Origin of the sequence: Leucobacter sp. OH1287 (assembly GCF_003859945.1) — a bacterium.
Lineage (GTDB): Bacteria > Actinomycetota > Actinomycetes > Actinomycetales > Microbacteriaceae > Canibacter.
The window spans coordinates 57672-114266 of the sequence record NZ_RQYM01000007.1 but is presented as its reverse complement, the minus strand read 5'-3'; the positions used below and the strand labels follow the sequence as shown (position 1 = coordinate 114266).

At 59.4% G+C, this 56595-nt stretch carries 55 protein-coding genes (2 of these 55 running past the window's edge); 36 read left to right on the top strand and 19 right to left on the bottom strand.

Annotated features, from left to right (window positions below):
• From EII30_RS05410 to EII30_RS05400, 3 genes are all read right to left on the bottom strand, one after another.
• Positions 1-185 carry the start of an alpha/beta fold hydrolase gene (locus tag EII30_RS05410; RefSeq protein WP_124886307.1) on the bottom strand. Its footprint begins 643 nt before the window's first position, so only the first 185 of its 828 coding nucleotides appear in the window; it begins with the start codon at positions 183-185; its stop codon lies beyond the left edge, outside the window.
• Entirely contained in the window at positions 178-1842 is a 1665-nt protein-coding gene (locus EII30_RS05405) for an ATP-binding protein (RefSeq protein WP_124886306.1), read from the bottom strand. Before EII30_RS05405 ends, EII30_RS05410 begins: the two co-directional genes overlap by 8 nt.
• A 111-nt stretch (positions 1843-1953) precedes the next feature.
• Positions 1954-3162 (bottom strand): NADH:flavin oxidoreductase/NADH oxidase, encoded by a 1209-nt coding sequence (locus EII30_RS05400; protein WP_124886305.1) that lies wholly within the window; start codon positions 3160-3162, stop codon positions 1954-1956.
• Between the two features lie 123 nt (positions 3163-3285).
• On the opposite strand from EII30_RS05400, the gene EII30_RS05395 reads away from it, so the two are divergent.
• Together EII30_RS05395 and EII30_RS05390 are read left to right on the top strand one after the other, a co-directional pair.
• Entirely contained in the window at positions 3286-4767 is a 1482-nt protein-coding gene (locus tag EII30_RS05395; RefSeq protein ID WP_199731579.1) for an N-6 DNA methylase, read from the top strand.
• Positions 4764-5723: a BsuBI/PstI family type II restriction endonuclease gene (locus EII30_RS05390; RefSeq protein ID WP_199731578.1), complete on the top strand. Its 960-nt coding sequence runs from the start codon at positions 4764-4766 to the stop codon at positions 5721-5723. Before EII30_RS05395 ends, EII30_RS05390 begins: the two co-directional genes overlap by 4 nt.
• A 55-nt stretch (positions 5724-5778) precedes the next feature.
• Here EII30_RS05390 and EII30_RS05385 read toward each other — a convergent pair whose 3' ends face one another.
• Positions 5779-6300 (bottom strand): Lrp/AsnC family transcriptional regulator, encoded by a 522-nt coding sequence (locus tag EII30_RS05385; RefSeq protein WP_158608668.1) that lies wholly within the window; start codon positions 6298-6300, stop codon positions 5779-5781.
• Positions 6301-6626: 326 nt separating this feature from the next.
• On the opposite strand from EII30_RS05385, the gene EII30_RS05380 reads away from it, so the two are divergent.
• The 8 genes from EII30_RS05380 (at position 6627) to EII30_RS05345 (ending at position 13674) form a co-directional block, all read left to right on the top strand.
• Positions 6627-8204 carry an ABC transporter substrate-binding protein gene (locus EII30_RS05380; RefSeq protein ID WP_124886303.1) on the top strand — a complete coding sequence of 526 codons (1578 nt, stop codon included), beginning with the start codon at positions 6627-6629 and terminating at the stop codon, positions 8202-8204.
• Positions 8188-9279, top strand: coding sequence for an ABC transporter permease (locus EII30_RS05375; protein WP_199731577.1), 1092 nt, complete (start codon positions 8188-8190; stop codon positions 9277-9279). Before EII30_RS05380 ends, EII30_RS05375 begins: the two co-directional genes overlap by 17 nt.
• On the top strand, positions 9276-10157 hold the full coding sequence (locus EII30_RS05370) for an ABC transporter permease (RefSeq protein WP_124886302.1): 882 nt from the start codon (positions 9276-9278) through the stop codon (positions 10155-10157). The genes EII30_RS05375 and EII30_RS05370 overlap by 4 nt, the downstream gene beginning before the upstream one ends.
• Positions 10157-11086: an ABC transporter ATP-binding protein gene (locus tag EII30_RS05365; RefSeq protein WP_124886301.1), complete on the top strand. Its 930-nt coding sequence runs from the start codon at positions 10157-10159 to the stop codon at positions 11084-11086. The genes EII30_RS05370 and EII30_RS05365 overlap by 1 nt, the downstream gene beginning before the upstream one ends.
• Complete coding sequence (locus EII30_RS05360) at positions 11086-11895, top strand: ABC transporter ATP-binding protein (protein WP_124886300.1); 810 nt, start codon at positions 11086-11088, stop codon at positions 11893-11895. Before EII30_RS05365 ends, EII30_RS05360 begins: the two co-directional genes overlap by 1 nt.
• Positions 11896-12222 (top strand): hypothetical protein, encoded by a 327-nt coding sequence (locus tag EII30_RS05355; protein WP_124886299.1) that lies wholly within the window; start codon positions 11896-11898, stop codon positions 12220-12222.
• A 150-nt stretch (positions 12223-12372) separates the two neighbouring features.
• Entirely contained in the window at positions 12373-12687 is a 315-nt protein-coding gene (locus tag EII30_RS05350; protein ID WP_124886298.1) for a hypothetical protein, read from the top strand.
• 48 nt (positions 12688-12735) lie between these two features.
• Positions 12736-13674, top strand: a complete 939-nt coding sequence (locus EII30_RS05345; RefSeq protein ID WP_124886297.1) for a hypothetical protein — start codon at positions 12736-12738, stop codon at positions 13672-13674.
• 69 nt (positions 13675-13743) lie between these two features.
• Here the strand turns inward: EII30_RS05345 and EII30_RS05340 are convergent, their stop codons facing one another.
• Positions 13744-15711, bottom strand: coding sequence for an FAD/NAD(P)-binding domain-containing protein (locus tag EII30_RS05340; RefSeq protein ID WP_124886296.1), 1968 nt, complete (start codon positions 15709-15711; stop codon positions 13744-13746).
• Positions 15712-15857: 146 nt separating this feature from the next.
• Between EII30_RS05340 and EII30_RS05335 the strand changes: the two genes are divergently transcribed.
• From EII30_RS05335 to EII30_RS05320, 4 genes are all read left to right on the top strand, one after another.
• Positions 15858-17501 carry a TIGR04028 family ABC transporter substrate-binding protein gene (locus EII30_RS05335; protein ID WP_124886295.1) on the top strand — a complete coding sequence of 548 codons (1644 nt, stop codon included), beginning with the start codon at positions 15858-15860 and terminating at the stop codon, positions 17499-17501.
• Positions 17502-17671: 170 nt separating this feature from the next.
• Positions 17672-18607: an ABC transporter permease gene (locus EII30_RS05330; protein ID WP_124886294.1), complete on the top strand. Its 936-nt coding sequence runs from the start codon at positions 17672-17674 to the stop codon at positions 18605-18607.
• Entirely contained in the window at positions 18604-19401 is a 798-nt protein-coding gene (locus EII30_RS05325; RefSeq protein WP_124886293.1) for an ABC transporter permease, read from the top strand. Before EII30_RS05330 ends, EII30_RS05325 begins: the two co-directional genes overlap by 4 nt.
• A complete protein-coding gene (locus tag EII30_RS05320; RefSeq protein ID WP_124886292.1) occupies positions 19398-20993 on the top strand; it encodes an ABC transporter ATP-binding protein in 1596 nt (531 codons plus the stop codon). The genes EII30_RS05325 and EII30_RS05320 overlap by 4 nt, the downstream gene beginning before the upstream one ends.
• Positions 20994-21057: 64 nt before the next feature.
• On the opposite strand, the gene EII30_RS05315 is transcribed toward EII30_RS05320, so the two are convergent.
• Positions 21058-21246 carry a hypothetical protein gene (locus EII30_RS05315; RefSeq protein ID WP_124886291.1) on the bottom strand — a complete coding sequence of 63 codons (189 nt, stop codon included), beginning with the start codon at positions 21244-21246 and terminating at the stop codon, positions 21058-21060.
• A 17-nt stretch (positions 21247-21263) separates the two neighbouring features.
• Positions 21264-25247 (bottom strand): ATP-dependent RNA helicase HrpA, encoded by a 3984-nt coding sequence (hrpA, locus tag EII30_RS05310; protein ID WP_124886290.1) that lies wholly within the window; start codon positions 25245-25247, stop codon positions 21264-21266.
• Positions 25248-25334: 87 nt separating this feature from the next.
• Here hrpA and EII30_RS05305 point away from each other — a divergent pair, with 87 nt between their 5' ends.
• Entirely contained in the window at positions 25335-26186 is an 852-nt protein-coding gene (locus tag EII30_RS05305; protein WP_124886289.1) for an aldo/keto reductase, read from the top strand.
• Between the two features lie 75 nt (positions 26187-26261).
• Positions 26262-27683, top strand: a complete 1422-nt coding sequence (gene argG, locus EII30_RS05300; RefSeq protein WP_124886288.1) for an argininosuccinate synthase — start codon at positions 26262-26264, stop codon at positions 27681-27683.
• Between the two features lie 172 nt (positions 27684-27855).
• Here the strand turns inward: argG and EII30_RS05295 are convergent, their stop codons facing one another.
• Positions 27856-28110 (bottom strand): WhiB family transcriptional regulator, encoded by a 255-nt coding sequence (locus EII30_RS05295; RefSeq protein ID WP_124886351.1) that lies wholly within the window; start codon positions 28108-28110, stop codon positions 27856-27858.
• 155 nt (positions 28111-28265) lie between these two features.
• Between EII30_RS05295 and EII30_RS05290 the strand changes: the two genes are divergently transcribed.
• Positions 28266-28730 (top strand): hypothetical protein, encoded by a 465-nt coding sequence (locus EII30_RS05290; protein WP_124886287.1) that lies wholly within the window; start codon positions 28266-28268, stop codon positions 28728-28730.
• 71 nt (positions 28731-28801) lie between these two features.
• On the opposite strand, the gene bcp is transcribed toward EII30_RS05290, so the two are convergent.
• Genes bcp through aroA form a run of 3 tightly spaced genes read right to left on the bottom strand, consistent with a single transcriptional unit; the run spans position 28802 to position 31783 of the window.
• A complete protein-coding gene (gene bcp / locus EII30_RS05285; protein WP_124886286.1) occupies positions 28802-29284 on the bottom strand; it encodes a thioredoxin-dependent thiol peroxidase in 483 nt (160 codons plus the stop codon).
• Positions 29285-29299: 15 nt separating this feature from the next.
• Positions 29300-30337: a ribosome small subunit-dependent GTPase A gene (rsgA, locus tag EII30_RS05280; protein WP_124886285.1), complete on the bottom strand. Its 1038-nt coding sequence runs from the start codon at positions 30335-30337 to the stop codon at positions 29300-29302.
• Positions 30338-31783 carry a 3-phosphoshikimate 1-carboxyvinyltransferase gene (aroA, locus tag EII30_RS05275; protein WP_124886284.1) on the bottom strand — a complete coding sequence of 482 codons (1446 nt, stop codon included), beginning with the start codon at positions 31781-31783 and terminating at the stop codon, positions 30338-30340.
• 195 nt (positions 31784-31978) lie between these two features.
• Here aroA and EII30_RS05270 point away from each other — a divergent pair, with 195 nt between their 5' ends.
• Together EII30_RS05270 and EII30_RS05265 are read left to right on the top strand one after the other, a co-directional pair.
• The gene (locus EII30_RS05270) at positions 31979-32602 is read left to right on the top strand and encodes a sigma-70 family RNA polymerase sigma factor (RefSeq protein ID WP_124886283.1); all 624 of its coding nucleotides are present in this window, start codon (positions 31979-31981) and stop codon (positions 32600-32602) included.
• A 2-nt stretch (positions 32603-32604) separates the two neighbouring features.
• Positions 32605-32874, top strand: a complete 270-nt coding sequence (locus tag EII30_RS05265; RefSeq protein WP_124886282.1) for an alpha-ketoglutarate decarboxylase — start codon at positions 32605-32607, stop codon at positions 32872-32874.
• Between the two features lie 54 nt (positions 32875-32928).
• Here EII30_RS05265 and EII30_RS05260 read toward each other — a convergent pair whose 3' ends face one another.
• Complete coding sequence (locus EII30_RS05260; protein WP_124886281.1) at positions 32929-33858, bottom strand: alpha/beta fold hydrolase; 930 nt, start codon at positions 33856-33858, stop codon at positions 32929-32931.
• A 110-nt stretch (positions 33859-33968) separates the two neighbouring features.
• Here EII30_RS05260 and EII30_RS05255 point away from each other — a divergent pair, with 110 nt between their 5' ends.
• Complete coding sequence (locus EII30_RS05255) at positions 33969-34343, top strand: hypothetical protein (RefSeq protein WP_124886280.1); 375 nt, start codon at positions 33969-33971, stop codon at positions 34341-34343.
• A 4-nt stretch (positions 34344-34347) separates the two neighbouring features.
• Here EII30_RS05255 and EII30_RS05250 read toward each other — a convergent pair whose 3' ends face one another.
• The gene (locus EII30_RS05250; RefSeq protein WP_124886279.1) at positions 34348-34716 is read right to left on the bottom strand and encodes a Fe-S oxidoreductase; all 369 of its coding nucleotides are present in this window, start codon (positions 34714-34716) and stop codon (positions 34348-34350) included.
• A 129-nt stretch (positions 34717-34845) separates the two neighbouring features.
• Entirely contained in the window at positions 34846-35676 is an 831-nt protein-coding gene (locus tag EII30_RS05245) for a DUF3097 family protein (RefSeq protein WP_124886278.1), read from the bottom strand.
• Positions 35677-35791: 115 nt separating this feature from the next.
• Here EII30_RS05245 and EII30_RS05240 point away from each other — a divergent pair, with 115 nt between their 5' ends.
• From EII30_RS05240 to EII30_RS05195, 10 genes are all read left to right on the top strand, one after another.
• On the top strand, positions 35792-36868 hold the full coding sequence (locus EII30_RS05240) for an enoyl-CoA hydratase/isomerase family protein (protein ID WP_158608667.1): 1077 nt from the start codon (positions 35792-35794) through the stop codon (positions 36866-36868).
• 8 nt (positions 36869-36876) lie between these two features.
• Positions 36877-38520: a sodium-dependent transporter gene (locus EII30_RS05235; RefSeq protein WP_124886276.1), complete on the top strand. Its 1644-nt coding sequence runs from the start codon at positions 36877-36879 to the stop codon at positions 38518-38520.
• Positions 38517-38657: a MetS family NSS transporter small subunit gene (locus EII30_RS05230; RefSeq protein WP_124886275.1), complete on the top strand. Its 141-nt coding sequence runs from the start codon at positions 38517-38519 to the stop codon at positions 38655-38657. The genes EII30_RS05235 and EII30_RS05230 overlap by 4 nt, the downstream gene beginning before the upstream one ends.
• 96 nt (positions 38658-38753) lie before the next feature.
• Positions 38754-39410 carry an asparagine synthase gene (locus EII30_RS05225; RefSeq protein ID WP_124886274.1) on the top strand — a complete coding sequence of 219 codons (657 nt, stop codon included), beginning with the start codon at positions 38754-38756 and terminating at the stop codon, positions 39408-39410.
• Between the two features lie 85 nt (positions 39411-39495).
• Positions 39496-41373 carry an adenosylhomocysteinase gene (locus EII30_RS09070; RefSeq protein WP_233569296.1) on the top strand — a complete coding sequence of 626 codons (1878 nt, stop codon included), beginning with the start codon at positions 39496-39498 and terminating at the stop codon, positions 41371-41373.
• 11 nt (positions 41374-41384) lie between these two features.
• A complete protein-coding gene (locus EII30_RS05215; protein WP_124886273.1) occupies positions 41385-42665 on the top strand; it encodes an amidohydrolase family protein in 1281 nt (426 codons plus the stop codon).
• A 102-nt stretch (positions 42666-42767) separates the two neighbouring features.
• On the top strand, positions 42768-43622 hold the full coding sequence (locus tag EII30_RS05210; RefSeq protein WP_124886272.1) for an ABC transporter substrate-binding protein: 855 nt from the start codon (positions 42768-42770) through the stop codon (positions 43620-43622).
• 145 nt (positions 43623-43767) lie between these two features.
• Entirely contained in the window at positions 43768-44700 is a 933-nt protein-coding gene (locus EII30_RS05205; protein ID WP_370266991.1) for an amino acid ABC transporter permease, read from the top strand.
• On the top strand, positions 44697-45434 hold the full coding sequence (locus EII30_RS05200) for an amino acid ABC transporter ATP-binding protein (RefSeq protein WP_124886271.1): 738 nt from the start codon (positions 44697-44699) through the stop codon (positions 45432-45434). The genes EII30_RS05205 and EII30_RS05200 overlap by 4 nt, the downstream gene beginning before the upstream one ends.
• Positions 45427-46899 (top strand): DHA2 family efflux MFS transporter permease subunit, encoded by a 1473-nt coding sequence (locus EII30_RS05195; protein ID WP_124886270.1) that lies wholly within the window; start codon positions 45427-45429, stop codon positions 46897-46899. The genes EII30_RS05200 and EII30_RS05195 overlap by 8 nt, the downstream gene beginning before the upstream one ends.
• Positions 46900-46992: 93 nt before the next feature.
• Here EII30_RS05195 and EII30_RS05190 read toward each other — a convergent pair whose 3' ends face one another.
• Positions 46993-47946 (bottom strand): LysR family transcriptional regulator, encoded by a 954-nt coding sequence (locus EII30_RS05190; RefSeq protein WP_124886269.1) that lies wholly within the window; start codon positions 47944-47946, stop codon positions 46993-46995.
• A gap of 291 nt (positions 47947-48237) precedes the next feature.
• Here EII30_RS05190 and EII30_RS05185 point away from each other — a divergent pair, with 291 nt between their 5' ends.
• Complete coding sequence (locus EII30_RS05185; RefSeq protein ID WP_124886268.1) at positions 48238-49758, top strand: aminotransferase class I/II-fold pyridoxal phosphate-dependent enzyme; 1521 nt, start codon at positions 48238-48240, stop codon at positions 49756-49758.
• A 207-nt stretch (positions 49759-49965) separates the two neighbouring features.
• Here the strand turns inward: EII30_RS05185 and EII30_RS05180 are convergent, their stop codons facing one another.
• Both EII30_RS05180 and EII30_RS05175 read right to left on the bottom strand, forming a co-directional pair.
• Positions 49966-50781 carry an enoyl-CoA hydratase/isomerase family protein gene (locus EII30_RS05180; protein WP_124886267.1) on the bottom strand — a complete coding sequence of 272 codons (816 nt, stop codon included), beginning with the start codon at positions 50779-50781 and terminating at the stop codon, positions 49966-49968.
• 38 nt (positions 50782-50819) lie between these two features.
• A complete protein-coding gene (locus EII30_RS05175) occupies positions 50820-51092 on the bottom strand; it encodes a hypothetical protein (protein WP_124886266.1) in 273 nt (90 codons plus the stop codon).
• 391 nt (positions 51093-51483) lie between these two features.
• Between EII30_RS05175 and EII30_RS05170 the strand changes: the two genes are divergently transcribed.
• Together EII30_RS05170 and EII30_RS05165 are read left to right on the top strand one after the other, a co-directional pair.
• Positions 51484-52188 carry a hypothetical protein gene (locus tag EII30_RS05170; RefSeq protein WP_124886265.1) on the top strand — a complete coding sequence of 235 codons (705 nt, stop codon included), beginning with the start codon at positions 51484-51486 and terminating at the stop codon, positions 52186-52188.
• Between the two features lie 67 nt (positions 52189-52255).
• Positions 52256-53506, top strand: coding sequence for a pyridoxal phosphate-dependent aminotransferase (locus EII30_RS05165; protein WP_124886264.1), 1251 nt, complete (start codon positions 52256-52258; stop codon positions 53504-53506).
• On the opposite strand, the gene EII30_RS05160 is transcribed toward EII30_RS05165, so the two are convergent.
• Positions 53465-53920 carry a hypothetical protein gene (locus EII30_RS05160; RefSeq protein ID WP_124886263.1) on the bottom strand — a complete coding sequence of 152 codons (456 nt, stop codon included), beginning with the start codon at positions 53918-53920 and terminating at the stop codon, positions 53465-53467. The two genes, EII30_RS05165 and EII30_RS05160, sit on opposite strands and share 42 nt — an antisense overlap.
• A 135-nt stretch (positions 53921-54055) precedes the next feature.
• Positions 54056-55177, bottom strand: a complete 1122-nt coding sequence (gene ald, locus EII30_RS05155; RefSeq protein ID WP_124886262.1) for an alanine dehydrogenase — start codon at positions 55175-55177, stop codon at positions 54056-54058.
• A gap of 193 nt (positions 55178-55370) precedes the next feature.
• On the opposite strand from ald, the gene EII30_RS05150 reads away from it, so the two are divergent.
• The 3 genes from EII30_RS05150 to EII30_RS05140 form a co-directional block, all read left to right on the top strand.
• On the top strand, positions 55371-55847 hold the full coding sequence (locus EII30_RS05150; RefSeq protein WP_124886348.1) for an Lrp/AsnC family transcriptional regulator: 477 nt from the start codon (positions 55371-55373) through the stop codon (positions 55845-55847).
• A gap of 95 nt (positions 55848-55942) precedes the next feature.
• Positions 55943-56515, top strand: a complete 573-nt coding sequence (locus EII30_RS05145; RefSeq protein WP_124886261.1) for an isochorismatase family protein — start codon at positions 55943-55945, stop codon at positions 56513-56515.
• Positions 56516-56548: 33 nt separating this feature from the next.
• Positions 56549-56595, top strand: the 5' portion of a protein-coding gene (locus EII30_RS05140) for an RNA helicase (protein WP_124886260.1). It continues 2611 nt past the right edge of the window; 47 of the gene's 2658 nt are visible here — the first part of the coding sequence; the start codon lies at positions 56549-56551; the stop codon falls past the right edge of the window.

The following is a 56595-nucleotide window of genomic DNA, read 5'->3' as shown; positions in this document are numbered from 1 at the left end:
CCGTCCCAGACGAGGATGTTGGTGGATCCGCGAAAGTGGGCGATCTGCTCTGCGAACAGGCGTGCGTCAAGCGTGAGACCAGGCAAAAACACCAGGAACGGCCGGGCGGGGTCGATGTTCTCGGTGACCCAGTATGCGATTTTGCCGTGCGAGGTTTCGTAGTCTTTGCGGGTGATTTCACTCATGCTTCAAGCCTATCGAGCCGGCACCTTGCGAAACTGGGATTTCGCGGGAGCAGCCGCGGGTGAGCTGCTGCGGGGTGGTCGGCTGGGGTGCTGCCGCGGGGTGGTCGGCTGGTGAGTTGCTGCGGGGTGGTCGGCTGGGTGCTGTTGCGGGTTCGGTGCTAGGCGGGCGCCTGGTTAGACGGTAACGCTGTTTCGGGCTTTTCGGCGGTTCGAGCATCTCAATCTGCCCCGCCTTCACAAGTTTACTCAGCGTCGCCCGGGCGGTACTGACGGCGATATCTGCAGAGGCTGCGACATCTTTAGCCGTGGCGCTGGGGACTTTTGCGAGGTGTGTTAGGATCCGATCCTTAGCCGCGCTGGTTTCTTGCGGCGGCTCTGGGCTTGCTGCTCCGCGGCGTGGGAAAGTGAGGCAGAAGTAGGTGAGTGTTGATTCGGGGATCGGCGGTGGGAGGATTGCGCGCTGTAGTTCGGTGAGGATCGCGGAGTAGCCGGATCCACGATTTTCGGCGACAAACCCATTTTCAAACGGCGTGCTCTCTAGGATGTTGGAGAGCGCCTGATTGCGGGTTGCGCTGAGCCCTGTGGCACCGAGAGCTTCGAGGGTGACAATGCTGTATAGTCCGCCAGGGTTGAGGATTTCGAGGCGGTCAGTGTAGAGATTAACCTGCACCTGGCTGCCGCGAGCCTCGGGGGAGTAGTCGCGGTGCATTAGCGCGTTAACCACTGCCTCGCGCACGGCATCGTGAGGAAAATCGGGCAGGTCTTGGCGGAAGCCGTCCACGATGACTGCGCCGGTGCGACTGTTGCGGGCGACAGCGTAGAGGGTTTCTTCTAGGATTACCGGGATCGAGCCGTCGATTCTTCGATTATCGAGAAATCGCGGTGATCCCGGGGCGGATGCTTTGTCAGTTCCTGGGTATGCGGTGAAGGTGATGTTAAGCCGCGGGAAGAACTGCTGCGGGTAGCTGCCGAGCGCGAGCAAACCTGCGAGCGTTGGACGCAACTCGCCAACCATGTCAAAGTCGATGATGTTGAGCCTGCGCAGGCAATCCTCGTCAGACAGGCTCGCAAAGTTGCGAGGCTTGAGTCGGCGCTCACGCTCCAACAGTTGCTCCAGCAGCTGGCTGTCAAGGTCCGTGAGTGTTGCCCGCGGTACAACCTCCCGATCCCAGAAGGGTTGGCTGCGGTTTTCAAGCAGGCGATCAATTTCGTAGTTGCTGAGTTTGTGATCGCCGTCACCCAGCCTCTTATATGAACCAGCGTACTGGCCAGCGGTGACAATATAAGCGGGTTTGAGGTTTATGGGCAGCTCAGGAATCCAAGCAAGCAGTAGAACAGTGTCTGCGAACGGCGCCTCAACTATTTCAGCGTTTACTGCTGGGTGGATCTTGTTGGAGCAAGCATCCTCCAATGCTTTGCGAGTTGCGCCAGCTTTAAAATCAGGTGTTGGCTCAAAATTGGTCTTTTCGTCGAGGCCGAGGATGATCAATCCCCCCTGAGTATTTGAGAAGGCTGAGATGGTGTGCAGCAGGCTCTTCGGGAAGCCACCACCGGCAGCTTTTACCTCGACATCTCTAGTGTCTGCTCCAACTTTGCGCAGATGATCAATAACTGCCTTGAGTTCTGAACGGTCGGGGATACCTGATAACTGCAACATACATCTATCTTACACTTTGAGCCGCATGTTGTATGTATGTTTGACTGCTTAATGTGCATGTTGGTATGTAAGTTGTGTATTTTGACGTGTAAGTTGTGTATGTTCGCGGGCTTAGCGCGGCCGCCCGATCCCTTGCTGATACTGCACAATGTTGCGGGCTGGCTCGCCGAGCTCCGCTGCGATCCGGTTCGGCCACCAGGCATCACGCAGCAGTTGGCGACCAATAAAGACCGCATCGAGGGTTGAATCGTCGTTGGCGGATCCGCGCCCCACGAAGTCAGTGGCACCCTCGCCTGCGTGAGCGAGCAGCCGTGTGGCAGTCTCGGTTGTGTCGATTCTGCCGACGCTGCTGACGAGCAGACTGTCGGGCGTTGCCGCGCGTAGTTTCAGGCCGAGCGAGGTTTGGTAGTCTTCGTCGGACGGGATGGGGATGATTTCGAGCCCGCCGCTTGACACGTCGACGAGGTCGACGCCGAGCTTGTGTGCGGCGGTGACGAACTCGATGGTTTGCGGCAAATCCCACGCTGGCCGGTCGTTTACCCAGTCGGTTGCGGAAACCCGGAGCAGCAGCGGCATGCCCTCGGGCATCACCTGGCGCACCGCCTCAACAACCGCGAGCGGGAAGCGCATCCGGTTCTCGAGCGAGCCGCCGAACTCGTCATCACGGTGGTTGCTGAGCGGTGAGAGGAACTGGTGCAGCAGGTATCCGTGCGCGCCGTGCAGCTCAAGCACCTCGTAGCCCGCGGCGATCGCATACTCTGCTGACTTCACAAAATCGGCGATCGCGTCGTTAATCGCTGCTTTATCTAGCGCCTGTGGGGTGGGGAAGTTCGCGAAGGGAACCGGGCTCGGCGCAACGGTTTGCCAGCCAAGCTCGCTTAGCGGATCCCCGCTGCCCGGCCGCAGCGGCTTTCCACCGTGCAATGGGGGTGCGGTGCTGGCCTTGCGGCCAGCGTGTGAGAGTTGGATCGCAGGAACCCCGTCTGCTGCTTTGATCGCCTCGGTGAGACGGCGATGCGCAGGGATTTGTTCTTCACTCCAGAGCCCCAAATCGAACGGGGTGATCCTGCCAGCGGGGGTTATCGCGGTCGCCTCAACCATCACCATTCCGGCACCGCCAGCAGCGTGGCTCCAATAGTGGGCGATGTGGAAATCGTTTGGGGTGTTTGGTGCATCAGCAGCGTGTTGAGTAACCTGGGGGATAGCCTCCGTGGGTTGCTCTGGGTTTGCTGGATTCGCCGAGTACATGCACATCGGAGCCATCCAAATCCTGTTCGGAAGCAAAACATCACGCAGCTGCAACGGAGTGAAAATGCTCATGGTTTAAGGATAGTCTGTTGAGGCCTTTTTTACACAGCTTCTTAGTCGATTAACCGCGGTGAAACTGGCAGTGTTAGGGCTGTGTTTTTTACCTTCTTGCCTGACTAGGTGGGGTACGATTGAATGGCTATGAAAGTCAGTCTTTTAGATGCCGCTGAAAGGTTGAGGCAAGAGGCGTTAACGGTTCTTGACCCCAAAACCCAGTCTGACCTGGGGCAATTCTTCACGCCCGCTAGTGCAGCATCTCTGATTGCTTCGATGGTGGTTTTGCCTGACTCAGGGCACATCAAGATCCTTGATCCCGGCGCAGGAACAGGAGTGCTCACAGCAGCACTTGCTGCCCGAATTATTAATGACTACCCTGACTTGGCAGCCGACTTTGTTGCCGTTGAGCGGGATGATGACGTAGTTCCTTTTCTATCTGAAACACTCCGTCACATTGAGGATTCCTCGAATGGCAGAATACGCACGCAGTTGGTCTCTGCTGATTTCATTCTTGAAACGGTTGGGCTGATGCCTAAGCTGAATCTGGATTCCTCTTTTGATGTCGTAATACAGAATCCACCGTACGGAAAGCTCCCTGTAAACAGTGCCCACAGAAAAGCAATGCGTATTTTTGGGGTAGACGCTCCTAACCTGTATGCAGCATTTCTGACGCTATCACTGGCCTCTCTTAAAACTGGTGGCCAGCTAGTGGCTATTACCCCAAGGTCATTCTTCAACGGACCGTATTTTGTTGATTTTCGTAGACACTTTTTGAAGCATCTCGGATTATCGAGAATTCACGTTTTTGATTCAAGGTCAACGGTGTTTTCTGATACAGGAGTTCTACAAGAAAATATTATTTTTTCCGGCATAAAAAACCAGACTCGAGATTCTGTAACCCTGTCAGTCAGTGAAAGCCAAATTGACGTTCCGCGTGAGAGAGTGGTACCTTTTAGCGAGGTCGTTCATCCAGGAGACCCGCACCAGTTTATTCGTCTGGCAACTAACGGGGAAGACACCAAGGTTGCTGAGATAATGCTTTCGCAGCCATGCACGCTGAACGATCTTGGCATTGAGGTTTCAACCGGAAAAGTAGTGGATTTCCGTCTGCGTGAATCTACATTTCACCGTCCCGTCGAGGGCGGGAAACCGCTTATATACCCATCCAATATGAAGAGCAGTGGTGTTGTTTGGCCAGTTGTATCCAAAAAGCCACAGTGGTTCTTGCCAGCCGATGCCAAGGCTGAAACCTTGCTTATGCCCTCTGGCTGGTACACACTTGTTAAAAGGTTTAGCTCCAAAGAAGAAAAGCGTCGGATAGTTGCCTCTATCTGGAACCCAACCGAAAACCCTGATCCGGTAGCTTTTGAAAACCACTTGAACGTTTTTCATCAGAAAGGTCAGCCGCTAGATGAGTTGCTGGCTAAGGGTTTGGGCGTTTGGCTTAATTCGGAAGTTGTGGACAAATTCTTTAGAACCTTCTCCGGGCATACCCAAGTGAACGCAACTGATATCAGAAACATGCGGTTTCCCGACCTGGAAACTTTGAGGTCGCTCGGAGCACAGTCTCTGACGCGGGCAGAAGAACCCAGCGTAAAACTGATGGAGTTGATCGCGTGAAAACAAATAATCCTGATTTAGCACATGAACAGGTTGAAAATGCTCGCTATGTTCTTGAGATGCTGGGAATGGATCAAGAAAGGTGCAATGAGAGATCAGCGCTTGTTTTGCTTGCGCTGCTGAATTTGAGCCCCGGCGCTTCATGGGAGCTGTCATCAAACCAGCTGGTTGGAACTCGTGCAATTATGGATTTCATCCGTGATGAATACGGAAAAGACTATAAGCCTAATACGCGAGAAATAATTAGAAGATACACGCTGCATCAATTTGTAGAGGCTCACTTAGTTTTGCAGAATGCGGATGATCCATCACGCCCTACCAATTCACCTAAAACAAACTATAAGATCGCTGACAAAGCGTTGAGCCTGCTTAGAAGTTATGGCAGGGAAGAATGGGAAGCCGGACTCCCTATTTACACTAGAGAGCTTCCGGGATTGAAAACAATTTTTGCCGCCGAAAGGCAAATGGATCGAATCCCGCTGGTACTGCCAGGTGGAAAGAATTTGACGCTGTCTCCGGGTGGCCAAAATGTGCTTTTGAAAGAGATGGTCGATAATTTCTGCCCGCGTTTCACACCTGGGGGACAGGTGCTCTATATTGGCGATGCTGACAGCAAGTGGGCGTTGTTTGAAGAAGAAGCGTTATCGAAGCTTGGAGTAGTCGTTGATCAGCACGGCAAGATGCCTGACTTAATTGTCTACATGCCCGATAAAAACTGGCTTGTTCTACTCGAAGCAGCTAGCTCGCATGGCCCTGTGGACTCAAAACGTCAGCTTGAATTAGCAAGACTTTTTGAGAACTCTTCAGCCGGATTAGTGTATGTCTCTTGCTTCCCGGACAGAAGAACTTTTAGAAAGTACGTTGATGAAATCGCTTGGGAGTCTGAGGTTTGGTGTGCGGACCACCCAACCCACATGATCCACTACAACGGAGAGAGATTCCTCGGGCCATATTAATACGGCGGTCTTTCGAGGATTAATCAAGCTGTTCGCTGATTTGGTGTAATCCGACCTACCGCGTCCGCCTAAACCGCATCATCCCGGTGGTGTTGGTTTGCAGCTGCGCAGCAGCGGCGTTCTTGATGCTGCCTTCAATGTCGACGCGGGACCAGCCCTCGTCGAGCAGGAACACAGTCTCGGTTTCGCGGATCACACTCCAGCGGGGGATTGTTTCCGTGGTGAGCTTGTGGATTCCGGCGATGTTGGCGGTGCGAACGAGCAGCATACAGTCGTACTGACCGCTAGTCACGGCGTAATACTCCAGCTCTGGTAGCTCATAGATCCGTTCACGGAACTCGTCCCACCGGGTTTGATCCAGTGAAATAAAAATCAGTGCTGCAACGCCGACACCTGCTGCACCGAAGTTAATGTCAACGGTTGAGCCCATCAGTACACCAGCGGTTCTTAGTGCCTCAAATCGCTGATAGGCGTTGGACCTGGAAATGTTGAGGCGCTTTGCAAGCGCGGCTATTGAGAGCCGAGCGTCCTGGCGCAGCAGGTCAAGCATTTTAATGTGGGTGTCATCCAGTTCCACTGTGGTTATCTCCTTCGACTTACGGCAATCAATCCAGACCCGGCAATCAGTCCAGCAAGCCGGCATCTAAACCAATAATAATGGAACTTTCTGCCGGTTTTAGCCCATATTGCAAACAAACAGTTCCAAATTACGACTTTTCTTTGACAGCTTTGCCGAAGAATTGCTAATTTTAGAACAATCCGTAGAACAACTACGGGGAGTGTAATGAGGCGCTAAACAGCGGCTCTCCGCTCAACCAGACGGAGCAGGCAGCGTGTCAGGTGTTTCATCACTTTAACCACGGGTGCCCGCAGCCGCAGGTGCCCCGCTGATGGGAGAAATCAATGAGGTTTTCGTTAAAACGCTCACTTGCAACACTCGGGCTGCTGCTGGCGGGTAGTCTCGCGCTCAGCGCCTGCGCCGGCACCGCGAACAACGGCGGTGGTGGATCCGCCTCAGGTAAATCACTCGTGGTCGACACCTCATTCGACCTGAAAACCGCTGACCCCAACCGCTCATACGAGCCAACCGGGCAGATCCTGGTGAAGGCGCTCTACCAAACCCTGCTCACCTTCGAGGGATCCGACGTGACGAAGCCGGTTGACGGCCTCGCTAGCTATGAGATGAACGAAGACAACACCGTGCTAACCCTGACAATGAAAGACGGCAACGTATTCTCTGACGGCAGCCCGGTGACGGTTGATGACGCAGTGTTCTCGCTGCAGCGACTGCAGGGGATCAAGGGCAACCCGTCATTCTTGCTTGATGGCGTGACTGTAGAGAAGGTTGACGACAAAACGCTCACGCTGACAAGTGAGACGCCGAAACCAGAGCTGCCGTACATTTTGCCAAACGGGGCGCTCAGCGTCGTTAACATGAAAGTGGTCACTGAGGCAGGCGGCACAACAGACGAGTCAGACGCGGCAGAGAAGTTCCTCAACGGTGAATCAGCCGGATCCGGCCCGTATCTGCTGGAATCATTCGACGCCACTAAACAGGTTGTGCTCACCGCCAATCCAAAATACAGCGGTGATAAACCAGCATACGAGCGGATCGTGCTGCGCAACGTCGAAGGACCAACCCAGAAACTAAACATTGAGAAGGGTGAATCCCAGGTGGCACTCGACCTGAACCCCGATCAGGTTGCGGAACTCGCTAACGCCAACGTTAACATCACAAGTGAAGCTTCACAGTACATGATCTTCCTGTTCCTCAACCAGAACAGTGAAATCAACCAGTGGACAAGCAACCCTGACTTCCTTAAGGCCGTGAAGCTCGGCATCGACTACGACAAGATCGTTGCGCTCGCGGGAGAGGGAGCAGCTCGCCCAGGAGGGCCGATCCCGTCCATCTTCCTCGGCGCGCTCGACGCCTCTGACGGCAACAAGCGAGACCTTGACGGCGCCAAAGCAGCGCTAGCTAAATCCGGCTACAAGGGTGAACCTGTTACCCTCAACTTCCCGAACGATGTCACCGTGCAGGGTCTATCATTCACCAGCATCGCAGAGAGTGCGCAGGCACAGCTGAAAGAGGTTGGCATCGAGATTAAACTCGCGCCAGCACCGGTTGCAACCGAGCTTGACGCATACCGCGGCGGCACCGAAACAATCGGCCTGTGGTACTGGGGACCAGACTTCCCTCACCCATCAAACTACCTGGTGTTCTCTCCAGGGCAGCTAGTGGGCTTGCGCGCAGGCTGGGCTGAGACAGCCGACGTTAAGGCTGTTGAGCTCGCAACCGCAGCGCAAAGCGCAAGCGACGACGGTCGTGAGGCAGCGTTCCAGGAATGGCAGCGCTACCAGAGCGAGTCAGGACCGTTCATTCCACTGTTGCAGCCAGCGCAGAGCGTTGTCTCAAGCAAGTCAATCAAGAACGTGGTAACCAACCCGGTTTGGAACATTGACCTTGCGCTCATCAACTGACACAGTTGCGCTTGAAACCCTAGAGCGCACACCAGAAAAACAGCGACGCGGTATTCCACCGCTGCTGCGATACATCGGTGTGCGCTTGGGGCTTTCAATTCTGCTGGTGTTCGGGGTTACCCTCGTCACATTCTCGCTCACCAACCTGGTGCCTGCCGATCCGGTGCAGGCAGCTCTGGGTGAGCAGGCGGCAGCGGATCCCGAAATCGTTGCCAAATTCAGAGCGGATCGCGGCCTCGACCAGCCGCTACCGGTGCAGTACGCAACCTACCTCGGCAACCTGGTCCAGGGCAATCTGGGGGAGTCAAACCAGACTCGACAGCCGGTTGCTGAGGAGCTTGCCGAAGCATTCCCCGCAACCATTGAGCTCGCGCTCGCAGCGATCGTTTTCTCGGCTCTTGTCGGGGTTGGTTTGGGCCTCTGGGCGGCGCTGCGCAGGCGGCGCTTGGCGGACCAGATTATCCGCGTGGTCAGCCTGATCGGGCTATCCTGGCCAACGTTCTGGCTCGCGCTGGTTGTCTACTACGTGTTCTTCTTCCTGCTCGGGATTTTCCCCGGATCCGGTCGGCTTGATCCGGTGCTAATCCCACCGCCGCACATAACCGGCCTCTACACGGTTGATGCGCTGCTCACCGGTCAGTTTGATGTGTTCTGGGACGCTATCTACCACCTGGTGCTGCCCGCATCGGTTTTGGCGCTCTACACGATCGGACTGCTCACCCGGTTTGCTCGCTCCGCGGTGCTTGAGGTGCTCGACCTTGATTTTGTGCGTGCAGCAAAAGCAAAAGGTCTGCCGAAACGCACCGTCACCTTCGGGTATGTGCTGCGTGCGGCAACGGTACCGATTATCACGGTTCTGGGTCTCGCGTTCGGCTCACTTCTCTCCGGCACAGTGCTGGTTGAGAAGGTGTACAACTGGAACGGGATCGGGCAGTACTCATTCGCCGCCGCAACCAAGCTGGATCTGCCAGCGATTATGGGTGTGGGTTTGATCGTGGGCATTGTCTACATCGGACTCAACTTCCTCGTTGACGTGCTCTACGGAGTTATCGACCCCCGAGTGAGGGTATCATGACTGATGTTTTAACACAGCAAACCAAACGCCGCCGCAGGCTCGGCCTCCCCGCGAGCTTCCGCACACCACTGGCAATCACGGGCGCTGTTATTGTGCTTTTCTGGGTGGTGCTGATCCTGTTCGCACCGTTCATTGCCCCGGCGGATCCGCTCGCCCAAGCCTATGACAGGCTGCAGCCACCGAGCGCCGAGCACCTGTTCGGCACCGACCAGGTTGGGCGTGACGTGCTCAGTCGTGTTATTCACGGTAGCCGTATCTCACTGCCGCTCGCGCTCGGGCTTGTTCTCGCGGCAATGTGCATCGGCGGGCTGCTTGGCGCTATCGCGGGTTATTTTGGGCGCGTTGTCGACGAGGTGATTATGCGTGTTGCGGATCTCGTTTTCGCCTTCCCAACCATCATCCTCGCCATGGTTATCACCGCGGCGCTCGGTCCAAGCCTCACGAACGCTGTTATCGCCATGCTGATCGTCAGCTGGCCAGCCTACGCCAGGGTGACCCGCTCGCTCGTGGTTGCGGCACGAGGTCAAGAGTATGTGATCGCTGGCAGGCTGCTCGGCGCCAGCGCCTTCACTTCGCTGCGTCGAGATGTGCTGCCGAACGTGCTGGCTCCGGTGTTTGTGCTCGCGATGCTCGATGTCGGCACCGCGATTCTGCTGCTTGCCGGTCTCAGCTTCCTCGGGCTTGGCGCGGTTCCACCCGCACCAGACTGGGGCGCCATGGTCTCTGCCGGGCTTGAAAACTTCTCTGCCTGGTGGATCGCGGCATTCCCCGGCCTAGCGATCTTCACCGTGGTGATGGCGTTCAACTTCATCGGCGACTCACTGCGTGACTCGCTGGATCCACGCACCCAAGATGCAGTACAGGGGAGGGCTGTTTAATGCGCAATCAGAACACTGCCCAGCATGATCCACAGCAGCGGGCACAGCATCAAGATGTTGCTGAAACCAACCTGAAACAGGGGTTGCAGATCAGTGACCTGCGGCTCAGCATTCGCGGCAAGGAGGTTATTAAGGGCATCGACCTGACGCTCACACCCGGCCAGATCACCGGGCTAGCGGGTGAATCCGGTTCCGGTAAATCGCTCACCGGGCTGACCATCTGCGGGGTTTTGCCAGAGGGATCCAAGGCGACGGGTGAGGTGCTGTTTCAGGGGCAAAACCTGCTGCACAATTCGGAGAAAGCGCAGAACAGGCTGCGTGGTAGCAAGATCGCGATGGTGTTTCAGGATCCAACCGCGAGCCTGCACCCGATGCTGAGTATTGGGAGGCAACTCACCGACCACCTGCGGGTGCACACCGGGATCAGTAAAGCCGCAGCGCGACAGAAAGCAATTGAGACGCTGCGGCTGGTACAGGTGCCTGACCCAGAGATCGCGCTCAAGAAGTACCCTCACCAGTTCTCGGGTGGGCAGCTGCAGCGGATCGCCATTGCGATCGCGATTATCTGCGATCCCGAGATTCTGATCGCGGACGAACCAACCACCGCTCTGGACGTCACCGTGCAGGCTGGAGTGCTGCAGCTTTTGCGCAGCCTCTGTGATGAACTTGATCTCGCGGTGCTGCTCATCACCCACGATCTCGGCGTTATGAGCTCCCTTGCCACACGTATCTCGGTTATGCGTGAGGGCGTTATCGTCGAGGAGGGTGAACGTTTTGAGGTGCTGCGTCGGCCACAGCACGCTTACACAAGAGCGCTCGTGCAGGCTTTGCCAAACCATGAGCCGTTTTTGCCGGGCGCTGTTGAATCATCGAGCACCGAAGTGATAACGGTGCAGGAGCTGACAGATAAGAGGGACGGTGAGCTGTAATGGCACAGCAACTACTGCAAATAAAAGAGACGAGTGTGCGCTATAAGCTCCCGAGCGGCGGCAGTTTTGAGGCTGTTAAAGGCGTTAACCTCGCTGTTGAACCGGCTAGCGTGGTTGGACTCGTTGGTGAATCTGGCTGCGGTAAATCAACCCTCGCTAAAGCGGTTTGTGGGCTAGTGCCTGTTTCGGGCGGTGAGATTCTGTTTAAGGGCAACCCCGTCGCGCCGCTTGGCATGCGACGGCGCCCGCGTGAACTAATGCGTATCCAGATGGTTTTCCAAAACCCGTACGCCTCACTCAACCCTCGCCGCACCATCGGCAGTCAAATTGCTGACGGGCTGCGCGCAAACCCGGTGAAAGACAGCTGGAGTGTCGCGGATCTGCTGCAACAGGTCGAATTACCCACCGAGACTCAAAGCCGTTACCCTCACCAGTTCTCGGGTGGGCAGCGGCAGCGGATCGCGATTGCCCGCGCCATTGCTGCCGGACCCGAGCTGCTAATCGGTGATGAGCCAATTGCTTCCCTCGACGCTAGTTTGCAGGCGAAGGTTGCGACACTGATGCGTAAACTCGCGTTAGAGTCCGGTGCGGCGCTACTGTTTATTAGTCACGACCTGGCTGTTGTGCGGATTATCGCGGACCAGATAGCGGTTATGCAGCGGGGGAGTCTGGTTGAGCAGGGTTCCGCGGCACAGGTGTGGGAGGATCCGCAGCGAGAATACACTAAGCGGCTTTTGGCGGCGATTCCAGCCGTTGACGGGATGGGGAGACTGCCCGGCGTTAACACTGTAACTGAGGGGAAGATTTAGGTGATATATCGGTCAATTCTGGTGATTAAAACGAATCCGGAGCAGGCGGAGAAGCTGCTGCAGCTGTATCGTGATGAGGAGATTCTGCGCGAGTCGCTGCGTCTGACCAGGCAGGTCAGCAGCGATATTGCGGTTGCGGCTGACGGCAGCGGTGAGATTCTGGTGACCGCAAACTGGCCAGATGAGAAAGGCTATCTTGAGTGGTTGGAGCATCCACAGCGGGATCGACTGGCGCCTGAGTTTGACGCGATCCTCGGTGGGGTCGCCGTTGGTGTGGGTAAACAGTATATTGTCGATCACCAGGTGCAGCGCGACGGGAGTGCCTAGTTCGGATTGTAAAAGCACCTGTGGAAACACTTGACAATCGGTTATCTGGGGGGCAATATAGCTTTAGACAGATAACTCTGGCGAAAAGATAATCAGGTGCTTGTGCGGATCCCGCAATCCTGCAAGACCGACAAACCGGCTAACAGAGGTGTGGCGTATGATCTCGGAATACTTTTCGCTGTTGCGGCAGCGGTGTTCTGGTCTGTTGCCTCGCTCGTGTTCATCTATCGGGCAGTTGCTATCGGCCCGGCCATCGCGGTGCTGCCATACGCGCTGATCGCCTCGGTTATGGTTGGCGCCTGTTTCATCCTCTCGAAAGAGGCAAGTCAGGCGGACCCGTACTGGACGGTGACGATCCTGTTGGCGCTGATTTTTTGGAAAGAAAAACCGAGCATAACCCAGACCGTCGGGCTGGTTGTGACGCTCGCGGCGGTAGCTTTCCTGTCACTCAACTACAGCGGCTAGCCCGCCTGTTTTCAGTCTTTGATCGGTTTGTTTTGCTATAGTCTGGTCATGGAGGAGAACGTAGTTTTTGATCTTGACCGCTTCCTCTTGGAGGACGCGATTCCAGCTGAGCTTCGCGAGGGGCTGAGCCTGCAGGGTGAGGCGAGCGCCGACCATCTAAAAGCCTGGCTGATCTATCAAACACTCCCGCCCGGGCAGCGACTGCCCATTGAGGCGGGCTACCTCAGTCAGAGTTTCTTCCGACATCTCTGGGACGGCCTCGGCGGTTTTGAGCTCCGGCCGCACCCCCTACGTGGCAGCGGCGATCCACAAAAATATTTGCAGGGTGATTGGATCTGCTCGATCCCCACGATCCTCAGCACCGGGCTGCTGTACACGGTTGCGGCGTCGCCCGTGCTGCGCAGCTGTTTCCGGGACGGCAGAATCGGCGGCATCGCAAGCTACGCACCCGTGCTTTTGCAGGACATGGCATCGCCCGAACCGAAACTGCACGAGTTTTGGGGCGACCCGGCGCTGCACGAGTTTATTCGCTCGGCGTGCACGCTGGGCAACCTGATTGTTGTGCCAGACGGTTTTAACGCGGCCAGGATCCCTAAAACCCGCGATTATTGGGATCTCGCCCTCGAAAAATACTATGCCGCGGGGGAGCCGCTCAGCTATCGCGGCAGGGATGTTGCGACACCGTTTAGGCAGCTGATCGATGCGAGCCTGCAGGCGAAAGACGCGCTCGCGCTGAAACCCTGGATCGGCAAAGACGGCACGCTGAAAGAGCCGCTGTTAAAACCCGAGACAGCTGAGACAGGCGAGACAACCGAGACAACCGAGAGGTGGCAGGGGCGAATCAGAGACCTCACCGAGTGGCAGCAGGTACTCAATGAGATGACGAAACGCACCAGAAAACGCGGCAAGAAGCTTCGGAAACGGCTCGAAAAGCGCGCCAAGAACGAGGCTAAGAAACGCGCGAAGAGCGGCAAAAAGAAGCGCTAGCCGCGGCTTAAGCGCTAGCCGCCGCCGAACGGATTGACCTGGCCTGCGGGGCGGTGGTGTCCCTAACCGCTACCCGACCCTGGCCTGGCGCAGCACGCTTGCAGCAACCCGGTCGGTTTCCTGCAAAAGCTGCGCGTCAGAGCCCGGAATCGGGGAGATAGTGGTGTCTGGCAGCTGCGCATAGAGCGGAATACCGACCATGTGCAGGCGCGGATCCGCACCCCCTGCCTTATTTAGCAGCCTGCCGGTCTCAGCTTCAACCTCGGGCGACCCGGTTTCAACGCGCGAGCCAATCTCGCTGGTTTCGCTCCACGGTCGCACCCGGTCCCCGAGTGAAATCGCGAGCGGATCGCCGGGCCTTCGCACATCGGGGCTGTGCATCCAAGCATCAACAAGCACCTCGGCGCCCACCTCGTCGCTGAGCGACTGTGAGCTGGTAATATAGCCAGCGGGTGTCGCAGTAATCTCAGGTTTCGCGCCGATGAAGCTGACAATTCCCGCCTCGGCGAGCGCGAGCAGCTGCTGTGATCGAAACAGTGGCGGGCCGGATCCAACCATCTGCCCAAACGCCATAAACTCCGACAGTTCACCGCTGCGCGACTCCCAAGTGTACTTACCCTTTGCGCCTAAAATCGCGGTTCGTGCGCGCGCCGAACTCAGCGCCCAGAGAGCCTGTTTGACCGGGCTTTTAATCGCCCTAATCGCCTCGTCGATGTCGTTTGCGAGCTCACCTTGCAGGTGCTGCTGTAGCTCAGCAAAACTGAGTTTTATGCCTGCGAGCGGATCCAGCCAGTAGCTGAGATAAAAAGCCTCACCGTCGCTCGTCACAAAGCGCGCGAGCGTTTCCTCAAACGCGGTTAAATCCAACGGGTTTAGCGTGTCAATCTCGGCGACAATCTCAGACAGATCGGCGTTTAACGCGGCGGGGTTTTCCGCAGCCAGGGCTGTGTAGTACGCCTCAAAAGCATCTTGGATCAGCGCGGGATAAACCTCGCTCGTAAAGTCGATGCGCTCGGCGTCCCGCAGCTCGGCGACACGCTCTCTAAACCGCCGCTGCACCGCCTTCGGGGGCAGGCTCTGGTAGTCGCTCTTCGGGAGGAACGGGTAGCCGCGGCCCGAGCCAACAAACAGGCGCGGTTCCTCGCCGCTCGGGATGTAGCGCAGTCTGGCCGGGGTTGGGCGCACCCAGGCGCCGTTGTCTCCCGGCTCGCTGGCATTCACCGCGTTAGCTCCGCCAGCCTCGCCGGTCTCACCAGCGTTATCGACGGGCACGAAACGACCGCCGCGCCCGATTGTCAGCAGCGCCATCACATCAAAGAAGCCCATCCCCAGACCGCGCACAAGCACACTCTGACCGGGCTTAATACCGCTGAGGTCCTGTTCGACCGGGTTGTCCGGGCCAACCCACTTAAGCCCTGTTTTCGCGAGCGATGTCTCCGCGGCGGTTGCGGCGGGTTTCTGCCAGCCGATCGCGAGCACGGTCGCGTCAGCCCTCACGGTCTTGCCGTTTGCGAGGGTTATCTCATCGTGGCCTCTACCCGGGTGGATCCGCACCGCCCTGCTGTTGTTCTCTACCAGCTCGATGTGCTCGGGGAGCCAGCCCTTCACCACGCGGTAAACCCAGCTCAGGTAGTGGCCGTAGAGCGGGCGTGACGGGTTAGACCACGGTTCGGAGACCCGTATCTCGGTCAGGAACTCGGCGGGGATAGTTGGCGGGTGTTCGTCGAGCACAGCCTGTTTAGCGGGATTCTCGATCCGCTCACCGCGGAGGCTCCTCAGCCACTCGAACATGGTCGGTCCCTCAACAACCGGCGCCTTCACGGAGGAGCCCGGTTCGGTGAACAGTGTCACCGCGCCGGCGAGCGTGTTCATGCACAGCTGCGAGGTTGCGGCGGTGTTCCAGATCCGTCCGGCACCGATTTCTGAGTCGTCGATAATGTGGATCCGCAAGGGTTTTTCTGGTGAAATTGCCGCGATCCGCTCGATAATTGAGATTCCTCGAGGACCGGCTCCAACAACTGCGATAGCAGAACTCAACTGTTGCTCCCGTGGGGTTAAGGGTGGTTTAATCTCTTCAGCTTCTAAATATAACAAATTATTACATTAGCTAATAAGTCGTATCATATTTTGTGATAGATTCGAATACATTGTCGTAACCAACCCCTACACAAGAACAGGTGAAAATGAAGAACATTGTGAAACTTGGTGCCGCCGCCGCAACCGTTGCGTTGCTCGCGGGTTGCGCAGGAGGTGCCGGTGACTCAGACAAGGCGAACAGCTCGGGCGAGGGCGGAGAGAAGATCCTCACCTACCTGGAGCCAAACACCTTCACAACCCTCTACCCGGCATCCGCTGGCTACTATCCAAACGGTGGTGTTGTAAACCAGATCACCGACCGACTGCTCTTCCAGGACCCAGAAACCTTCGAGCTGTCACCGTGGATCGCAACCTCACTGCCAGAGGTGAACGAGGACGCAACTGAGTACACCTTCGATATTCGTACCGATGTCACCTACTCAGACGGCACCCCGCTGACCTCAGAGAACGTTGTCAAGAACATCAGCCTGTTCGCGCTGGGTGACCCAGAGCGGAAGCTCAGCCCGTCTGAGCAGATCAGCAACTTTGAGCGCGGCGAGGTGGTAGACGAGGACACCGTCAAGTTCTACTTCACCGCCCCAGCTCCTGGCTTTGCGCAGGCGGTTAGCGTTTACAACGCTGGTCTGCTATCTGACGCAACACTCGACAAAACAAGCGAAGAGTTTGGTCCAGGAAACGCAACAACCATTATCGGCTCAGGTCCGTTCGTGATCTCTGACGAGAAGGTTGGATCCGAGCTCACCCTCACCGCGCGTGAAGACTACGACTGGGCTCCTCCAGCTAACAAGCACCAGGGTCGCGCCCAGATCGATGGCATTAAGTACATTCTTGCCGCCGAGGAGTCAGTGCGAATCGGTGCGCTAACCTCCGGTCAGGCAGATGTTGTGCGTGAGATTTCAGCTCCGAAAGAAAAAGAGGTGAAGGCCTCAGGCGCGGAGATTAAGTCTTACTCAACCGGTGGTATGACCAACCAGCTCGACTTCCGTTTCCTCCACCCGCTGCTCAGCGATATTAAGGTGCGTCAGGCAATCTTCGCCGGCATCGACCGTGAGGGCATCGTGAAGTCACTGTTCACCGAGTCATACCCGCTGGCAACCAGCCCGGTTGACTCACGCTCAAAAGCACACGTTGATGTCAGCAAGGCTTACAAGTACGATCCAAAGCAGGCAGAGAAACTGCTTGACGAGGCCGGTTGGAAGCTCGGCAGCGACGGCATCCGTGAAAAAGACGGCGCTAAGCTGGAGATCACCTTCAACGAGGCACTGCCACAGCCACGCTCCAAAGAGGTTATAACCAAGGTGCAGGAGCAGCTCGGCAAGATCGGTATTAAGGTAAACATCTTCGCCGGTGACTTCGCCGCACAGGACGAGGCATCGAAGGACATCAACCAGGTGCAGATCCGTCACACCATGGTTGGCCGCGCTGACTACGACGTCATCAAGTCACTCTACTACTCAAAGAACCGCAACCAGCTGCTCAACTACAACGCAGCAACCGGTGAGATCGGCGATCCACACCTGGAGAGCCTGCTAGAGAAGATCTCATCGAGCGCGGCCGAGGAGGATCGAATCGCAGCCGCACAGGAGGTACAGCACTACCTCACCGACAACTACTACGTGCTGCCACTGTTTGAGGAGCCACAGGTGTATGGTGTGCAGCCATACGTTAAAGGCTTCCGCGGTGAGGCTGTTGCCCGGCCATGGTTCTACAACGTCAGCATCGAAAAATAAGCTCACGGGGTAAAACCAAAACAGGCAACGAAAAGAGTGTGTCGAGGGTTAACTAGCTAGATTACTCTCGAGACAATCCGATGGCGTTAGCCGTCCAAAGTTGATCGCACAGTTTGCTGGTGTGGTGCTAAGTGCGCCACACCAGCAAATTTTGATAGCAGGTAAAAAGCATGAGTTTAAAACAGCTACTTTTGCGAGTGGGTCAGGCAGTGATTGTGCTGCTGGCAACCTACACACTCGCTTTTGTGCTGCTGCAGATTCTGCCCTCTGACGCAGTCATGGCTCGATACGGCAGCCCCGATCTCGGGCTCACCCCCGAACAGATCGCAGAAATACGCGCCTCATACGGCGTCGACAAGCCACTGATTGTGCAGTATTTCACCTCCCTTGTCGCCTTCTTCACCGGTAACCTTGGTTACTCTGTGCAGAGCGGTGCGGCGGTGACTGTGCTGCTCGGTGAGGCGCTACCGTCAACCCTGACGCTCGCCAGTCTGGCGTTCCTGCTGGGTGTGGTTCTGGCGTTCCTGATCGCAACCCTCGCAAACTTCTCCGGCCGCGTCAACAGTTTCTTCCAGTCGCTGCCGTCGCTGCTAATCGCGGTGCCAACCTTCTGGATCGGGATCATCCTCATCCAGGTTGTGTCATTCCAGCTCGGGTGGATCAGCATCATCAACCCCGGGCCGGTGGAGGAGCTGATCCTCCCGGTTATAACCCTGTCAATCCCGGTTGCAGCAACCCTCTCGCAGGTGCTTATCAGGGCGATCAACGAAGCAAAACAGCAGTCGTTTGTGCCAGTTGTGCGGGCGCGCGGAGCGAGCGAAGCGAGAGTCTTCTTCGGCAACATTCTGCGCAACGCCGCCCTGCCGAGCCTCACCATCGCGGGTGTGCTGTTTGGTGAACTGGTCGGCGGCGCGGTTGTTACCGAAACCGTGTTCTCCCGCACCGGCATCGGCAACCTGACCGTTAACGCGGTTGCCAACCGAGACACCCCGGTTTTGATGGCGGTCGTGGTTATCGCCGCAACCGTCTACGTGCTTATCAACCTGATCGTGGATCTGCTCTACCCAATCATTGATCCACGTCTTCGCAGGAGGGCAGCAGCATGAAACAGCTAAAAAAGCCCGGTTTTATTATCTCTGCGCTGGTTGTGACGGTGGCGATTCTCGCCGCGCTAATCCCGCAGCTGTTCAGCCAGGGGGATCCGCTCGAGAGCGTTGCAGAACCGCTGCTCAGCCCAAGCTTTGACCACTGGTTTGGAACCGACGCGGTCGGCCGTGACCTCTACACCAGGGTTGTTTACGGTGCCAGAGAGTCGCTGCTCGGCGCACTCATCGCCGTCAGCGTCGGCCTGGTCGGCGGCACCCTGATCGGCCTGCTCGCAGGATCCCTGCGCGGCGTCGTTGACGCGGTGCTGATGCGCCTGGTTGATGTGCTGCTCAGCATTCCGTCACTGCTGCTCGCACTGAGCGTGATTATCCTCCTCGGTTTCGGCACGGTTAACGCCGCAATCGCGGTCGGTGTCACCTCCGTAGCAACCTTCGCGAGACTCACCCGCTCACGGGTGCTAGCGGTCGCCGCATACGATTTTGTTGAGGCGGCATACGGATCCGGTGGCAGCAAAATCAATGTGCTCTGCAAACACATTCTGCCCAACTCGCTAACCCCGGTGTTTGCGCTCGCCGCTTTACAGTTTGGATCCGCGATCCTGCAGCTGTCAATGCTCGGCTTCCTCGGCTACGGGGCCCCGCCACCAACACCTGAGTGGGGCCTATTAATCAGCGACGCCCGCGACTACATCGCAAGCAGCTGGTGGCTGACAGTGCTGCCCGGTCTTGTCATCGTCTCGGTGGTTGTCGCAACCAACTATCTCAGCCAGGTTTTGCAGAAGGAGGCAAAGTGAGCAGGGCAGCTTTAAAGGTTAACAATCTCGCGGTTGCCTACCGTGGCACACACGGCATTGTGCAGGCTGTGCAGGAGGTTTCGCTGGAGGTGGAACCGGGGCAGATCACCGCGATTGTGGGTGAGTCAGGATCCGGCAAATCAACGACCGCGAGCGCGATTATCGGGCTGCTTCCCGGCAACGCGGAGGTGACCGCTGGCAGTATCACCCTCGGTGATCTCGACCTGACCAAGCTGAAGGGTCGCGCCTGGAGGAGTGTCCGCGGAAAACGCATCGCCTTAATCCCGCAGGATCCAAACAACTCACTCAACCCAGTGAAGACAATCGGCGAGTCCGTTGGTGAGGGGCTTGCGATCCACGGGCGAATCAGTGGCGCGGAACGGAAAAAACGCGTGATTGAGTTGCTCGACAGGGTGGGAATCAGCGAGCCGGAGCGACGCTACCGGCAGTACCCGCACGAGCTATCCGGCGGTATGAAACAGCGCTGCCTGATTGCGGCGGCGCTCGCGCTCGAACCCGAGTTTATTATCGCCGACGAGCCAACCAGCGCGCTTGATGTGACAGTGCAGCGGGTGATCCTCGATTTAATTGACAAAATGCGTAAGGAGCTCGGCGTTGGTGTGCTGCTGATCACACACGATCTGGCGGTTGCGGGTGACCGCGCCAACCGGGTGGTTGTGATGCAGAACGGTGTTGTCCGGGAGACCGGTTACGCGGCGGCGGTTTTGGACGCGCCACAGCACGAATACACTAAGCGTCTGCTCAGCGACGTGCCATCGCTCAACCTGAACGATGTGCCCAAGCGGGTGCAGCGCGACACTGAGACGCTTTTAACCGTCGACGGCTTCACCCAGCGGTTTGGTGACTTCACCGCCGCAGAGGACATCAGTTTCACGGTGAAGCGCGGCACAACGCACGCGATTGTGGGGGAGTCCGGCTCCGGTAAAACCACAACCGGGCGCGCGATTGCCGGCTTCAGCAAGCCAACCGCCGGGCAGATCCTACTCGATGGGAAACTGGTGCGGGCGCACGATCGGCAGCTGCGCAAACAGATTCAGCTGGTCTACCAAAACCCGTACTCGTCACTCGATCCGAGGCAAACAATCGCGCAGATTGTGGGGGAGCCGCTGCGCAACTTCAAGCTCGCAAACAAACAGCAGATCGCTGAGAAGGTTTCGGAGTATCTGCAGCTTGTCGCGCTCGACCCGCAGCTTGCGAGCCGTCGCCCCGCTGAGCTCTCCGGCGGTCAGCGTCAGCGTGTTGCGATCGCTCGCGCGCTAATCCTCGAACCCGAGGTGGTTGTGTTTGATGAGGCGGTTTCAGCGCTTGACGTGACCGTGCAGTCGCAGATTCTGCGGCTGCTCACCCGCCTGCAGCGGGAACGCGACATCACCTACGTCTTTATCTCCCACGACCTCGCGGTTGTGCGGCAGATCTCAGACACGGTGTCGGTTCTGCAAAACGGCGAGCAGGTTGAATCCGGGGTGACCGAGCGGGTGTTTGCGGATCCGCAACACGCGTTCACTAAGCAGCTGATCGCCGCAATTCCCGGCGCCCGCTTCCGGGACGGGATGCTCAACCTCGGGCTCTAGGATCGGCGGCTCGTGGGCTCGGCAGGGTCGGTTTGCCGGCCCGCCCCGAGCCCTGCGCCACTCGCTAGCGCTTCCCGGCGCCGCGGTTTCGGTTAATAATCAGAACCGTGGCGCCGATCAGCAGCGCCAGCAACAGCAGATTGGCGGCGATGCGGATCCACGCTGGATCACGCGGTAAGAAACTGATCGTGGCAACGCCGATTGAGGCGGCCACGAAGGCGAGAACAAAATAGATTACGGCATCTCGACGCATACACCCATCCTAACCGGTTAAACCTCTGTGAGGGCTTTGCGGATCCGCTGCCCCGAAACCTTCTCGGCGGTGCCCAGCTGCTGCGCAAACAGGCTAACCCGCAGCTCCTCCAAAAGCCACCTAACCCGCGTTAGCTGCGGATCGGCGGTCGCGCTGTGGGGGAGGGATCCGCCCCGCTCCTGATAGGCGGCGGTGAGGGTTGAAATCTCCTGCATGGCGACGCGGTCGCGGCCCGCCTGCTGCTGCAGCTGCTGCATCCGGTGGGTGACAGCTCGCAGATAAACCGGCAGCCTGGCAAGCTGTTTTAGTCCGGTGCGGGCGATAAAACCGGTTCCGGAAGCGGGCGCCCAGACGAGCGCGTCAAGCTGCGCGGACGCGTCAGCAACCTGGCTTAAAACCGCGAGCGATTTAACGCTCGCAATCGCCTGCCTTGCGGTTTTTAGCTCCTCTAAAACGGTCACAACCAGCGCGATCGTCTGATAGGTCTTATCGAGGATCCGGTCCTGGAAGCGGCTGCACGCCTCCGCGAACTCGCTGCGCTGCCAAATCAGGCCGTCAGCGTCTAATTCCCGGACGGTTTCCTCGGCAACCGCGAGCGCAATATCGGCGATCACATCGTCCAACCCGCGGTAGGGGCCGGCGCCGAGCAGCAGCTTCTCCCGCTGGGTGAGATGCTCACGCACATAGCTCTGCAGCGGCGGGCTCGACAGCGCAACCAGCCGCCGCACACCGAGCCGGTGGGTCGCCGCCTGCGCTAGTGGATCCGTCAACAGCTGCAAATCGACGCTGCCGCGCTTATCAACCAGCGCCGGATACACCCGAACAGAGCCCTGACTGCGGTTTTTCGGCTGCGCGTAGTTCGCGCGCAGCTGCTGCGGGATGACGTCGGCACCGGGCTCGGCGAGGCTCGCGCCGCCGGGGCCTGAGCCGCCGGGGCCTGAGCCGCCGGGGCCTAAACCAGCGGGATCCGCCCCACCGCCGGATCCACCCCCGTCGAGCACCGGCCAGTCGGTTAACCCCGTTTGCGTTATCGTGTGCTTCGGCACAGCGCTTGTGTAGGCGGCCGCGGTTTTTGTCTCCGCAACCCGTTTTAGGCGCTGCTGCAGCTCGCCAAGGTCCTTGCCTGTGCCAACGGTTTTGCCGCCGCCGTCAACAACCCGGAAATTGGGGCGCAGGTGCGCGGGCAGTCGCTCAACCGCGAAATCCTCGGCGGTTACCGGAACCCCGGCGAGCCGCCTAATCTGCTTCGCCAAAAGCTCACGCAAAAGCGGCGTATCCTCGGGTGTGTGGGCGTCGTCACCGAGCTCATCCTGCACACTCGCGAGCAGTGTTTTCGCCCAGTCGTTCGCGGGCACAACGTGTTTGCGGATCGGTTTCGGCAGCGTTTTAATCAGCGCGGCAATCAGTTCCAAGCGGAGCCCCGGCACAAGACTCTCAAACGACCCCTCCGGCAGTGACTGCAGCAGCGGCAGCGGCACCGTCACCGTCACACCGTCATCGTCCGCGCGCGGATCAAAACGGTACCGCAACTGCAGCCGCTGCTCACCAAAGCTCCAAACGCGCGGGAACTCCGCCGAATCGCTCTCCGCGGCGGCGGTGTCCTGCAACAGCAGATCCTCTTTTGTCGCGTTTAACAGCTTCGGTGTCTGCTTCACCGTCTTCGTCCACCACGCCGTAAAATCCTGCGCGGTCACAACCTGTTTCGGGATCCGCTCATCGTAGAACTCGCAGAGCGTCTCCTCGTCACCAACCAGGCCGCGCTGCCGGGTGCGCTCCTCCAGCTGCTCCAGCTGTTTGCGCAGCTGCTGATTGTGTCGCATAAAACTGTGCGACTCGGCCCACTCGCCGTTTACGAGCGCGTGCCGAATAAACAGCTGCCTGGCCAGCGTCGCATCATATTTTGCGAGGCTGACACGGCGTTTTTCAACGATCGGAACCCCGTAGAGCAGCACCCGCTCGTAGCCGCTCGCCTGCCCACGCGACGCCTGCCAGTGCGGGTCACTGTAGCTGCGACGCAGCAGCTGGGGTGCGAGCTGCTCAGCCCACTCCGGCCGCAACTGCGCGTTTAACCGCCCAAACAGGCGAGAGGTTTCAACGAGCTCAACGCTCATCACCGCCTCCGGGTTCTTCCCCTTCAAAACACTGCTCGGGTGCAGCACAAACCGTCTGCCGCGCGCCCCAATATACTCGCGAGGCTGCCCGTATGCACGCTGCTTGGTGGATCCGCCCTTTTGACTGCCACCTGGCTTCGGTGACCCCACGTCATCCCGCAGGCCGATGTGGGAGAGGAGACCGGAGAGCACACAAAAGTGGATCAGCTCGTATTTTCCACTCACCAGTTTCGCGGCGGATCCGGTTTTCTCCCGCTCCGGCACCTCCTGCAGCGCCCGAGTCAGTTGCCGATTCAGGTCTAACCACTCGCGCACCCGCAGCACATTCAAAAACTCGCGTTTTAACAGCCGCCGAAAAGCGCTGCCGCTGAGCTCACGCTGCTGCTCGTTCAGGTAGTTCCAGAGGTTTAGCAGGGTGATTAAATCGCCCTGCGGATCGTTAAACCTGCTGTGGCTCTGTTTCGCCTGCTCACGCTGCTCGGTCGGATACTCCCGCACATCGGGGATAGTTAAACCGGCTGTCAACGCGATAATCTCAGGCGCGATTCCCTGTTTTGCCCCCTCTAAAACCATGCGACTGTAGCGAGGCTCCAGCGGCAGCCTCGCAATCGCGCGACCGGTGCGGGTTATTTTCCCGCCGCTAACCGCGCCAATCTCCTCCAAAAGCGCAACACCGTCCCGCACACCCTTCGCGTCTGGAGGCGTTAAGAACGGGAACTTTTTGACCGCGCCAAGCCCGAGCGAGTACATCTGCAGCAGCACCGCGGCAAGACCCGTGCGGAGAATCTCCGGATCCGTAAACTCTGGCCTGGCGTTAAAATCCTCCTCGCTGTAGAGGCGGATCGCAACACCCGGGCTGAGCCTGCCAGCTCGCCCGGAACGCTGGGTTGCGCTCGCCTTCGAGATCGCCTCAATCGGTAGCCGCTGCACCTTGCTGCGACTGGAGTAGCGGCTGATCCTGGCCGTTCCCGCGTCAACAACCGCGGTGATACCGGGCACGGTGATGCTCGTTTCGGCAACGTTGGTTGCCAGCACGATTCGTCGCTTCCCGGAAGCTACCGGGGCAAAAACCCGGTGCTGATCCGCCGCCGAGAGCCTGCCGTAGAGGGGGAGCACCTCGAAGCTTGCGGGGTTGAAACGCCCAGAGATTGCCTCCGCGGCATCCCGAATCTCACCCTCACCTGAGAGGAACACGAGCATATCGCCGGAGGTGTCCGCTTTCAGCTCGGTGAGTGCGGCGGTTATACCGTCGTAGAGGTCCTCACCCGCGGCCGTGTCAAGCGGTCGATACCGCACCTCAACCGGGTAGGTGCGCCCGGAAACGGTGATAATCGGTGCGCCGTGAAAATGCTCACTAAACGCCTCCGGGTTAATCGTCGCGGAGGTGATAATCACCCTGAGATCGGGGCGTTTCGGCAGAATCGTCCGCAGATAACCGAGTAGAAAATCAATGTTGAGGCTGCGCTCGTGCGCCTCATCAATAATGATTGTGTCGTACTGTCTAAGCAGTCTGTCGCGGTGGATCGCGTTCAACAGGATGCCGTCCGTCATCAGGCGGATCTCGGTGCTCTCACTAACCCGATCCGTAAACCGCACCTGGTAGCCGACACGCTCACCGACTTTAGTGCCGAGCTCCTCCGCGATCCGCTCCGCAACCGAGCGCGCTGCGATGCGGCGCGGCTGGGTGTGCGCAATCTTCCGGCGGCCAAGAGTCAGAGCGATCTTCGGCAGCTGGGTGGTTTTACCCGAACCCGTTTCACCGGCGACGATCACAACCTGGTTGTTTTTTATCGCCTCGGCGATCTCGTCACGCTGCTTGGAAACCGGCAGCCCAGGGTTGAAGCTGATTTCGCTTAGCGGCTGTGCGCTCTGGTTATTTTCTGCTGACATATTCTCTGTTTTAGTGCTTGTCCATACAGCTTACCGTTCCCCGGCGTTCAGATTAAATTTACATGCTGGCTGGTTATTGTTGTTTATATGACTGTTAACGCTCAGAAAAACGCAAACGCAATTCCCGGTGTGCAATTAAGTGACGGGTTTGTGATCCCGCAGCTCGGTATCGGCACCTATCAGCTGCCAAACGACGAGGCGGAGGCGATTGTTGCCGCCGGTCTCGAACTGGGTTACCGTCACATTGACACTGCTTCGCTCTACAAGAACGAGGAGGGCGTCGGCAAGGCGGTTGCCGCATCCGGGCTTGACCGCTCCGATGTCTGGGTGACAACGAAACTCTGGCACACCGACCACGGGGATCCGCTCGGCGGCCTGCGCGCGAGCCTTGACCGGCTGCAGCTCGATTATGTTGACCTGTTCTTGATCCACTGGCCAACCCCGAAGCTTGGCACCGCCTGGCAGGCGTGGGAGGGTCTGATTGAGGCGCGGGAGCTCGGCCTCACCCGCTCAATCGGTGTCTCAAACTTCGAGATCGAACACCTTGAGCGCATCATCGGTGACACCGGCGCAACCCCGTCGGTTAACCAGATCGAGCTGCACCCGCACCACCAGCACCGCGAACTCGTTGAATACTGCAAACAGCGCAACATTGTGATCGAATCTTGGAGCCCGCTCGCGCAGGGGCGCAAGCAGCTGTTTGCGGATCCGGCAGTCGCCGACGCAGCCAAAGCACACGGCAAATCACCCGCGCAGATTGTGCTGCGCTGGCACCTGGAGAAGGGCTTTGTTGTGTTCCCGAAAACCGCGACCGCTTCCCGGCTTGGAGAAAACCTCGACATCTTCGACTTTGAGCTGACCGCCGCCGAAATCGAGGCGATTGACGCGCTGGAGGGTCTGGGGGAGAGCAGCATCAGCCCTTACGACATGAACGGCTAGAGCGGGGCGGATCGGATCCACCCGCTGCCTGAAAACGTTGGGGTGTATCGGCGCTGACAGGGTAAGATAAAAGCTATGTCAAAAGTACTCTCATCGTTACCCGTTGGCGAGCGGGTCGGAATCGCATTCTCTGGTGGACTAGATACCTCCTGTGCGGTGGCGTGGATGCGCGACAAGGGCGCTATTCCATACACCTACACAGCAGACATTGGGCAGTATGACGAGCCGGACATCGAGGGCGTTGCAACCCGCGCAACCCAGTACGGCGCCGAGGCTGCGCGTCTGATTGACGCGAAACTGCCGCTTGTTGAGGAGGGTTTTGTGGCCCTGCAGTGCGGTGCGTTTAACGTCCGCAGCGCCGGTAAAACCTACTTCAACACAACCCCGCTCGGCCGCGCCGTCACCGGCACCATGCTGGTGCGGGCGATGAAGGAGGACGGTGTTGAGATCTGGGGTGACGGATCCACCTACAAGGGCAACGATATTGAGCGGTTCTACCGCTACGGTCTGATGGCTAACCCGGCGCTGCGCATCTACAAGCCGTGGCTAGACAGCGACTTTGTTGCCGAGCTTGGCGGCCGGAAAGAGATGAGCGAGTGGCTGGTTGCGCACGGCTACCCCTACCGCGACTCAACCGAGAAAGCCTACTCAACCGACGCCAACATTTGGGGTGCAACCCACGAGGCTAAAACCCTCGAGTATTTGAGTGAGGGGCTCGACATTGTTGAGCCGATTATGGGTGTTGCTGCCTGGCGTGAAGACGTTGAGGTTGTAACCGAGGTGGTTAGCGTCAGGTTTGAGGCTGGCCGTCCCGTCGCGATTAACGGCGTCAGCTTTGATGATCCGGTCGCGCTCGTGTTCGAGGCGAACAAGATCGGCGGCAGGCACGGTCTCGGCGTTAGCGACCAGATTGAGAACCGGATTATTGAGGCGAAATCGCGCGGTATCTATGAGGCACCGGGAATGGCGCTGCTGCACATTGTTTACGAGCGGCTGCTGAACGCGATCCACAACGAAAACACCCTCGAAACCTACTATGAGCAGGGTCGCAGGCTCGGCCGGCTGATGTACGAGGGCCGCTGGTTTGACCCGCAGTCACTGATGCTGCGTGAGTCGATTCAGCGCTGGGTTGCTTCCGCGATCACCGGTGAGGTGACGCTGCGCCTGCGTCGCGGCGACGACTACACAATCCTCAACACAGAGGGTCCAAACCTCAGCTACCACCCAGAGAAGCTGTCGATGGAGCGCGTTGGTGACGCTGCTTTTGGGCCAGAGGATCGGATCGGCCAGCTGACCATGCGGAACCTCGACATTGCTGACTCCCGCAGCAGGCTGGAACAGTACGCAAGCCTCGGTCTCGTTGGCGGCCCGACCGCTGAGCTGGTTGGCAAGCTGGAAAAGGGCGGTGCGGAGGAGATCGCGCAGTCTGACGTTAGCGTTGACCCGGCCGGTGAGCAGCTTGGGCTCGCGGCTGCTTTCGACGCTGGAACAGACTAGCGGCTGTTTCGAGGCCGGAGTAGCTAGCGGTTAAGCGGCCTCGCCAGGCAGGTTGCTTTCAACAAAAAACTGTGGCGGTTACGGGTTAGACCCGTAGCCGCCACAGTCTATTCAAAGGAGCTATCATGAATACTTGCTGCTGCTTTCACAGCAGTCAACCATCGTTGATAGTTTAGTGCGCGGTCGCACGCCGCGCACGTGCCGCGCGCCTCTTCAGCGCACGTCTTTCATCCTCGCTGAGACCACCCCAGACGCCGTGATCCTGATTAGAATCCATTGCGTACTGCAGGCACATGTCGGTTACAGTGCAACGAGCGCAAACCGCTTTTGCGCGCTCGATCTGGTCAACAGCCGGCCCGGTGTTACCCACCGGGAAGAATAGTTCTGGGTCTGCCGTTAAGCAGGCCGCGTTTTCTCGCCAATCCATGATCTTCACATCCCTCTTCTGTTTTGCCGGTTATCGAAGCTATCTTTGGCAAAACTCGATGACATATATAATTGCACGCATGGGCTAAAGTTTCAAGCATTTTATAGAACTTTTTTCTTAGCTTTGCCTAACATAAATAGAACGGATAACATCGGATGAACACCCACGAAGACAGCAAAAACAGCGGTTCAGCGGCAACTCCCGAGCAGCTCAGCAGAACAGCCTGGCTGGTTGCAACAGCTGTGCTGTTTATTGAGCTGATCGGTGCCGGTGTGATGCTGTGGGTTGCGGTGCAGGGCGCTGCGACGAATGGTGCAGTCGCCAACTCTCCAGCGGTTAGCCCGGAGCAGCCGCTCGCCGACCTGCTCGGTCTCGTGCTGATGACACTGCTCGGACTGCTCGCCGTTTTGGGCGCGCTCGTTGGGGTCTTCACCCGCAAGGGTTGGGCGCGCGCCGCAACCGTGATGCTGCAGTTTGTGGCGCTCGCGCTCGGACTCGGTGCCTTCCAGGGGCTTATCGCTCCGCGCTGGCTCGGCTATGTGCTGATCGGACTCGCGATTATCGGCTTTGTCGCTGCGCTGAAGATGCGCGCCAGCGACCAGGAGCGTCGCACAGAATAGCGCACGGGAGAGCGCAGGCACAGAGCGGTTAGCAGAGCTCGGGTGCGCCGCCGCGGGGGGAAGGTAGCAGTTTAAGCGTCGAGACCGACGAGCTTCCGGATCCGCGCCACATGCCCTGTCGCTTTAACGTTGCGCAGCACAGTGGTCAGTTTGCCGTCGCCGTCCACGATAAAGGTTGACCTGATAACGCCCTCAACCAGTTTGCCGTAGAGCTTCTTCTTGCCGTAGGCACCGTAGAGGCGGTGCACGGTCAGCTCGGTGTCGCTGAGCAGCGGGTAGCTGAGGCCGTCACGCTCGGCAAACTTGAGCTGTTTCGCTACGCTGTCTTTGGAGATGCCCAAAACGCGGTAGCCGGCAGCCTGCAGCGACGCAACACTGTCGCGGAAATCACACGCCTGCTTGGTGCAGCCGGGCGTCATCGCGGCGGGGTAGAAGAAAATAATCACCGATTCGCCACGAAAATCACTGAGCGAAACGTCGTTGCCGTGCTGATCCTGCAGCGTAAAATCGGGGGCGATATCGCCCTCTACCAGCTCGTTTGTTGATGCGTTCATAGCCTCAAGTTTAGCTTAGAACGGCTGTTTTGTTGCTGAGAGCAGGCGGCGCAGCGAGCTTACGCGGGCGGCGGCGGATCCGCTCAAAACCCCCTCATTAAGCGCGGTGTCGAGGGCGCAACCGATTGCGGTGTCGAGGTGGGTGCAGCCGCGGGGGCAGTCGGCGGTGAAGCTGCCCAGCTCGGTGAAACCGGCGAGCACACTGTCGGAGGTGACGTGCCCGAGCCCGAAGGAGCGCACACCCGGGGTGTCGATAACCCAGCCGCTTTCGGATCCGCTGGTCACCCGCATTGTCACAGCCGACGACGAGGTGTGCCTGCCGCGGCCGGTGACCTCGTTAACGTAGCCGGTTGCGCGCTGTGCCTCGGGGACGAGCGCGTTAATCAGGGTTGACTTGCCGACACCGGAGTGGCCGATAAACACGGTTGTGTTACCCACCAGCGCCTCACGCAGTTCGGCGAGTGGTTCTTTGCCGGGTGCGGAGAGGAACACCGGGATGTCAAGGCCCGCAAAGTGGGAGAGGAAGTCTGACGGGTCTGCGAGATCGGTTTTTGTGACGCACAACAGCGGCTTAATCCCGGCATCGTAGGCGGCAACCAGTGAGCGATCGACGAGCCCGACGCGCGGTTCGGGGCGGGCTGCGGCGACCACGATCAGCATCTGGGTTGCGTTCGCGACCATAATCCGCTCAACCCTGTCGCTGTCGTCGGCGCTACGGCGCAGCAGGGTTTTGCGTTTTTCAATTCCGACGATGCGGGCGAGGGATCCGGGATTCCCGGAGGTGTCACCGGTCAGCCGAACAATATCGCCGTTGACGATCGCCTCGCCGCGCAGTTCGCGGGCGCGGGCGGCAACAACGGTGTGCTCGTCGGCGGTGTCGGCGCCGACCACGAGGCGGTATCTGCCGCGATCCACCCCGATTACCATGCCGGTGACGGCGTTGCTGTAGTCTGGGCGGATTTTGGTTCGCGGGCGGTTCGCCTTCGGGTTGGGGCGCACCCGCACCCTGTCGGAGTAGTCTTCGTACCGGTCAGCGTCAGTGCTCCAGCGCATTTAAACTCCAAAAATAGCGGGCAGGCTGCCGGGGCCCACGGTGCTTTGTGGGGTGGATCCGCCAACGCCGCTGTTCGATGGTGCCTGCAGCAGCTGTCCCCACAGCTCGGTGAAGTTGGGCAGGGTTTTTGTGGTGCAGCCGATGTCCTGCACGGTCACGTCAGGCACGCGCAGCCCGAGAAGCGCGCCGGTTGTCGCCATCCGGTGATCGGCGTAGCTCTGCCAGGTGCCACCGTGCAGTTGGGCGGGGTCGATCTGGATTCCGTCGGGCAACTCGGAGGCGTTACCGCCGAGTCGGTTCAGCTCGGTGACAAGCGCCGCAATCCGGTCGGTTTCGTGGTGGCGGATATGCCCGATTCCAGTGATTTTGCTGGTGCCGTCGGCGAGGGCCGCGAGCCCGATCAGGGTTGGGGCGAGCTCTCCGGCGTGCGACAGATGCAGGTTTACGGGGCGGATCTCGCCGCTGCCGCTCACCGTCAGCGTACCGTTTTCGAGACTCACCTCCGCGCCAAACTCGGGCATAATCTTGCGCAGCTGGTCACCCACCTGGGTTGTTTCCGCCGGCCAGTTGGGGATGCTGACGCTGCCGCCGCAGACGAGCGCGGCCGCCAAGAACGGCGCAGCGTTCGAGAGATCGGGTTCGATAACCACGCGGCGAGCGGCAATCTTGCTCGGCTCAACCGTCCACTTTCCGGGCGCTGGCGATGAGGCGGTGACACCGTGCTCAGCTAGCACCTGCAGTGTCATCTCGATGTGCGGCAGGCTCGGCAGGCTCTCACCCCTGTGGGTGACGGTGATGCCGTCCCGGAAACGCGCGGCCGCCAGCAGCAGCCCGGAAACAAACTGGCTTGACGAGGAGGCGTCGATCTCGATGCTGCCGCCCGCAACCTCCCCAAAACCGTGCACGGTAAACGGCAGCGCACCGCGTCCGTCATCCGAAATATCAACGCCGAGCTCCCGCAGCGCCGCAATTATCGGCGCCATCGGGCGTTTGCGCGCGTAAGGGTCGCCGTCGAAGGCGGTTGGGCCGAGCGCGAGCGCGGCAACCGGCGGCAGAAAACGCATAACCGTGCCAGCCAAACCGCAGTGCACGCTGGTGGATCCGGTCAGCTCCGCGGGCGGTGTCACACGCACCTCTAAAACCCCGCTGACCGGGTCTGTTTCTTCGCTAAAGGCGACACCGAGACTCTTTAAGCCCGCGATCATCAGCTCCGAATCACGCGACTTCAGCGGCGCAACAAGCGTGCTCTCGCCGTTTGCTAGCGCGGCCAGAATCAGCTCCCGGTTGGTCAGCGACTTCGAACCGGGCAGGTGCACTGTCGCCCCGAGCGGATCATGCCACGTCGGCGCCAGCCAGTCGGTAGCGGCCGAATCAGACTCGCCGGTTAGCGGATCCGCGCTGCTTAAAGGATCCGTGTTGCCTCTGGTGTTTTTTGCGATAAACATCATCTCAAGCCTACCTCTTTTTACTCACAGCGGCTTTCGGGAATAGCTGTGCCCACGACGGTGTTTACCCTTTTAGAGCGGCTGGCTGGTGGATCCGCCCGCCCGAATGCTGCGGTTAAAGCCAGCTGCGCTGCCAGCCGGCCGCGCGGGTGAGAGACCCGACCGGGGTAGCCGGACACAGTAGAATTGGGGGTGATGAGAAATAACACGCAGGCAGCTCAGGATCCGCAAACCGAGCAGCAATCGCCGATTGCGCGAGAGCGGTTTGAGGCGGAGGCGCTGCAGTATCTTGACGAGCTTTACGGCTCTGCGGTGAAGATGACTCGCAACCGCGAGGACGCACAGGATCTGGTGCAGGAAACCTTTTTGAAGGCGTACCGTGCCTTCGACTCGTTTAAACCCGGCACAAACTTGCGCGCCTGGCTCTACCGCATCCAAACGAACACATACATTAACAACTATCGGAAGAATCAGCGGGAGCCGTTCATTGGGACGGTTGATGACCTGCAAGACTGGCAGCTCGGGGGAGCGGAGTCCGCAACCGCGTCGCCCTCCAAATCGGCTGAGGCGGAAGCGCTGGACGGGCTGTCGGCGCAGATTGTCACCGACGCGCTCGCGAAACTGCGTGACGACTACCGGCTGATTGTGCTCTACGCCGACGTGCAGGGGTTTAGCTACCAGGAGATCGCCGACATGCTGGAGGTGCCAATCGGCACGGTTATGAGCCGCCTCCACCGCGGCAGAAAACAACTGCGCAGCATGCTCGCGGAGTACGCGAGTGAGCAGGGCATCGGTGTCGGATATCAGGCAAGAGGGTAAACATGACAGAAGAAACAATCAAGGAAACAGCAACAGAGCCCTGTGATTGCGCAACCCTGCGAGCCAAAGTCGAGGAGCTGCTGCACAATGAGCTCTGCGCCGCCGAGGCGAAACGGTTAAACGACCACATCGCGCACTGCCCCGACTGTAAAGACGAGGCGGATGTGTTAAACCGCCTAACCGTTGCGGTGAAGCGTGCCTGCGGTGAATCCGCGCCGGGCGAGCTGCGGGATCTGATCGTCAATAAGATCCGAAACTTCCACAGCGACTAGGATCCGGCGGGCATCGTCGGGAGTGTGCCTGCGGCGCTGATTTTCGGCGGCGGGCTAGGATCCGCTGACGATCTCGGCGATAACGCGCGCGAGCTCCAAAGGGTTACTCTCCTGTAGATTGTGGGTGCCTGCAATCCTGTGTACGCTCGCGCCCGGCACCCGCTCACGAAACTCGTCGATCATCTCCGCGTCCACCATCCCTGAGGAGGCGGCGATCAGGTGCACGGGCATGCTGTGTTCTGCGAGCGCTCGCCAACCGTCGGCGATACTCTCGGTCGGCTCCAGCGAGTCGCTGTTAAGGCCGAGGCTGGGCAGGTGGGCGAAGTGGTGGATCCACTCAAAACCGCCGTCGGGCCGCTGTCTGCTGTTGAAGAACACGCCGCGGCTAAGCGCCTCGCGGTCACTGCCGATGCCGAACTCGATCGCCCGATCCACCATCTGCTCACGCGACTCAAACACCCGCTGGCCGGTAATAAACTCCATCACCGTGCTTGAGGCTTTGCCGTTTCTGACCGCCGGGGTGATGTCGATGAGGATCAGCTGCTCGATTCTCTCTGGGACGCGCTGCGCAACCAGGTTCGCGGTTAGTCCGCCTAGGGAGTGCCCGATCAGCACCTGCTTTTCGGCCGCGATCAGCGGGGTGATTGTGGCGGCGAGCTGCCGCGGTGAATAGTCTGCGTCGTCCCGCCAGTCACTCTCGCCGTGACCGGGCAGATCAAACACGGTTGCGGGATGTTTCAGCGCGAGCACGAAACGGTCAAAGCTGTGCGCGTTTAAGCCCATTCCGTGCAGCACGGTGATCGGTGGGAGCGGATCCGCCCCCGCAAAATCAGACCAGTTGAGGGCAGAAACCCGGCCGTCAGGGGTGGAAAATGAGCTGCGGGTGAGGTTTGGCAGCGGTCCCCGGTGGTTAACCGCTTCAGCGTCGGCGGCTAAATAGCGGGTGAGTGACGGATCAGGCTGCTCAGCTCGCAATATGTTCATAGCTTTAATCCTAGCCAACCAGGGCTGCCAGGCAAGGTTTTAGGTCCGCGTGATTTTTGTAGTATCTTCGTAAGGTAAACCTGAGCTAAAATAGCTAAAATAGAACTGAGATGAGCACAAAAACCAGAAAACAGCGACGCGCAACAAAGCGCGGGGTTCCGTGCTACCTGTTTGTTGTGCCAGCAGCTAAGCTTTCGCAGCTGCAGCTGACGCTGGAAACGATGCCGCTCTGTGCACACGGCAGGGTTTTTGTTTTCGCTGACTCGCCAGCGGAGGTGCCGGTTGTTGGGGCACCCGCGAGATTCTGTGTCACCGTCCACTCCAGCGAGCGGGTGGCTGAGGCGGTTAACGCCTGGGCGGCAGAGATGCTGTGCGGCAGCCCGAGCCGCATTATCGCCTGTATCGACGAGCAGCCAGCGGTTGCTGAGGAGCTGAAGCAGCAGAGCCGTTTCGAGGGCGTTGAACTGGAGTTTGCCGCAATCTAACGCGCTAGTCGCGTGTGTAGCCGCCGTCTGCGAGACCCGCCTCAACCTCGAAGCGGTTTTTTAGCGGATCCGCCCCCGCCCGAAAATAGAGGAACGGCAACAGCAGCCCATAATGCCGCCACTGTTGACGGTGAACATCCTCGTGCTGCAAAACCCTGTCGCTGATGTTGACGCGGGTGAGATAGCACGCGCCGATGCAGCTGCCGCCGCGGCCGAACGCCCAGCGCGGCATCCCGCTAAACACCCACAGTTTGCCGTGCCGTTTCACCTCACCGGTGCTGAGCAGCAGACCCCAGGTGAAGCCGACAGCGGTTGCGTACCAGTATCCGAGGCGCGCGAACGGCAGCGGTTTCAGCTCACTGTAGCGGTTCATTCTGTTCTCGCTCCAACCCGATCGACGTGGTCACCGCGGGATCCCTCGCGGCGCAATAACTCTAGCAAACTAGGCTGTTACAAAATCGACACCGCGGCAGAGCAGACTCTGCGGTGTGGCCGACGGCAGCTAGGCTGTTACAAAATCGATCAGCATCTCAACCGGGCCGACCAGGCGCGGATCCAGATCCCGGTAGTCCCTAACCCGCGACAGGATCCGGGCGAAAGCGTCCGCGATATCCGCCTGCTCTGCGTGCGGCAGCCCGAGGTGCTTACAGATCCCAACCTTCCAGTCGGTTCCGTAGGGGATCTCAGGCCACGCCGCCATTCCCAGTCGCTCGGGTTTTACCGCCTGCCAAATATCAATGAACGGGTGGCCGGTGATCCGCACAAAATCAGCCATATCGGGGGTGACTGCGGCGGCGGCGAGCCGAGACTCTTTACTGCCGGTCACCAGGTGATCGAGCAGCACACCGGCGCGGCGGGAAGGGCCGGGCTGGAAGTCGCGGAGTACGGCGGCGAGATGATCCGCCCCCTCAAGCAGCTCAACAACAACGCCAACCTCGCGAAGGTCGTCACCCCAGATGCGCTCAACCAGTTCGGCGTCGTGGCGGCCCTCAACAAAAATGCGGCTCGCTCGGGCGACGCGGGCGCGAGAGGCGGGGGCGGCGAAGGATCCGGAAGCGGTGCGTGCTGGGCGCTTTGCCGCCTTCGGCAGCTGCAGGGTCACCGACTCACCCTCGATCATAAAAAAGTCGTCAAGCCGGAACTGGCGGACGGTGCCGCGCCAGTCCTCCAGGTGTACAAACCCCTGGCCCGCACCAACCACGGCGCCGCAGAACTCGGTTTCGGAGTGCTCGATTATTTGGCCGCGCGCGAGCGTTACCGCTCGCCGTTCGAGCGGTGCACGCCGCGGCTTGTTGTTAGCGAGCACATCTTCGCCGTATCTGTCATCCCACATGATTAAGCACCATAGCTGAAAAACAGGGCTGGCAAACCAGCCACACCGAGTAGTAGCCTGGTTAGAAACAAAGTTCCGGCAGAACCACGGTTGGGGGTTTTAGGTGAGTATCGCGGTGACAAAGATTTTGGGCGGCACGCGGATCACGCTGGCGCGCCCCGAGAAGCTTAACGCTCTGACGCTGTCGATGTGTCAGGAGATTGCGCGGGCGGTTGCCGAGGCGAGCGCGGCTGCCGAGGCTGCCGAGTTGGCCGGGGCTACCGGGGCGGCTGGGGCGGATCCGACCGCTGCGATTGTGATCGACGGTGAGGGCGACAGGGGTTTTTGCGCGGGCGGCGATGTCCGGCAGATCTGCGACAGCCCGGAGGCGACCGCTGAGTTTTTAACCGCGGAGTACGCGATGGACCTCGCCGTTGCGAAAAACCCCGCTGTTATCACCGTTATGCACGGCATCACAATGGGCGGCGGTGTCGGCGTTGGCTGTCACGCGGGGAAGCGTTTTGTTACGGAGACGCTGAGGCTTGCAATGCCCGAAACCAAGATCGGCTCCGTCCCTGACGTTGGCGGCACCCTGCTGCTTGCCCGCACCCCGTCGCAGCTCGGTGAGCTGCTCGGTGTGACCGGCACCGCGATCACAGCTGGTGATGCGCTCGCCCTCGGATTTGCCGACCATTTCCTCCCGGAGGAGGTAAGAAAGCACCTGACAGAGCACCCCGATCAGCTGGTGGGGGAGCTTAGCAGGCGGGCTGCGGATCCACACCCGAACCCCAAGCAGCCCGAATCTCAGCTGCTTGCTGAGCTGGAGTGGTTGGATCCGCTGCTAACAAAAGCGCTCGGAGATAGTGCGGATCCGCGCGGTTTAGCAGTAGAATATCCAGAGGTGGCGCTTAGACAACTCGAATCTGAGTTGCGGGCAGAGCCACGAGCGGCGCGTTTTGCGCAAGACCTAGCGCAGGCCAGCCCGCTCGCGGCAGCGGTAACGTTACAGCGTATAGCCGTCCAGCGTAGAAACCCCCAACCGCTTGAAGCTGTGTTGGCAGAGGATTTTCGGGTGTTTAATCTGTTTGCAAAAACCCCAGACTTTCAGGCCGGCGTCACCGCTCGGTTAATCACAAAAACCGGCGATCCCCAGTGGCAAACAGCGAAAACCGAGCAGCTGCAGCGTCAGCAGATAGCAAGATTCGAACGATAGGTAAAACAATGACACAACAACCGCAGCCGAAGCCTCGCGGCGCGTGGACATCCCAGTCGGGCTTTATTATTGCCGCGATTGGTTCAGCAGTTGGTGTGGGTAACATCTGGCGTTTCCCGGGAGTTGCCTACGAGAATGGCGGCGGCGCCTTTATGGTGCCCTACCTGATTGCGCTGTTCTGCGCCGGTATTCCAATCCTCTTCCTTGACTGGGCAACGGGTCACCGCTTCCGTGGATCCGCGCCGCTCTCACTGCGTCGCGCCGCCCGTAAACCGGGTGAGGTGCTCGGTTGGTTCCAGGTGATGATCTGCGTGTTTATCGCAATCTACTACACCGCGGTTGTTGCTTGGACGGCAAGCTACTTCGTGTTCTCGTTCAACTCTGCGTGGGAGGGCAGCGAGGACGGCGAAACCGGCACCTTCTTCTTCAGCGACTACCTGAAGCTTTCAGAGCCCGGTTTCAGCCTCGACTTTGTTCCGGCTGTTCTGATCCCGCTGGTTATTTTCTGGCTGGTTGCGCTCTTCCTGATGTCACGCGGCGTCGCTAAGGGCGTGCAGACCGCGAACATGATCGGTGTGCCGGTGCTGGTTGTCAGCTTCCTCGCGCTGGTTATCGGCTCGCTGTTCCTGCCTGGCGCGTTCGACGGTATTGGCGCGCTGTTCACCCCGAACTTTGAGGTGCTGACAGACGCGAGCGTGTGGATCGCGGCTTTCGGCCAGATCTTCTTCTCACTGTCGATCGCATTCGGCATTATGATCACCTACAGCTCATACCAGCGTCGCCGCTCCAACCTGACCAGCTCCGGCCTGGTTGTTGCTTTCGCGAACAGCTCGTTTGAGATCCTTGCCGGAATCGGTGTGTTTGCGGCTCTCGGCTTCTTTGCCTCACAGCAGCAGATCACTGTCGCTGAGATTGAGGGCATTAAAGGCGTGAGCCTGGCGTTTGTTACTTTCCCGGCGATTGTGTCACAGATGCCTATTCCGTGGCTGTTTGGTGCTCTGTTCTTCGGTTCGTTGCTGGTTGCAGCTCTCACCTCACTGCTGTCAATCCTCGAGGTTGTGTTTGGTGCAGTACAGGACAAGTTCCAGGTGAACCGTGGGGTTGCCAGCTGGGCGTTCGGTCTGCCACTGGCGGCGATCTCGATTATGCTGTTTGGCACAACCAGTGGTCTGTTCGTGCTCGATACAATGGACAACTTCGTCAACAATGTTGGTGTTGTCAGCTCCGCGGTTATCGCCTCGGTGCTGCTGCTGTGGGTAAACCGTCGCGGCAAAGAGTACGCTAACCACATGTCTGCTATCTCAACCTTTAAGATCGGTAAAATCTGGTGGTTCTTTGCCGGCATCTTTGCGCCAATCGTCATCGGGTACATGTTTGTCCAATCATTCATTGGTCTGGTTACAGATGGTTACGAAGATTATCCGGGATGGTTTGTTGCTGTCGCAGGCTGGGGCGTTGTCGCGGTGATGCTGGTTGTGGCGTTCGCCCTGTCGTTCTTTAAGTGGCGTCGTGATCCACACGCTCTCACCCCGTGGCCATCGGTTGAGGGGCAGCGTCCAATCGCGGGCAGCGGATCCGCCAAAGCACCGTCAGCAGAAGCCGCCGCCTCACAGTCAGAGGCCGCAGCACAGAGTAAAGGAGTAGCACAGTGACCGGCATCTCAATCGCATTCCTGTTGATCTCTATCGGTCTGGTCTGGGGAGGCCTGGCAGCGAGCACCGTCTTTCTGCTGCGCAAACCAGAGGTGGACTACTATCCAGAGGGCGGATACGAGAACAACGATCACTGATCTAGTAAGCTAGGTTAATATCCGTTTAATAAACCGTTAGTGCCGGGCGAAAACCCCGGCACTAACGTGTATATTGCTTAGTGGGAGGGGTGTTAAATGGGTTGGTTAAAGCGTCTTTTTGGTGGGCAACCAGCGCGTCAGAACCCTGCCCGCAGACGCCAACCCCGAGTGTTAGCACCCGTCGCCGAGATTGTTGAACAGGGCCTGCTGGTTGCTGACGTTGCCGTGCGGATGAGCGTTAAAAACGAGATTATTATGAACGCGCTCGCGCACGACGTCAACTATGACGAGGAAGCGATTAAACAGAAAGTGCGTGACGCGCTCGCTGACCTGTCCGCAGAGCGGGAGGCAGACGCCGAACACATTGAGCGGATGCGCACCGAGATCCGCCGCACCGGCCGCAGCGAGTGGTCAGAGTCTGATTACGGCACCGGCGACAATGACACCCTGAAACACCGGCAGGAGGTTTACGAGGGGGTTTCGGCGGCGCTTGAGCGGTGGATCGAGGACGACGAGTACGTTGTGAAAACCGCGACGCGAGCAACCGAGCTCGCCTGGCAGGAGATCGCCGAGTCACTGAAGAACAAAGCCAGCCACCCCTACTACGCGGGCGGCAACAGCGAGGAGTATCAGCGGGAGCGGGATTCTCGGATCCAGGACCTGATCGCTAACGACCTCGCCGAACTGCAGCGCGGCCCCAAAACCGAAACCCCCACAAAGAAATTTTGGGGGCGCAGACAGAGCAAGGACTAGCCGGCGGGGTAACTGCCGGCTGCCCGAAAACGCTCGCGGAACAGAGTGCACAGTTGTCTGACGATCTAGTTGTTTGGGGTATTAGTTGTTTGAGGTTTTAATCGCCGCCGCAAAAGCCGGAAACCGAATGCTCGCGGGATCACGCACCCTGCTGGTCATCGGCGGTGATAGTGTCGGTGCCGAGGCGGGAGCTGATGCTGGCAGTGGAGTTGCTTGCGCTGAGGCTGCTGGTGCCGGGGCTGCTGGTACTGAGGCGGTTTTGGCGCTCGCGCAGCCGCTGCGCGGCCTTGGCGCGCACGTCACCCTCGCCACCCACGGAGACCTCAGTGCGCACCGGGATGGTGCGGCACCCGACTTTATATTCGCGGACGAGCAAACGCTTTTGCGACTGCTAAAAGACCCGGCGGCGCTCGCCGCGCTCGGCGCATCGCCCGCGCAGCTGCCGCCCCTGCTGGTCGGAGTGACCGCCGTGGGCAGCGTGTTCGCGCCGTCTGCGGAAACGCGCGACTGCCTCGAATCTGACCTGGGCGACCAGTTTATTCCCGAGCTGCGCGACCGGCTTGCTCCCGAGCTGCGCGACCGGCTTGCTCCCGAGCTGTGCGACTTCCTCGCCCAGAAGCAGCAGCGAGCGGGTGTTCTAGAGTTCAGCCTGCCGGTTGCTGGCGGGCAGGGCAGCGGCGGAAGCCCCGCAGACAACCGCAACATCGCGCTGCTGCTATCCTCTAACCCCCAGTGGCGAAGCGCCGACCCGGCAGCGCGTATCGCCTGGGCGGCGCGGGGGATGCCCGTGACGGCGGGGCTGATTAGCGAGCTTGCCGAACGGGGATCCATTAGCGGCGACAGGGTGCTGGTTAGTCTAGTGCTCGAACCGAAAACGGCGGCGCTCGCCCTGAAACTGCGTGACACAGGTGCCAAGATCGCGGTTTTTGCGTCGGCGTCTGAAACCGATCCGGGGATTGCGGCGGCGCTCGCGGACGCGGGTGTTTACGTGTTTGCGGCAACCGATAACGCGCAGCTGGCGGATCCCGAGCTTGACGCCGATAACGCTGCGGCGGCGCTCGCCTGGCAGCCGCACTGGCTGGTTGATGACGGTGCGCACCTGATCCGGCTCGCGCACACCGAGGCTGAGGCCGCGTTGCAGACGCTCAGGGGAGCCGCTGAGGAGACGACCAGCGGGATCCGCCCGCTCAATGAGATGGCATCTGCCGGAGAGCTTAGGATGCCGGTTATTGCGGTGAATGATGCGGCAACCAAAACCCTGTTCGACAACCGGGTGGGAACCGGTGAGAGCTGCGTGATTGCAACGCTTGACCAGATCGCTCAGAGTCACGGCTGTGACGCGGTGCGGGAGCTTCGGCAGGCGGTGGTTTACGGCTACGGCCCGGTTGGGCAGGGGTGCGCGAGGGCGGCGCGCAGTTTCGGGCTGACCGTCAGCGTTATCGAACCCGACCCGGTGCGGGCGCTGAGCGCGGTTGTTGACGGGTTTGCGGTGGGCGGATCCGCCCAGCTACTGCCCCGGGCAGACCTGGTGATCAGCGCAACCGGGGTGTGGAACACGGTGGGCCATGCCGATCAGGGGCTGCTGCGCCCGGGTGCGTTTCTGAGCGTTGCGGGCGGTATCGACGGCGAGATCGCGCAGCCGGTTGCCCCGGGGCTGCGCCTGCTCGCGGACGGCGGCGGCATCAACTACACAGCGGGGGAGGGAAACCCGTTAGAGGTTATGGATTTGAGTTTTGCAACCCAGGTTGCCGCGCTCAGCCAGCTGACGGAGACCGTTAAGAAAGGCGCGGGCGGTGAAAGCCTTCCGCCGGATGTTTACCCCGTGAATGACGCGGCGGTGAAGCGGGTTGCGAGTATGGCGCTGAGGGTTTACGGCTACAGTCTGCCGCAGCTGCCTGCGACCGAGCGTGTCGGGGGAGCAGCGCAGCATTGGCGGGTTCACCGGTACAAAAAAACAAACTAGAATAGTTTGCTGTGGGTAACGAGGATAATCAAGTAACGAGCGCGGTTCAGGTTTATAGCGCCGATGTTGTGCTGCCGGTGACGAGTCCGAGACTAAAAGACGGCGCGGTTGCGGTGCGGGGGGATAAGATCCTGCACTGTGGCGACCGCAAGTGGCTGCTCGGGCACCTGCAAGACGCGGGGATTAAATACACCGAAACCCACTTCGCTGGTGCGCTAACGCCGGGACTTGTGAACGCGCACACGCACCTGCAGTACACGCACATGGCTGAGCTTGGGCAGGGGCAGTTTAACGGTTTTCACGACTGGGGTCGCGCCTTTGACCGGGTGTATGACGCGGGCGGCCACGACTGGTTTGCGGCCGCAGCTGACGGCGCTAAGCTGTCAAAAGCGGCCGGTGTGACGGCAGCAGCCGATGTTGTAACCGACGCCGCCGCGGTTAGCGCGCTGCACGACGCAGGCTTGAAGGGTATCGCCTACTGGGAGATTTACGGCCAGTCCGACTGGGGTGCAAAGCGCCGTGACGAACTGCTGGAGCGGCTCGCACAGCTGCCTGCAGAACCGGGCGCCGGTGTTTCACCGCACGCCCCCTACTCGCTCAACACCGAGCAGCTGCTCGACATCCCCGATATTGCGCGCGAGCGTGGCCTGCGCCTGCACATTCACCTCGCCGAATCGGAGGAGGAGCAGAGCCTTGACGAGCACACTGACGGCTGGGAGGATCACGCGCCAGAGAGCTTCAACCACCTGCCGGTTGGTTACGGGATCTCGTCAATCCAGTTCGTTGACCACCTTGGCGTGCTGGGGCCCGAGTGTCACATCGCGCACGGTGTTTACGCCAACGAGAAGGACCGCGCAATCCTCCGCGCGAGGGGCAGCGCTGTTGCGCTTTGCCCCCGATCAAACGCGGTTATTGGGCTGGATGAGGCACCGGTTTCCGCCTATCTGCGGGAGGGGAATCTGATCGCGGTCGGAACCGACTCGCTGTCCTCCTCACCGTCCCTCGACATGCTCGCCGATGTTGCCGCAGCATACCGCATCGCGGTTCGACAGGGATACACCGAAACTGACCTGCACCAGAAACTGTTTAACGCCGCAACACTCGGCGGTGCAACGGCGCTGGGTCTGCAGGTGGGTCTTGGCAGGATCGGCCAGTTGGCGGTGGGTGCTGCGGCGGATCTCGCTTTCTTCGAGGTGCCGAGCGCGGATCCGCGTGATGCCCTCGCGTGCCTCGTTGAGGACGGAGCTGGTCGCTGCCGACAGACCGTAATCGCGGGTCAAGTATGTTACTGATTGTTTCGCAAGACTGTGGTGAAACCGCGGTTTTCGCGTATTATTGAATAGTTGTTGCGTTTTGCAACAGTTCTTGTTGAAACCCATACGAAGGGCATAATAATGGCAAAATTCTCACGTTTAAGCGCGGTGTTTGCGGCTGCGGCTGCGGCAACACTCGTGCTCGCGGGATGCTCAAATAGCGCTGAATCTGACAGCTCAAAAACAGAAGAGACCTCAAACACAATCACCGCAGGGAAACTGACAATCGCAACCAGCGAGCCTGCCTACGAGCCTTGGGTTTACAACGATGAGCCTGAGGAGGGCGAGGGCTTTGAGGCAGCGGTTGCTTTTGCTGTTGCGAATGAGATGGGTTACGGCGCCAGCGATGTTGTCTGGGTGCGTGAGTCATTCGACGGTTCTATCGCTCCAGGTGAGAAGAAGTGGGATTTGAACATTCAGCAGTTCTCGATCACCGAGGAGCGTAAGCAGGCTGTTGACTTCTCAGAGCCCTACTACAAGACCACCCAGGCTGTTGTTGCCGCTAAGGGAACTGATGCGGCAAACGCCAAGTCAGTGAAAGACCTGAAGAGCGCACAGATCGGTGTTGCATCGGGCACAACCTCACTCGATCACGTTAAGCGTGAGATCAACCCTGACAAGGATCCGCTGGTGTTTAACAACGTTGCTGACGTGGTTGCTGCGCTGAAGGCCGGCAACATTGACGCGATGGTAACCGACCTGCCGGGTGCTTTCTACGTGCGTGACGCACAGCTTGAGGGTGACGGTGTGATCGTCGGTCAGCTGCCAGACAGCGCTGATGACGGTGACGAGTTCGCGTTTGTGCTGCCGAAGGGATCAAAGATTGTCCCAGAGGTTAACGAGGCGCTTAAGAAGCTGCGCGACAACGGTACACTCGACAAACTGGTTGAGAAGTGGCTTGCTGGTAAGGACGCACCTGTCCTGCCGGTTGAGTAACAGCGAACGCTAGAAAGCGCGGCAGCGAACGACGTACGACACTCTGTCGAGTCGTTACTGTCGCGCTTTTAGCTGCTTAAGAAAGGCCCGAAACGGCAGCACGGGGGAGCTGGCCGAGGCGGCTAGAAACAAAAGCGGGGGAACAGTGGCAGAAACAAAAGAAAAAGCGGCGGATAGCGCCGCCAAGCAGGTGAGCGCCGCCGAGCAGGTGAGCGCCGCCGAGCAGGTGAGCGCCGCCGAGCAGGTGAGCGCCGTTGAGCTGGATCGGCGCAGGTACAGGAAGAAAGCGCAGCTGAAATCCATTCTGGTGAGCCTCGCCAGTTCCGTTGTTGTTGCCGCTGTGCTGATCTACCTGGTCATCAACAGCAAGGGTTGGAGCGAGGTGCAAAAAACCTTCTTCAACCCCGAATACTTCGCAAAGGCGCTGCCGAGGGTTGCTGAGGGTCTGCTGCTAAACCTGCAGGTGCTGTTCTTCGCGATTATCGGTGTTGCGATCTTTGCTTCGCTGCTGGCGGTTATGCGCACACTGCGAGGCGCGATCTTTATGCCGCTGCGGATTATCGCAACCGCCTACGTCGACCTTGTGCGCGGTGTACCGGTTATCCTCACACTCTACCTGGTGGGTTTCGGTATTCCCGCGCTTGAAATCACCCCGCGCTTGGATCCCGCCTTCTGGGGCGCTGTCGCGATTATCATCTGCTACTCGGCGTATGTTGCGGAGGTGCTTCGCTCCGGCATTGAATCGGTCCATCCGTCGCAGCGAATAGCGGCGCGAGCGCTCGGTCTCAACTACGGCCAAACACTCCGCCAAGTTGTGATGCCGCAGGCGGTGCGGAAGGTAACACCGGCGCTGATGAACGACTTTGTTGCAATGCAGAAGGATGTTGGCCTGATTTCTGTGCTCGGCGCCGTTGACGCGATCCGCGCCGCGCAGATTATTAACCAGAGCACCTTCAACTACACTCCGTATGTACTCGCGGGTATCTTCTTTATTCTGATGTCGCTGCCGTTCCTGTGGCTGACGGAGTGGCTTAACCGGCGGGCGCGACAGCGTGAACAGGTAGGGGGAATCGTATGACCGAGGTATTGCGGGTAACCGGCGTAAAAAAGAGTTTTGGCGGTAACGCCGTGCTGCAGGGCATCGACCTCGCAGTGAAAGAACACGAGGTTGTTGTGCTGATCGGTGCTTCCGGATCCGGCAAATCGACGCTGCTAAAAACCATCAACCTGCTTGAACAGGTTGATGACGGGCAGATCTTCCTGCTCGACACGGACATCACGGATCCGCGCGTCAGTCAGGATAAGATTCGTGCCCGGATCGGTGTGGTTTTTCAGCACTACAATCTCTTCCCGCACATGTCGGTGCTGCAGAACGTGACGCTCGCGCTGCACAGCGTGCACGGCATCGAGAAGCGGGAGGCGGAGAGGCGAGGCAGGAAACTGCTTGAGCGGATCGGGCTGGCTGAGAAAGCTGGCGAGTATCCAGACCGGCTCTCCGGCGGCCAGCAACAGCGCGTGGCGATTGTGCGGGCGATTGCGTCCAACCCTGAACTGCTGCTGCTCGACGAGATCACCAGCGCGCTCGACCCGCAACTGGTTGGCGAGGTGCTTGACCTGGTCCGCGAGCTAAAATCGCAGGGCATCACAATCGTGATGGCGACCCACGAGATGGGCTTTGCCAGGCAGGTTGCCGACCGAATCGTCTACCTGAAAGACGGTAAAGTTGTTGAGCAGGGGCCGCCAGAGCAGCTGTTTGACAACCCGCAGCACCCGGCAACCAGGGAGTTTTTAGTGCGGATCCACCATGCATAATTCTGCGGATCGCCAGCTTGCCGAAAACAGCCGCGCCGTCACGGTGCTGGTTATCACCTCGTTCATTATGTTCCTGAACGAGACGCTGATGGGTGTTGCCCTGCCAACGCTGATGGCTGAGCTGAAAATCACACCGGTCACAGGTCAGTGGCTAACAACCGGTTTCCTGCTGACAATGAGCGTTGTTATCCCGATCACCGGCATCCTCATCCAGCGCGTCACAACCAAGCGGCTCTACTATTTCGCCGCCGGCACCTTCCTCATTGGAACCGCGCTGTGTGCTTTCGCGCCAAGCTTTGTTTTCTTGCTGATCGGGCGAATTGTGCAGGCGGTCGGCACCGCGATTATCTCGCCGCTGCTGTTAACGGTTGTTGTCACCGTCATCCCGGCGGCTGTGCGGGGCCGTTTTATGGGGCGGATCTCGGCGGTTATGTCGCTCGCGCCGGCCATCGGGCCGGCGGTTTCGGGGCTGCTGCTCAGTGTGCTCGGCTGGCGCGCGCTGTTCCTGGTGGTGCTGCCGATTGCAACAGTGGTTGCGATACTCGGTGTTGTGCTACTGCGCAACGTCGGGGAAACAAAACCGGTGAGCATTGACGTGCTCTCGGTTGTGCTAGCGGCGCTCGGTTTCAGTATGACGGTTTACGGTCTCAGCCAGCTCGGCGAAGCAGCAACCCACCAGCAGCCGATCCCGCCGTGGTTGCCGATCCTGATCGGTGTTATCACCATCGCGCTGCTGTGTGCGCGACAGTTGCGGCTGCTGCGGCTCGGCAAACAGCCGCTGCTCGACCTCAGGGTTTTCCAGTCGCGCGTTTACAGGATCGCGCTCGCGATTATCGGCATCAACATGATGGCGCTGTTTGCTGTTGTTATCCTGCTGCCAATCTTCGCCGTTCGCGTGCTCGGGTTGGAGCCGCTGCAAATCGGTCTGATCCTGCTGCCGGGCGGTATTCTGATGGGTGTGCTTGGCCTGTTTGTTGGCAGGCTTGTGGATCGCTTCGGGTCCAGGCCGCTGCTCCTCCCGGGTATGTTAACAACCGCCTGCGCGCTGCTGCTGCTCGCGTTTGTTGTCGGTGAAAACACTCAGGGCTGGCAGCTGCTGTTGACGAACATGCTGCTGAGCTTCGGGCTCGGACTCAGTTTCACGCCACTCTTCAGCGCCGGTCTTGGTGCGCTAAAGAGCGAGCTCGCCTCCTACGGCACCGCCATCTACTCAACGGTGCAGCAGGTTGCTGGCGCCGCGGGAACCGCCGTCGCGGTAACCATTTACAGTCTCGTGTTCGCGGCCGCAAGCGGCGATATTGCGGGGGTGGATCCGGCAGCCACCGCCTCCGGCACCGCCACCGCCGAGCTGCTCGCCGCGGAGGTGACGGCCGTCCGTGCTGCGTTCTTAACCTCTTCAGGGCTCGCGCTCACGGGCTTCCTGTTGGCGCTGTTTATGCGGGAGCGGACACAGCAGTCTAGTTAGGCTGTCTGGCTGAGCCCGCGCCAGTTGCGGTGCCGGGCGCGCGCCAGTTGCTGCGCCGGGCCCGCGCCCGTTTACGCCCGCCTGCGTGCCCGTTTAGGGTTGCAGACTGCGCTGCCTGGTCGCGGACTCCTTAACCGCCCCAACCAGGGCGCTCAGCCGCTGCTGATCGTGCTGCTTCATGGTGCGCGGGTTTGGTGCCAGAAGTGCAACCTTGCGCTTAAACACGGGGTTTGCGATCGGCCGCAGCACAACGTTCGCGGGAACCGCGCTGCACGCGAGCGCCGGGATCAGCCCAATCGCGGCTCCGGCCGCGATCAGCCCGAGCGCAACCGTGTAGTCGTCGGTGTGGATTGCGGTGTTGAGCTGTTTATCGTGAGCCCGGAACAGCGAGAGTAGATTCTCGTCGAGCGGATCACCGGGGGCGGCCCCCACGATCCACGGGTCGTTAACCGTCTGCAGCAGCTCACCGTCAGACACCGCAGGGGCGACGGAGGAGCCGGCGAAGCGGGCAAGCGGGTGCTGTTTTGGGACGCCGAGCAGCACCGGGTCGTCAAACAGTTCGATCGCGGCAAAGTTTGAGTCGAGCGCGAAGGAAACGTTCGGGGTTGTGTAGCTGAGGGCGGCGTCGATCTCGCGCTTTTGCAGTTTCGAGACGAGCAGCGCCACCTCCTCCAGCGTTGCCTGCACCTTGTACTTGGTTTTGCTGAGGCTCGCGGTTATGCCGGGCAGCAGGTGCGCTGCCGCGGTCGGGAAGATGCCGAAGCGTAAGGGGGTGCTGGTTTCGCTCGCGGTGGTTTTTGCCTCGTTGATGGACCGCTCACACAGCACCAGAATCTCCTCGATCTTGGGGACCAGCTGCTGTGCGACGGGGGTGAGCTCACTGCCGCGCTTAGTGCGGTTGAGCAGCGGTGCGCCGAGCTCCGCCTCCAGGTTGTTGAGGTGGTAGTTTACGGTCGGTTGGCTCCAGCCGAGGTTCTCAGCCGCCCTCGCGATAGATTTGGTTTGCGAAACGGCTTTCAGTGCGATGAACTGTCTAAGATCAATCATGTTTTTGCTCTGCTCTACAGGGGATTGCGGTAGGGGTTAGCGGTTAGGAATTACGCCGTGATCGGGGTTTTGATTGCGGCGGGGGATCCAAACCGGCCTCGCAAGTTGGACAAAACCGGTTTTTCTGGGTGCTGATACATATACAGTATATATCAGGGCAAGAAACTCACCTCACTGTCAGCTGGATTTTTCAGCCGACATCTAACAGAATACTTGAGTGCACCAACTTGCAGAGACGACTTGGTGTTTTATTCATGTCAGCACATTTAACAACAGTGGGGGTATCCGTCTATGGGAAGTCGAGTTTGGAGCTACGCTGAGCCAGCGTACGATCTTACAGCGCAGCAGCAAACACCCTACGCTGACGCGGTCTACGCGCACGCCAAAACCGATCAGCTGAGCCTGATGGTTCCCGGCCACGGCAGCAGCAAGGGCAGCGCCGCAACCGCGCTCGACAGCTTCTTCGAGAGTGAAATCACCGACTACGACCTCCCGCTGATGCTCGACGGTGTGGATCTCGGCCCCGACTCGCCGCTTGTCCACTCCCGCAAACTCGCAGCCGAGGCATGGGGAGCGGACACAACCTGGTTCCTCACCAACGGCGCATCACAGGCGAACCGCATCGCCGCAATCGCTGTGCGCGGGCTCGGCAAACACATCCTGATGCAGCGCAGCAGCCACTCCAGCTTCATCGACGGTATGCTCGCCTCCGGCCTCAGCCCGTCATTCATCATGCCAAACATTGACCACGACAATGGCGCCGCCCACGGAGTTACCCCGCAGGCCCTTGAGGAGGCGTTCGCCAACTCAACCGAGCAGATCGGCGCAGTCTACGTCATCTCACCGAGCTACTTCGGGGCAACCGCCGACGTTGCCGCGCTCGCCGACATCGCACACCGTAACGGCGCTGCGCTGATCGTTGACGGCGCCTGGGGAGCACACTTCGGCTTCCACGCCGAACTGCCGGAGTCACCCGCGCGCCTCGGCGCCGACCTGGTCGTCTCCAGCACCCACAAGCTCGCCGGGTCCCTCACCCAGAGCGCGATGCTGCACCTCGGCAAGGGCGAGTTTGCGGAGCGGCTGCGTCCGCTCGTTGACCGCGCCTACTCGATGACTGCCTCAACCTCCTCCAGCTCGATTCTGATGGCGTCGCTCGACATTGCTCGCCGCACCATCGCAACCGGCTACGACGACATCACCAAGTCGATCCAGATCGCGAACGAGCTGCGCGACAGGCTGCGGGCGGATCCGCGCTTCGGCGTGCTCTGTGACACCTTCGAGGGCTACGACGATATTGTCGCGGTGGATCCGCTGCGCATCGCTATTGATGTTTCAAAGCTCGCGCAGAACGGCCACTGGGTGCACAACCGCCTGCTGAAGAAGCACAAGGTTTACTGCGAGATGTCAACCGCAACCGTGGTTGTTGCGGTGATCGGCGCGGGCGCTCACCCCGATATTGACCGGGTTATGTCAGCGCTTGACGAGTGCGCACAGGCCGCCGGTCTGCTCGGCGATAACCCGACCGCTGAGAAGGCGCAGCTGCCAGCCCTGCCGGACGCCGGCAAGCTCGCTATGCTGCCGCGCGACGCCTACTTCGCTGAGATTGAGACGGTTCCGGCCGCAGAGGCGGTTGGGCGGATCTCGGTAGACTCCCTCGCTTCTTACCCTCCGGGGATCCCGAACGTGCTGCCGGGAGAGGTTATCACCGAGCAGCTGGTGAGCTTCCTCACCGCGGTTGCAAACAACCCGAACGGTTATGTGCGCGGCGCGGTTGACGCGGCGGTTAGCCACTACCGCGTTGTGAAGGAGTAGCGCGCCGCGGTAGGGCGGCTAAGAGCGCGCCGCGGCAGGGCGGCTAAGGGTGCCGCAGCTGCCAACACCGCCGCCGATAGCGCCGCGTAGCGGCCTGCGCCGCAACGAAAAAGCTGGGGGTTACCGCTTGGTAGCCCCCAGCTTTTGCTTCTGGCGCGAACTCGACGGATCCGCATATATAGTCGCTATTGGACTATTGAATACAGCCTATTTGCCGGTGAAGTTTGCTTTGCGCTTGGCGAGGAACGCCGCCATGCCCTCTTTTTGGTCCTCGGTGTCGAAGCAGTCGGCGAAACCTGCGCGCTCGGCGGCGAGAGCCTCGTGCGTCTCCAGCAGGCTCACCTTGGCGATAACCTCTTTCGCCTTTGCGATCGCGAGCGGTGAGTTGGCGCTGAGTGCTTTCACCGCGTCCGTTGCCGCCTGCCGAACCGCCTCCGGTGACTCGTAGACGGCCGCAACCAGGCCGCGCCGCAGTGCCTCCTGGGCGTTAATCTTCTTACCGGTGAGGATCAGCTCACGCGCGCCCGCAGCGCCGATAAACCGCTGCAGTCGCACACAACCGCCAAAGCCGGGAATAACGCCGAGAGCGACCTCTGGCTGACCAAAAATAGCGTTCTCGGAGGCGTAGATAACATCGCACGCCATCGCCAGCTCAAGACCGCCTCCCAGTGCGTAGCCGTTAACCGCGGCGAACACCGGGACGGGGAGCTCCGCGATCCACTCGGTGAGCTCGTCGGCAAGCTCGGCGTACTCGGCGGCGGTTGCCGAGTCCATCTGCTGCATCGCCCCAATATCGGCTCCGGCAACAAATGATTTATCGCCCTCACCGGTGATAACAACACCGCGGATACCCCAGTCAGTGTCTCCCGCATCGGAGTCGGGAGTGCCAACACCGAGCCGCTCCTGGATCGCGAGAATCACCTCACGCAGCTGCTCGATAATGTCGGGGGAGAGCGCGTTTAACGCCTCGGGGCGAGACACTGTAATCGTGTAAACGCCGTCTGTTAGCTCGGTTTTAATCATTTTGCCCTCCCGGGAGTGCGTTGGTTTAGCGCGGCGCGCTATGCTTTCTTCACGAAAGCTTTGCTGATCAGGGTGCTAAGCCCCAGGATAATCACCAGCAGCACACCGCCGGTGATCAGGATCGCTGTGATGTTCAGCGGCTCGCCCGCGGTTGAGAACGGTGCGAGTGTGTCGAGGCTGTGAGCGGCTCCGTGGCCGTGCTCATCCTCACCGTGCCCGCCGCTCGCGTAGGCTGCTGTGGCGCTAAACAGTGACAGCACAGCTGCTGAGACAGCGGCAAGGAAAGTTGTTACTCGGGTGCGTAAAGCCATCGGTTGCTCCTGTTGTCGAAATCTTTTCAGCGGCTGCCTGAGCGGATCCGCCCGCTGCCGGATTAAACGGGTTAACCCACCGCCAGATTGCTATGCTTCTATTTTGCCGTGAAAAGGCTGCGCGAGCAATTTTTGGCGCGCCCGAGCGCGGATATTAACAAAAAATATGTTGACATAGCAAAAAACCTGGTAAAGATGCGGAGAAGAATTTTCTATGAAACAACGGACTCTTGTGTGTTTAGATTCGTTCTAATGTATTAGGGCGGAGGGGCTAGAAAATTAAAAGCTCTATTGAGAACTGTTTTTAATAGCCCCTCGCTCGTGAAAACAAGGTATGGTTTCAAAGATTTTTAAGAGATACGCGGCCCTTACCGGACTAACCAGAGCGCTGGTGCAGACACTGACAATTATCGCGGTTGCGATAGTGCTCCTCTCCGGCATCTTCTACACGCTGACAAACGCCGAGGACTTCGCGCCAACCGCCTGGTTCTGGATGTGGGAGCGCTTCGACGTTGCCGCCGAGGTGAACTTCGCCTCCATGTACGGTGCGACGCTCTGGCTGCTGCTGTCAGCCATCACCGCTTTCGTCGGTGTGCTGGCGGATCGGAAACGAGGCAACTGGTTCTTTTTCTCAGCTGTTGCCGCCTACGCCGCGCTTGACGAGGCAACCATCCTGCACGAGCAACTCTATCTGCTCGGGGACTACATCAGGGCCTATATTCCGCTGACGATGGTCTCCTACACCTGGGTGATTGTCGGGGTTTTGCAGGCCATAATCGTGAGCTTTTTCTCGCTGCCGCTGCTTGTGAAACTGCCGCGCGGTGTGCAGCTGGGTTTGATCGTTGGCGGCACCGTGTTCCTCCTCGGCGCGGTTGTGATGGAGACAATCGGGGGCCACATCGAGATGCACTTCATGGGCCAGGTAACCTGGCACCTGCGGTTGGAGATCCACCTCGAGGAGCTGTTTGAGTACCTCGGCGTGATCATTGCCATCGGCGCGGTCTCACAGATGTTACTGGTCGAAAAAACAGCTCAGAGTGTTAAACTCGGCTTTAGGGTTTATCGCGGCCACGAGGCTAAACAGCTGACCGTTTAACAGCTGAATGGCCAAAGCTTCCGCGAGCTCCCCGCCACTTTAGTAACCGTCAGATAGGGGTTTAGCCATGCAGAAACCAGGTCAGATTTTTAAGCCCCCAACCCGTAAACTGCCGGGGCGAGAAGCGGTTTTGGGTGCGGATCCGCTAAAGACCGCCGAGCGCGCCAAAATACCGCCGTTCCAGGTGATGCAGATCACGAACGAGGTGAGCAAGCGGGTTGCTGCGGGCAAAGACGTTATCTCACTGTGCGCGGGCGAGCCAAGCGCGAGGCCGAAGGCGGGATCAATCGCCGCAACCGGCTACACCGGGCCGCTCGGCACCCAGGCGCTGCGCGAGGCCATCGTGGGCCACTACCAAAACTGGTACGGGGTAGTTGTGCCAGCATCGCGGATCGCCGTTACCACCGGATCATCCGGGGCGTTCCAGCTGGTGTTTATGGCGGCGTTTGACGCGGGGGACCGGGTCGGTATTGTTGCCCCCGGGTATCCCGCTTACAAGAACATGCTGCGCGCGCTCGGCATCACCCCGGTTGAGATCGTTGTTGACGACAAAACCGGCTACCAGCCAACCCCAGAACTGCTTGACGCTGCCGTTTCAGAGCACGGTGAACTCGCGGGGCTCGTAATCGCCGCCCCGGCAAACCCGACCGGCAGTATGCTCAGCCGCGAGGGCTACACCGCGATCAGTCAGTGGTGCGCAAAACAGCGGGTGCGTCTGATCAGCGACGAAATCTACCACGGCATCAGCTACCTCGATCCTGTCGACGCAGACTGGCGCGGCATCACCGCACTGGAGCTGAACCCCGAGGCGATTGTGATTAACTCGTTCTCAAAATACTGGGGGATGACCGGTTGGCGGCTCGGCTGGGCGGTTTTGCCTGAGCAGCTGCTCGAAACCTTCACCGCGCTCGCCAGCAACTTTGCGCTGTCACCGCCGGCTCCCGCGCAGGAGCTCGCGCTCAGCGCCTTCAGCGAGCAGAGCTACGCGGAACGGGACGCGGTTGTTGCCGACTTTGCCAGGTCAAGGCAGCTGATCCTGGACGCCGAGGCCACCCTCGGCTTCGGTGTTGCGGCGCCCGCTGACGGGGCTTTTTACTACTATGTGGATCTCGGTGAGCAGCTGCTTAGCCGCTTCGGCTCCGCAACCGAGTACGCCGCCGCGCTGCTTGACGGCGCTGAGGTCGCGGTTGTTCCGGGAACAGACTTTGACCCGGTTAACGGCTGGCGCACAATCCGCCTGTCATACGCGGCGGGCTACGATAACGTTGCCACGGCGCTAGAGCGTATCAAGCAGTTCAACGCGGGTTCCGGCGCTTAAACCGGTGCGCAGCTGCAGAGCCTGACTAACCGTGCCGTCAGGCTCAAACGCGCCGCCCTGGAACTGCTCTGCGCTCGCGAGTGCGTGATGCGCCGAAATCGAGAGTTTGAGCGCGCTAATCGACCCGGAAAGCGGTTCACCAACCTCCGCAATCACCCTGGCAATCACAGAGCGGTAGGCGCTCGCGGGGTTAGCGCCGAGCGGTTTTTCGGCGCTGCCGTAGTTAACGCCGTCACCCGAAACCGCAACCGCTTTGGCGGCATCCGCGCTCTCGGTCACCTCCACAAACAGGTTGCGGCTGGCGCTGTTTAGCGGCAGCTGAGTGGCGCCCGAGCCGGTTAGGTTAGCGGCTTTACCCGCTTGGCCGTCGGCTGCTGGCGGGGTTGATTTTGCGAACGTGAATTTCAGATCCATAGCGACAATAAGTCTAGCGGCTAATAACAAATTTGGGGCGGATCCGGTTGGATCCACCCCAAATAAATGATGCTGTGTGAGCGCTTGGCCCTTTAGGCTTGACACCTCTGCCCGCGGGCAGAGAAGCACCTCGCCCTAGGCTGCGAGCACCTCGTCAACGGTTGCGCTCTTAAGGTCTGGGAACGCGTCAGCAACACCGGCGTTGGTGATAACACCGGCGTGTACGTTCAGACCCTTTGCGAGAGCAGCGTCGTCCTGCAGCGCCTTCTTCCAGCCCTTGTTTGCCAGAGCAACAACGTATGGCAGGGTTGCGTTGGTCAGCGCAGCGGTTGAGGTCTCAGGAACAGCGCCCGGCATGTTTGCAACACAGTAGTAGATGCTGTTGTGAACCTGGTAGGTTGGCTCGTCGTGGGTGGTTGGGCGAGAGTTCTCGAAGCAGCCACCCTGGTCGATTGCGATGTCAACGAGCACAGAACCGGTCTTCATGCCGGCAACCATGTCGTCGGTGACGAGCTTAGGAGCCTTCTCACCCGGGATCAGCACAGAGCCGATAACCAGGTCAGCGTCCTTCAGCGCCTCGCTGATGTTGTGAGCGTTTGAGGTGCGGGTCTGGATGCCGCCGTTGTAGATGTCCTCAATCTGCTTCAGGCGTGGCAGTGCAATGTCGATAACGGTGACGTCTGCGCCCATGCCGTAAGCTACGCGAGCAGCCTGCTCACCGGCAGCGCCACCGCCGATAACAACAACCTTTGCCTTGCGGGTAGCGGTTACGCCACCGAGCAGGATGCCGCGGCCGCCAGAAGCCTTCATCAGTGAGTGTGCGCCAACCTGCACAGACAGGCGACCAGCAACCTCAGACATTGGGGCGAGCAGTGGCAGTGCGCGGTTGTCAAGCTGTACGGTCTCGTAGGCGATGGCGGTTGTGCCGCTCTCAACAACAGCGTCGGTGCACTCGCGTGAAGCAGCGAGGTGCAGGTAGGTGAAGAGCACCTGATCCTTGCGCATCTTTGGGTACTCAGCAGCGATTGGCTCTTTTACCTTGAGAACCATGTCTGACTGCTCCCAAACCTCGTCTGCGGTCGCAACAATGGTTGCGCCTGCAGCGCGGAAAGCATCATCGGTGATAGCTGAGCCCTCACCAGCTCCTGCCTCGATCAGTACTTCGTGACCGTGGCGGACTAGCTCAACAACGCCAGCCTCTGTAATAGCTACGCGGTTTTCGTTGTTCTTAATTTCTGTTGGAACACCAACGCGCATTGTTATGCACCTCAATCTTTGAGTAAACGGTTGAATTTGCGGGGATCCGCGGTTATAGTTAGTGCGGATAACAACCCCCACCACTACGATTATGCACGATATTCGCGAAAAGCGCACTCTAACCGCAGTATATTCATAATATAATGTGTTTGGGCGTTTAAATCTATGATTTTTAGGGTATAGCTTGAGTGATATGAAGATTATGCAGTCGTTTCCAGAGCTCGACGATATCGACATGCAGATAATTGACGCGATGCAGGCCAACGGGCGGATCACGAACGCCGATCTCGCAGACAAGGTTGGGATTGCCGCCTCCACCTGCATCACCCGGGTGCGTAACCTGATGACAAAAAAGGTTATCACCGGGTTTTCTGCAACCGTCGACCCGCGGGCGCTCGGTCTCGGACTGGAGACGCTGATCAGTGTTACCGTGCGTTCCGGCGCCAGGCAGCAGATCAACCAGCTCGCTGAGCGGTTGCGGAAAACTCCGGAGGTTGCGCAGCTGTTCTTCCTGGGCGGTGTTGAGGACTTTATTATTCACCTGATGGCGAGGGACTCAGACCACGTGCGCGAGTTTGTGCTCGAGTATCTCTCTGAGGATCCTTGTGTTTCCGCGACCAGAACGAGTATTGTTTTTAGTCACACCCAAAACCCCGTACGGGTGCCATAGCCACAGCGGTTTAATCGACAGCGGCTGTTGCCGCAGCTGGACTGGTTAACAGCGACTGTGCAGCCGGGGGAACGAACCAACTAAGGAGTAAGATCGTGTCTCGTGCGTTACTGATTGTTGATGTGCAGAATGATTTCTGCGAGGGCGGTGCGCTGGGCGTTGCTGGCGGATCCGCCGTCGCCGCCAAAATCGCAGCCTTCCTGCAGGAGAACAGCTATGACCTGGTTGTCGCCTCCCGTGACTGGCACAACGCCGACGACAGTAACGGCGGCCACTTCGCGCTCTCGGGTGAGCCGGACTTTGTAGACACCTGGCCTGTGCACTGCGTCGCCGAAACCGAGGGAGCCGCCTACCACCCGGAGGTTGCAGACCTGGACATTGACGTGCACATCTACAAGGGCATGGGCGAGCCCGCCTACTCCGCCTTCGAGGGGAAAACCGACAGCGGCGAGAGCCTGGAGAAGCTGCTGAAAGACGCCGGTGTCACCGACCTCGACGTTGTTGGTATCGCAACCGACTACTGTGTTCTCGCCTCCGCCAGGGACGCGTTGAACGCCGGTTTTAGTGTGCGAGTGTGGCGCGATATGGTTGCCGCGGTCGCTCCCGATTCTGGTTCTAAGGCGCTTGCGGATCTCGCTGCTCAGGGCGCTGAGCTGGTTACCGCCTAGTCTGGTTCAGTGTGAAAACCGGTTGGGGGAGTTGTGGTCTCACTTGCTAATCTAGCCGCCCAGTTTCAGGGGGCGGATGA

Bases quoted from the DNA above. Each gene is read 5' to 3' on its own strand.
- EII30_RS05265 (WP_124886282.1), top strand. From the start codon at position 32,605: ATGACAGAAGAAACAATCAAGGAAACAGCAACAGAGCCCTGTGATTGC.
- EII30_RS05160 (WP_124886263.1), bottom strand. From the start codon at position 53,920: ATGGATCTGAAATTCACGTTCGCAAAATCAACCCCGCCAGCAGCCGAC.
- EII30_RS05210 (WP_124886272.1), top strand. From the start codon at position 42,768: ATGGCAAAATTCTCACGTTTAAGCGCGGTGTTTGCGGCTGCGGCTGCG.
- EII30_RS05330 (WP_124886294.1), top strand. From the start codon at position 17,672: ATGAGTTTAAAACAGCTACTTTTGCGAGTGGGTCAGGCAGTGATTGTG.
- EII30_RS05400 (WP_124886305.1), bottom strand. From the start codon at position 3,162: ATGAGCATTTTCACTCCGTTGCAGCTGCGTGATGTTTTGCTTCCGAAC.
- EII30_RS05185 (WP_124886268.1), top strand. From the start codon at position 48,238: ATGGGAAGTCGAGTTTGGAGCTACGCTGAGCCAGCGTACGATCTTACA.
- EII30_RS05290 (WP_124886287.1), top strand. From the start codon at position 28,266: ATGAACACCCACGAAGACAGCAAAAACAGCGGTTCAGCGGCAACTCCC.
- EII30_RS05200 (WP_124886271.1), top strand. From the start codon at position 44,697: ATGACCGAGGTATTGCGGGTAACCGGCGTAAAAAAGAGTTTTGGCGGT.
- EII30_RS05305 (WP_124886289.1), top strand. From the start codon at position 25,335: ATGACTGTTAACGCTCAGAAAAACGCAAACGCAATTCCCGGTGTGCAA.
- EII30_RS05190 (WP_124886269.1), bottom strand. From the start codon at position 47,946: ATGATTGATCTTAGACAGTTCATCGCACTGAAAGCCGTTTCGCAAACC.
- EII30_RS05175 (WP_124886266.1), bottom strand. From the start codon at position 51,092: ATGGCTTTACGCACCCGAGTAACAACTTTCCTTGCCGCTGTCTCAGCA.
- EII30_RS05180 (WP_124886267.1), bottom strand. From the start codon at position 50,781: ATGATTAAAACCGAGCTAACAGACGGCGTTTACACGATTACAGTGTCT.
- ald (WP_124886262.1), bottom strand. From the start codon at position 55,177: ATGCGCGTTGGTGTTCCAACAGAAATTAAGAACAACGAAAACCGCGTA.
- EII30_RS05380 (WP_124886303.1), top strand. From the start codon at position 6,627: ATGAGGTTTTCGTTAAAACGCTCACTTGCAACACTCGGGCTGCTGCTG.
- EII30_RS05225 (WP_124886274.1), top strand. From the start codon at position 38,754: ATGGGTTGGTTAAAGCGTCTTTTTGGTGGGCAACCAGCGCGTCAGAAC.
- EII30_RS05405 (WP_124886306.1), bottom strand. From the start codon at position 1,842: ATGTTGCAGTTATCAGGTATCCCCGACCGTTCAGAACTCAAGGCAGTT.
- EII30_RS05165 (WP_124886264.1), top strand. From the start codon at position 52,256: ATGCAGAAACCAGGTCAGATTTTTAAGCCCCCAACCCGTAAACTGCCG.
- EII30_RS05395 (WP_199731579.1), top strand. From the start codon at position 3,286: ATGGCTATGAAAGTCAGTCTTTTAGATGCCGCTGAAAGGTTGAGGCAA.
- EII30_RS05345 (WP_124886297.1), top strand. From the start codon at position 12,736: ATGGAGGAGAACGTAGTTTTTGATCTTGACCGCTTCCTCTTGGAGGAC.
- EII30_RS05260 (WP_124886281.1), bottom strand. From the start codon at position 33,858: ATGAACATATTGCGAGCTGAGCAGCCTGATCCGTCACTCACCCGCTAT.
- EII30_RS05370 (WP_124886302.1), top strand. From the start codon at position 9,276: ATGACTGATGTTTTAACACAGCAAACCAAACGCCGCCGCAGGCTCGGC.
- EII30_RS05245 (WP_124886278.1), bottom strand. From the start codon at position 35,676: ATGTGGGATGACAGATACGGCGAAGATGTGCTCGCTAACAACAAGCCG.
- EII30_RS05335 (WP_124886295.1), top strand. From the start codon at position 15,858: ATGAAGAACATTGTGAAACTTGGTGCCGCCGCCGCAACCGTTGCGTTG.
- rsgA (WP_124886285.1), bottom strand. From the start codon at position 30,337: ATGCGCTGGAGCACTGACGCTGACCGGTACGAAGACTACTCCGACAGG.
- hrpA (WP_124886290.1), bottom strand. From the start codon at position 25,247: ATGTCAGCAGAAAATAACCAGAGCGCACAGCCGCTAAGCGAAATCAGC.
- EII30_RS05235 (WP_124886276.1), top strand. From the start codon at position 36,877: ATGACACAACAACCGCAGCCGAAGCCTCGCGGCGCGTGGACATCCCAG.
- EII30_RS05270 (WP_124886283.1), top strand. From the start codon at position 31,979: ATGAGAAATAACACGCAGGCAGCTCAGGATCCGCAAACCGAGCAGCAA.
- EII30_RS05295 (WP_124886351.1), bottom strand. From the start codon at position 28,110: ATGGATTGGCGAGAAAACGCGGCCTGCTTAACGGCAGACCCAGAACTA.
- EII30_RS05255 (WP_124886280.1), top strand. From the start codon at position 33,969: ATGAGCACAAAAACCAGAAAACAGCGACGCGCAACAAAGCGCGGGGTT.
- bcp (WP_124886286.1), bottom strand. From the start codon at position 29,284: ATGAACGCATCAACAAACGAGCTGGTAGAGGGCGATATCGCCCCCGAT.
- EII30_RS05360 (WP_124886300.1), top strand. From the start codon at position 11,086: ATGGCACAGCAACTACTGCAAATAAAAGAGACGAGTGTGCGCTATAAG.
- argG (WP_124886288.1), top strand. From the start codon at position 26,262: ATGTCAAAAGTACTCTCATCGTTACCCGTTGGCGAGCGGGTCGGAATC.
- EII30_RS05325 (WP_124886293.1), top strand. From the start codon at position 18,604: ATGAAACAGCTAAAAAAGCCCGGTTTTATTATCTCTGCGCTGGTTGTG.
- EII30_RS05315 (WP_124886291.1), bottom strand. From the start codon at position 21,246: ATGCGTCGAGATGCCGTAATCTATTTTGTTCTCGCCTTCGTGGCCGCC.
- EII30_RS05250 (WP_124886279.1), bottom strand. From the start codon at position 34,716: ATGAACCGCTACAGTGAGCTGAAACCGCTGCCGTTCGCGCGCCTCGGA.
- EII30_RS05365 (WP_124886301.1), top strand. From the start codon at position 10,157: ATGCGCAATCAGAACACTGCCCAGCATGATCCACAGCAGCGGGCACAG.
- EII30_RS05195 (WP_124886270.1), top strand. From the start codon at position 45,427: ATGCATAATTCTGCGGATCGCCAGCTTGCCGAAAACAGCCGCGCCGTC.
- aroA (WP_124886284.1), bottom strand. From the start codon at position 31,783: ATGTTTATCGCAAAAAACACCAGAGGCAACACGGATCCTTTAAGCAGC.
- EII30_RS05150 (WP_124886348.1), top strand. From the start codon at position 55,371: ATGAAGATTATGCAGTCGTTTCCAGAGCTCGACGATATCGACATGCAG.